This window comes from Enterobacter sp. RCC_40, from assembly GCF_041360735.1.
GTDB classification, from domain to species: domain Bacteria; phylum Pseudomonadota; class Gammaproteobacteria; order Enterobacterales; family Enterobacteriaceae; genus Enterobacter; species Enterobacter ludwigii.
This window is the reverse complement of record NZ_JBFUPR010000001.1, coordinates 459,612-516,505: the sequence shown is the minus strand read 5'-3', so window position 1 is coordinate 516,505 and position 56,894 is coordinate 459,612. Positions and strand designations below refer to the sequence as shown.

58 protein-coding genes and 3 tRNA genes (2 of these 61 cut by a window edge) are annotated in these 56,894 nt (G+C 52.5%); 27 read left to right on the top strand and 34 right to left on the bottom strand.

Annotated elements, in window-relative coordinates; translation table 11 throughout:
* Positions 1-233, top strand: the final stretch of a protein-coding gene (locus AB6731_RS02410) for a non-heme ferritin-like protein (protein ID WP_020883369.1). 271 nt of this gene lie to the left of the window's left edge; the window shows 233 of its 504 coding nt (coding positions 272-504); its start codon lies off the left edge, out of view; its stop codon occupies positions 231-233.
* Between the two features lie 176 nt (positions 234-409).
* On the top strand, positions 410-1,753 hold the full coding sequence (locus tag AB6731_RS02405; protein WP_020883368.1) for an anaerobic C4-dicarboxylate transporter: 1,344 nt from the start codon (positions 410-412) through the stop codon (positions 1,751-1,753).
* Between the two features lie 49 nt (positions 1,754-1,802).
* Here the strand turns inward: AB6731_RS02405 and AB6731_RS02400 are convergent, their stop codons facing one another.
* The 3 genes from AB6731_RS02400 to AB6731_RS02390 all read right to left on the bottom strand — a co-directional run bounded on the left by AB6731_RS02400 (position 1,803) and on the right by AB6731_RS02390 (position 3,036).
* Positions 1,803-2,054 (bottom strand): DUF2766 family protein, encoded by a 252-nt coding sequence (locus AB6731_RS02400; RefSeq protein ID WP_014170688.1) that lies wholly within the window; start codon positions 2,052-2,054, stop codon positions 1,803-1,805.
* 109 nt (positions 2,055-2,163) lie between these two features.
* Positions 2,164-2,247: a stress response protein AzuC gene (gene azuC, locus AB6731_RS02395; RefSeq protein WP_014832437.1), complete on the bottom strand. Its 84-nt coding sequence runs from the start codon at positions 2,245-2,247 to the stop codon at positions 2,164-2,166.
* Between the two features lie 150 nt (positions 2,248-2,397).
* Positions 2,398-3,036 (bottom strand): RpiB/LacA/LacB family sugar-phosphate isomerase, encoded by a 639-nt coding sequence (locus AB6731_RS02390; RefSeq protein ID WP_020883367.1) that lies wholly within the window; start codon positions 3,034-3,036, stop codon positions 2,398-2,400.
* A 247-nt stretch (positions 3,037-3,283) separates the two neighbouring features.
* On the opposite strand from AB6731_RS02390, the gene AB6731_RS02385 reads away from it, so the two are divergent.
* From AB6731_RS02385 to ftnA, 3 genes are all read left to right on the top strand, one after another.
* Entirely contained in the window at positions 3,284-5,437 is a 2,154-nt protein-coding gene (locus AB6731_RS02385) for an HD domain-containing phosphohydrolase (RefSeq protein WP_256971804.1), read from the top strand.
* A 103-nt stretch (positions 5,438-5,540) separates the two neighbouring features.
* Positions 5,541-5,879: a YecR family lipoprotein gene (yecR, locus tag AB6731_RS02380; RefSeq protein ID WP_086463542.1), complete on the top strand. Its 339-nt coding sequence runs from the start codon at positions 5,541-5,543 to the stop codon at positions 5,877-5,879.
* Positions 5,880-6,081: 202 nt separating this feature from the next.
* Positions 6,082-6,579 carry a non-heme ferritin gene (ftnA, locus tag AB6731_RS02375; RefSeq protein WP_014170693.1) on the top strand — a complete coding sequence of 166 codons (498 nt, stop codon included), beginning with the start codon at positions 6,082-6,084 and terminating at the stop codon, positions 6,577-6,579.
* A 53-nt stretch (positions 6,580-6,632) separates the two neighbouring features.
* Here the strand turns inward: ftnA and AB6731_RS02370 are convergent, their stop codons facing one another.
* Positions 6,633-6,974, bottom strand: coding sequence for a hypothetical protein (locus AB6731_RS02370; RefSeq protein WP_086463541.1), 342 nt, complete (start codon positions 6,972-6,974; stop codon positions 6,633-6,635).
* A gap of 247 nt (positions 6,975-7,221) precedes the next feature.
* Between AB6731_RS02370 and tyrP the strand changes: the two genes are divergently transcribed.
* Positions 7,222-8,433 (top strand): tyrosine transporter TyrP, encoded by a 1,212-nt coding sequence (gene tyrP / locus AB6731_RS02365; RefSeq protein WP_371005849.1) that lies wholly within the window; start codon positions 7,222-7,224, stop codon positions 8,431-8,433.
* Between the two features lie 32 nt (positions 8,434-8,465).
* Here tyrP and AB6731_RS02360 read toward each other — a convergent pair whose 3' ends face one another.
* A complete protein-coding gene (locus tag AB6731_RS02360) occupies positions 8,466-9,134 on the bottom strand; it encodes a YecA family protein (RefSeq protein WP_020883362.1) in 669 nt (222 codons plus the stop codon).
* A gap of 425 nt (positions 9,135-9,559) precedes the next feature.
* On the opposite strand from AB6731_RS02360, the gene AB6731_RS02355 reads away from it, so the two are divergent.
* The 5 genes from AB6731_RS02355 (at position 9,560) to AB6731_RS02335 (ending at position 14,567) form a co-directional block, all read left to right on the top strand.
* On the top strand, positions 9,560-10,681 hold the full coding sequence (locus AB6731_RS02355) for a branched-chain amino acid ABC transporter substrate-binding protein (RefSeq protein ID WP_044858178.1): 1,122 nt from the start codon (positions 9,560-9,562) through the stop codon (positions 10,679-10,681).
* A gap of 100 nt (positions 10,682-10,781) precedes the next feature.
* The gene (locus tag AB6731_RS02350; RefSeq protein WP_025203827.1) at positions 10,782-11,696 is read left to right on the top strand and encodes a branched-chain amino acid ABC transporter permease; all 915 of its coding nucleotides are present in this window, start codon (positions 10,782-10,784) and stop codon (positions 11,694-11,696) included.
* Positions 11,697-11,707: 11 nt separating this feature from the next.
* The gene (gene livM, locus AB6731_RS02345; RefSeq protein WP_020883360.1) at positions 11,708-12,982 is read left to right on the top strand and encodes a high-affinity branched-chain amino acid ABC transporter permease LivM; all 1,275 of its coding nucleotides are present in this window, start codon (positions 11,708-11,710) and stop codon (positions 12,980-12,982) included.
* Positions 12,979-13,854, top strand: a complete 876-nt coding sequence (locus tag AB6731_RS02340; RefSeq protein ID WP_279257648.1) for an ABC transporter ATP-binding protein — start codon at positions 12,979-12,981, stop codon at positions 13,852-13,854. Before livM ends, AB6731_RS02340 begins: the two co-directional genes overlap by 4 nt.
* Positions 13,851-14,567: an ABC transporter ATP-binding protein gene (locus AB6731_RS02335; protein WP_014170701.1), complete on the top strand. Its 717-nt coding sequence runs from the start codon at positions 13,851-13,853 to the stop codon at positions 14,565-14,567. Before AB6731_RS02340 ends, AB6731_RS02335 begins: the two co-directional genes overlap by 4 nt.
* A 103-nt stretch (positions 14,568-14,670) precedes the next feature.
* On the opposite strand, the gene cspF is transcribed toward AB6731_RS02335, so the two are convergent.
* Entirely contained in the window at positions 14,671-14,883 is a 213-nt protein-coding gene (gene cspF / locus AB6731_RS02330; protein WP_025203826.1) for a cold shock-like protein CspF, read from the bottom strand.
* Between the two features lie 285 nt (positions 14,884-15,168).
* Between cspF and AB6731_RS02325 the strand changes: the two genes are divergently transcribed.
* Entirely contained in the window at positions 15,169-15,387 is a 219-nt protein-coding gene (locus tag AB6731_RS02325; RefSeq protein ID WP_014170702.1) for a cold shock domain-containing protein, read from the top strand.
* Between the two features lie 297 nt (positions 15,388-15,684).
* On the opposite strand, the gene AB6731_RS02320 is transcribed toward AB6731_RS02325, so the two are convergent.
* Positions 15,685-15,849, bottom strand: a complete 165-nt coding sequence (locus AB6731_RS02320) for a YnfU family zinc-binding protein (protein ID WP_214579409.1) — start codon at positions 15,847-15,849, stop codon at positions 15,685-15,687.
* A 131-nt stretch (positions 15,850-15,980) separates the two neighbouring features.
* On the opposite strand from AB6731_RS02320, the gene AB6731_RS02315 reads away from it, so the two are divergent.
* Together AB6731_RS02315 and AB6731_RS02310 are read left to right on the top strand one after the other, a co-directional pair.
* Positions 15,981-16,175: a hypothetical protein gene (locus AB6731_RS02315; RefSeq protein WP_032669962.1), complete on the top strand. Its 195-nt coding sequence runs from the start codon at positions 15,981-15,983 to the stop codon at positions 16,173-16,175.
* Positions 16,176-16,232: 57 nt separating this feature from the next.
* Positions 16,233-16,460, top strand: a complete 228-nt coding sequence (locus AB6731_RS02310; RefSeq protein WP_371005847.1) for a hypothetical protein — start codon at positions 16,233-16,235, stop codon at positions 16,458-16,460.
* A gap of 191 nt (positions 16,461-16,651) precedes the next feature.
* Here AB6731_RS02310 and fucR read toward each other — a convergent pair whose 3' ends face one another.
* The 5 genes from fucR to fucP all read right to left on the bottom strand — a co-directional run bounded on the left by fucR (position 16,652) and on the right by fucP (position 22,498).
* Entirely contained in the window at positions 16,652-17,380 is a 729-nt protein-coding gene (gene fucR / locus AB6731_RS02305; RefSeq protein WP_032678450.1) for an L-fucose operon activator, read from the bottom strand.
* A gap of 56 nt (positions 17,381-17,436) precedes the next feature.
* Complete coding sequence (fucU, locus tag AB6731_RS02300) at positions 17,437-17,859, bottom strand: L-fucose mutarotase (RefSeq protein WP_020883358.1); 423 nt, start codon at positions 17,857-17,859, stop codon at positions 17,437-17,439.
* A 1-nt stretch (position 17,860) separates the two neighbouring features.
* Positions 17,861-19,279 carry an L-fuculokinase gene (gene fucK / locus AB6731_RS02295; RefSeq protein ID WP_371005846.1) on the bottom strand — a complete coding sequence of 473 codons (1,419 nt, stop codon included), beginning with the start codon at positions 19,277-19,279 and terminating at the stop codon, positions 17,861-17,863.
* A 102-nt stretch (positions 19,280-19,381) separates the two neighbouring features.
* Positions 19,382-21,157 (bottom strand): L-fucose isomerase, encoded by a 1,776-nt coding sequence (gene fucI / locus AB6731_RS02290; RefSeq protein ID WP_371005845.1) that lies wholly within the window; start codon positions 21,155-21,157, stop codon positions 19,382-19,384.
* Between the two features lie 30 nt (positions 21,158-21,187).
* Positions 21,188-22,498, bottom strand: a complete 1,311-nt coding sequence (gene fucP / locus AB6731_RS02285) for an L-fucose:H+ symporter permease (protein ID WP_044867021.1) — start codon at positions 22,496-22,498, stop codon at positions 21,188-21,190.
* Positions 22,499-23,041: 543 nt separating this feature from the next.
* Here fucP and fucA point away from each other — a divergent pair.
* Positions 23,042-23,689, top strand: coding sequence for an L-fuculose-phosphate aldolase (gene fucA / locus AB6731_RS02280; RefSeq protein WP_020883353.1), 648 nt, complete (start codon positions 23,042-23,044; stop codon positions 23,687-23,689).
* A 27-nt stretch (positions 23,690-23,716) separates the two neighbouring features.
* Positions 23,717-24,865: a lactaldehyde reductase gene (gene fucO / locus AB6731_RS02275; RefSeq protein WP_371005844.1), complete on the top strand. Its 1,149-nt coding sequence runs from the start codon at positions 23,717-23,719 to the stop codon at positions 24,863-24,865.
* A gap of 268 nt (positions 24,866-25,133) precedes the next feature.
* On the opposite strand, the gene AB6731_RS02270 is transcribed toward fucO, so the two are convergent.
* The 6 genes from AB6731_RS02270 to uvrY all read right to left on the bottom strand — a co-directional run bounded on the left by AB6731_RS02270 (position 25,134) and on the right by uvrY (position 28,670).
* Positions 25,134-25,220 (bottom strand) — tRNA-Leu (locus tag AB6731_RS02270).
* Between the two features lie 11 nt (positions 25,221-25,231).
* Positions 25,232-25,305: transfer RNA gene (locus tag AB6731_RS02265), tRNA-Cys, on the bottom strand.
* A gap of 46 nt (positions 25,306-25,351) precedes the next feature.
* Positions 25,352-25,427, bottom strand: a tRNA-Gly gene (locus AB6731_RS02260).
* 152 nt (positions 25,428-25,579) lie between these two features.
* Positions 25,580-26,128 (bottom strand): CDP-diacylglycerol--glycerol-3-phosphate 3-phosphatidyltransferase, encoded by a 549-nt coding sequence (gene pgsA, locus AB6731_RS02255; protein ID WP_014170706.1) that lies wholly within the window; start codon positions 26,126-26,128, stop codon positions 25,580-25,582.
* Between the two features lie 56 nt (positions 26,129-26,184).
* Positions 26,185-28,017 (bottom strand): excinuclease ABC subunit UvrC, encoded by a 1,833-nt coding sequence (uvrC, locus tag AB6731_RS02250; RefSeq protein ID WP_371005843.1) that lies wholly within the window; start codon positions 28,015-28,017, stop codon positions 26,185-26,187.
* Positions 28,014-28,670 (bottom strand): UvrY/SirA/GacA family response regulator transcription factor, encoded by a 657-nt coding sequence (uvrY, locus tag AB6731_RS02245; RefSeq protein ID WP_013096026.1) that lies wholly within the window; start codon positions 28,668-28,670, stop codon positions 28,014-28,016. The genes uvrC and uvrY overlap by 4 nt, the downstream gene beginning before the upstream one ends.
* Positions 28,671-29,136: 466 nt before the next feature.
* Between uvrY and AB6731_RS02240 the strand changes: the two genes are divergently transcribed.
* The gene (locus AB6731_RS02240) at positions 29,137-29,361 is read left to right on the top strand and encodes a DUF2594 family protein (protein WP_003859644.1); all 225 of its coding nucleotides are present in this window, start codon (positions 29,137-29,139) and stop codon (positions 29,359-29,361) included.
* Between the two features lie 66 nt (positions 29,362-29,427).
* On the opposite strand, the gene sdiA is transcribed toward AB6731_RS02240, so the two are convergent.
* The 14 genes from sdiA to AB6731_RS02170 form a co-directional block, all read right to left on the bottom strand.
* Complete coding sequence (gene sdiA, locus AB6731_RS02235; RefSeq protein WP_014170708.1) at positions 29,428-30,150, bottom strand: transcriptional regulator SdiA; 723 nt, start codon at positions 30,148-30,150, stop codon at positions 29,428-29,430.
* A 221-nt stretch (positions 30,151-30,371) separates the two neighbouring features.
* Entirely contained in the window at positions 30,372-31,124 is a 753-nt protein-coding gene (tcyN, locus tag AB6731_RS02230; protein WP_014170709.1) for an L-cystine ABC transporter ATP-binding protein TcyN, read from the bottom strand.
* Positions 31,121-31,789, bottom strand: coding sequence for a cystine ABC transporter permease (gene tcyL / locus AB6731_RS02225; protein WP_014170710.1), 669 nt, complete (start codon positions 31,787-31,789; stop codon positions 31,121-31,123). The genes tcyN and tcyL overlap by 4 nt, the downstream gene beginning before the upstream one ends.
* 20 nt (positions 31,790-31,809) lie before the next feature.
* A complete protein-coding gene (gene dcyD, locus AB6731_RS02220; protein WP_063215621.1) occupies positions 31,810-32,796 on the bottom strand; it encodes a D-cysteine desulfhydrase in 987 nt (328 codons plus the stop codon).
* 107 nt (positions 32,797-32,903) lie between these two features.
* Positions 32,904-33,704 carry a cystine ABC transporter substrate-binding protein gene (tcyJ, locus tag AB6731_RS02215; protein WP_020883350.1) on the bottom strand — a complete coding sequence of 267 codons (801 nt, stop codon included), beginning with the start codon at positions 33,702-33,704 and terminating at the stop codon, positions 32,904-32,906.
* A gap of 86 nt (positions 33,705-33,790) precedes the next feature.
* Positions 33,791-34,342 carry a flagella biosynthesis regulatory protein FliZ gene (gene fliZ / locus AB6731_RS02210; RefSeq protein ID WP_014170713.1) on the bottom strand — a complete coding sequence of 184 codons (552 nt, stop codon included), beginning with the start codon at positions 34,340-34,342 and terminating at the stop codon, positions 33,791-33,793.
* A 54-nt stretch (positions 34,343-34,396) separates the two neighbouring features.
* Positions 34,397-35,116 carry an RNA polymerase sigma factor FliA gene (locus AB6731_RS02205; RefSeq protein WP_014170714.1) on the bottom strand — a complete coding sequence of 240 codons (720 nt, stop codon included), beginning with the start codon at positions 35,114-35,116 and terminating at the stop codon, positions 34,397-34,399.
* A 98-nt stretch (positions 35,117-35,214) separates the two neighbouring features.
* Entirely contained in the window at positions 35,215-36,342 is a 1,128-nt protein-coding gene (locus AB6731_RS02200; RefSeq protein ID WP_371005842.1) for an FkbM family methyltransferase, read from the bottom strand.
* A 22-nt stretch (positions 36,343-36,364) separates the two neighbouring features.
* Positions 36,365-37,480, bottom strand: a complete 1,116-nt coding sequence (locus AB6731_RS02195; protein WP_148576273.1) for a Gfo/Idh/MocA family protein — start codon at positions 37,478-37,480, stop codon at positions 36,365-36,367.
* 10 nt (positions 37,481-37,490) lie between these two features.
* Positions 37,491-38,657, bottom strand: a complete 1,167-nt coding sequence (locus AB6731_RS02190; protein ID WP_371005841.1) for an acetyl-CoA carboxylase biotin carboxylase subunit family protein — start codon at positions 38,655-38,657, stop codon at positions 37,491-37,493.
* Positions 38,654-39,814 (bottom strand): DegT/DnrJ/EryC1/StrS aminotransferase family protein, encoded by a 1,161-nt coding sequence (locus tag AB6731_RS02185; RefSeq protein ID WP_032678461.1) that lies wholly within the window; start codon positions 39,812-39,814, stop codon positions 38,654-38,656. The genes AB6731_RS02190 and AB6731_RS02185 overlap by 4 nt, the downstream gene beginning before the upstream one ends.
* Positions 39,815-39,879: 65 nt before the next feature.
* Complete coding sequence (locus AB6731_RS02180; protein WP_371005839.1) at positions 39,880-43,230, bottom strand: methyltransferase regulatory domain-containing protein; 3,351 nt, start codon at positions 43,228-43,230, stop codon at positions 39,880-39,882.
* A gap of 42 nt (positions 43,231-43,272) precedes the next feature.
* Positions 43,273-44,667, bottom strand: a complete 1,395-nt coding sequence (locus AB6731_RS02175; RefSeq protein WP_163305287.1) for a hypothetical protein — start codon at positions 44,665-44,667, stop codon at positions 43,273-43,275.
* 203 nt (positions 44,668-44,870) lie between these two features.
* Positions 44,871-45,707 carry a flagellin gene (locus tag AB6731_RS02170; protein WP_020883343.1) on the bottom strand — a complete coding sequence of 279 codons (837 nt, stop codon included), beginning with the start codon at positions 45,705-45,707 and terminating at the stop codon, positions 44,871-44,873.
* 365 nt (positions 45,708-46,072) lie between these two features.
* Between AB6731_RS02170 and fliD the strand changes: the two genes are divergently transcribed.
* From fliD to amyA, 4 genes are all read left to right on the top strand, one after another.
* Entirely contained in the window at positions 46,073-47,491 is a 1,419-nt protein-coding gene (fliD, locus tag AB6731_RS02165) for a flagellar filament capping protein FliD (protein ID WP_044856850.1), read from the top strand.
* A gap of 13 nt (positions 47,492-47,504) precedes the next feature.
* Positions 47,505-47,909 (top strand): flagellar export chaperone FliS, encoded by a 405-nt coding sequence (fliS, locus tag AB6731_RS02160; RefSeq protein ID WP_014170724.1) that lies wholly within the window; start codon positions 47,505-47,507, stop codon positions 47,907-47,909.
* A gap of 5 nt (positions 47,910-47,914) precedes the next feature.
* Complete coding sequence (fliT, locus tag AB6731_RS02155; protein ID WP_014170725.1) at positions 47,915-48,277, top strand: flagella biosynthesis regulatory protein FliT; 363 nt, start codon at positions 47,915-47,917, stop codon at positions 48,275-48,277.
* Between the two features lie 64 nt (positions 48,278-48,341).
* Positions 48,342-49,829 carry an alpha-amylase gene (amyA, locus tag AB6731_RS02150; protein WP_020883341.1) on the top strand — a complete coding sequence of 496 codons (1,488 nt, stop codon included), beginning with the start codon at positions 48,342-48,344 and terminating at the stop codon, positions 49,827-49,829.
* Between the two features lie 64 nt (positions 49,830-49,893).
* Here the strand turns inward: amyA and yedD are convergent, their stop codons facing one another.
* Positions 49,894-50,307: a lipoprotein YedD gene (gene yedD / locus AB6731_RS02145; protein ID WP_020883340.1), complete on the bottom strand. Its 414-nt coding sequence runs from the start codon at positions 50,305-50,307 to the stop codon at positions 49,894-49,896.
* A gap of 74 nt (positions 50,308-50,381) precedes the next feature.
* A complete protein-coding gene (gene fliE / locus AB6731_RS02140; protein ID WP_014170728.1) occupies positions 50,382-50,693 on the bottom strand; it encodes a flagellar hook-basal body complex protein FliE in 312 nt (103 codons plus the stop codon).
* A gap of 228 nt (positions 50,694-50,921) precedes the next feature.
* On the opposite strand from fliE, the gene fliF reads away from it, so the two are divergent.
* The 6 genes in view from fliF to fliK are tightly spaced (at most 21 nt apart) and all read left to right on the top strand, a layout consistent with a single transcriptional unit that may run on beyond the window.
* Positions 50,922-52,589 carry a flagellar basal-body MS-ring/collar protein FliF gene (gene fliF / locus AB6731_RS02135; protein ID WP_371005838.1) on the top strand — a complete coding sequence of 556 codons (1,668 nt, stop codon included), beginning with the start codon at positions 50,922-50,924 and terminating at the stop codon, positions 52,587-52,589.
* Positions 52,582-53,580: a flagellar motor switch protein FliG gene (fliG, locus tag AB6731_RS02130; RefSeq protein ID WP_014170730.1), complete on the top strand. Its 999-nt coding sequence runs from the start codon at positions 52,582-52,584 to the stop codon at positions 53,578-53,580. The genes fliF and fliG overlap by 8 nt, the downstream gene beginning before the upstream one ends.
* Positions 53,573-54,280 carry a flagellar assembly protein FliH gene (fliH, locus tag AB6731_RS02125; protein WP_371005837.1) on the top strand — a complete coding sequence of 236 codons (708 nt, stop codon included), beginning with the start codon at positions 53,573-53,575 and terminating at the stop codon, positions 54,278-54,280. Before fliG ends, fliH begins: the two co-directional genes overlap by 8 nt.
* Complete coding sequence (fliI, locus tag AB6731_RS02120; RefSeq protein WP_232946979.1) at positions 54,280-55,650, top strand: flagellar protein export ATPase FliI; 1,371 nt, start codon at positions 54,280-54,282, stop codon at positions 55,648-55,650. Before fliH ends, fliI begins: the two co-directional genes overlap by 1 nt.
* Before the next feature lie 21 nt (positions 55,651-55,671).
* Positions 55,672-56,115: a flagellar export protein FliJ gene (gene fliJ, locus AB6731_RS02115; protein ID WP_014170734.1), complete on the top strand. Its 444-nt coding sequence runs from the start codon at positions 55,672-55,674 to the stop codon at positions 56,113-56,115.
* A protein-coding gene (gene fliK / locus AB6731_RS02110) for a flagellar hook length control protein FliK (protein WP_371005836.1) crosses the window boundary here: on the top strand, positions 56,112-56,894 show its 5' portion. It continues 462 nt past the right edge of the window; 783 of the gene's 1,245 nt are visible here — the first part of the coding sequence; the start codon lies at positions 56,112-56,114; the stop codon falls past the right edge of the window. Before fliJ ends, fliK begins: the two co-directional genes overlap by 4 nt.

Genomic DNA, 56,894 nt, shown 5'->3' with positions numbered 1-56,894 from the left:
TGGAACAGTACGAACAGCGTTGCAGCACGCTTAACAAGCTGGCCGATGAAGCCAGAGCACAACACGACACCAAAACCCTTAAATTCTTACGCGATATGGATAAAGCGCAACAGCAGGACGGCATGCTGCTTAAAACGCTGGCGGACGAAATCCATAACGCGCAGCAGGCGGGTTTATGTCCGGAACAAACCGACCGTCATCTGCTTGACCTTGTGACGGTACAGCACCACTGATCATTTTTCCTGCTCCCTGCCAGGCGCGCTTTTCGGCCTACCGGGAGCAGGTTCCCCTTCTCGTCGCCAACCTTCTGCTTTTGCTAAGATTTAACAAATCAGATCTCGCTCTCAATGATTAACCACACAACATGTAATGATTTATTTAATTACATTATCATTGACGAGGGAGCATCATGATCACCATTGAGTTTATTGTCATCCTCCTCTGCCTGCTGACAGGTACGCGTTTCGGCGGCATGGGGCTTGGGTTGATAAGCGGTATTGGCCTTTTTATTTTATGTTTTGTCTTTGGTCTGCAACCCGGCAAACCGCCGGTTGACGTGATGCTGACCATTCTCGCCGTCATTGGATGTGCCGCAACGCTTCAGACCGCAGGCGGCCTGAACGTCATGATGCAATTTGCTGAGCGCCTGCTGCGCAAACATCCTCAACACATCACGCTTCTCGCCCCTTTTACCACCTGGATGCTGACCTTTCTCTGCGGGACCGGACACGTGGTGTACACCATGTTTCCCATCATTGCGGATATCGCCCTGAAAAAAGGGATCCGCCCGGAACGCCCAATGGCCGTGGCATCAGTGGCATCGCAGATGGCAATTACGGCCTCGCCGGTCTCCGTGGCCGTTGTGTCACTGGTCTCCATTCTGGGCGCGCAGCATGGGCTCGGCCACGCGTGGGGAATACTGGAAATTCTCGCCGTCTCGGTTCCTGCCTCACTGTTCGGTGTGGCGATTGCTGCGCTGTGGAGTTTGCGTCGTGGGAAAGCGTTAGCGGACGATAAGGAGTTTCAGGAAAAGCTCAAAGATCCGAAGCAGCGTGAATTCATCTACGGCGGGACGGAAACGTTAATGAATCAACGTTTTCCAAAACAGGCCTACTGGTCCACGTGGATTTTCTTCGCCGGCATTGCCGTGGTTGTCCTGCTGGGGGCATTCCCTGACCTGCGCCCTGCATTTGAGATAAAAGGAAAAATGACGGCGTTGTCGATGAACCTTGTCATCCAGATGATGATGTTAATTGCCGGTGCCGTAATGCTGATGGCCTGCAAGGTCAATGCGTCTGCCATTTCTAACGGCGCGGTGTTTAAGGCGGGTATGGTCGCGATCTTCTCGGTGTTCGGGGTGGCGTGGATGAGCGATACCTTTTTCCAGGCGCATCTTGATGAGTTAAAGCTGGCGCTGGAAGGCGTGGTGAAAAGCCATCCGTGGACCTACGCGATCGTGCTGTTCCTGGTATCAAAGCTGGTGAACAGCCAGGCGGCAGCCCTGACGGCCGTTGCGCCTATGGGGCTGATGCTGGGAATCGACCCGAAAATGCTGATCGCCTTTTTCCCGGCCTCTTACGGCTATTTTGTCCTGCCGACCTACCCAAGCGATTTAGCCTGCATCGGCTTTGACCGTTCGGGTACAACCCGCATCGGCAAATTTATCATTAACCACAGCTTTATTCTGCCGGGATTAATTGGCGTAAGCTGCGCGTGTGCGGCGAGCTATCTGCTGGTACAGACGTTCTTTTAAGGTGAGCGAAGGGCGACAAACGGTCGCCCTTTTTAGCGTCAGGCGGGCTTTAGTGAGACTCGCCCTGCGGCGTGAATCGCAGTTCAATCAGCGCGATGGCTTTCTGAATAGCGCGAAGCGTGACCGGGTCAGCCGCAGCGGGATGGCTGTTGAAATCGATATTTTTCAGCTGCGTGGACATCTTCTCGCGCACTTCAACCGGCGCAATAACGTCCAGGACATCAAGGATTTGTTTGATAACTAACTGACAGGCGACAACGTCAGACACCAGCTCCTGATCGGCGCTCAGGTTTTGTGACATGGGGCTTTCTCCTTATTTAAAGGCCGCCATAGTAACAAAACGCAGGCCCATTCATCTCCCTCTCGTCGCTTACGGGCACAAAAAAACCCGCCGAAGCAGGTTTTTTTCATCAGAACATTGCGCCCGGTGGCACATCTTTAAAAGTGTTGCAGTAGTTAGCCCACATACTTTTCAGGATTTTGCGAAGTTTCATCAGGTAGCTCCATTAACTTGTTATACAACTTTATTGTCAATGTGCTTATAATATGACCATCGTCCCAAAAATCAATATTTTTGTGACGCGCATCACAATTTTATTCTTCGTGCCAAACCTGAAAAGTGGGGCTCACGGCACCTGAAAGCGTCAGCCTACGATCCCGCGAACAAAAGCTTCAATCTCTTTGTCCTGGCAATTCTCAAAGAAGCACTGCTGGAAACGCTGACCCGAAACGGCCGTCTTCACCAGCTCGGGATCGATTGCGCGCAGCGTATCCAGATAGTTCTCTTTCACGACCGCCGCTTTAACCTGGTTCAGAATACCAGCGTTACGCACCTGCGGCTCCTTGCGCTCGGGCGGATAACCTTCACCATTTCGACCAGTGAACGCTTTTTCAAAGATAAACCGAACGTTCAGTTCTGCCCCCCAACCGAAGCCTTTGGCAAACGGCAGGGAGAGCGCGTTACCGTTGTTAATCTGAGCAAACAGGAACGCATCCGCAGGATCAATGCAATAGCCGCAGATAACGCCCGGGTGGATGTTCAGCGACATCAATGCTCCCTGCCCCGTACCGCAGCCGGTCACAACAAAATCAACGGCTTTCGCATTCAGTAAAATGCTCGCCATAATCCCCAGATGGATATAGGTCAGGTGATGGTCATTCTCGTCGCTCATGCCCACGTTATAAACCGGGAACCCTTTTTCATCGGCTACCGTTTTCAACTCTTTCAGTATCACTGGGTTTTTCGCGGCCTGGCTGTTTTCCATCATCAGTGCAATTTTCATTTCATCTCTCCTGAATGCGTGGCGGGAGATCCCGCTATGGATACCTTTACCTGTTCACCCTACTATCAAACAAACAACCTTTCAAATTAAATGAAAGGTTGTTTTAAAAAACAAAGGCGGGTTCACAATTTAGCGAGAATGAGACCGTACGCCAAACGTGCATTAAAAAGTTAAAGCAAACCTGTTGCCGCTTCAGCCCGTTAGCTAGACTGCAAAAGTACACGCTAAAACCGTATGGGGTTGACCTGTGAATCAGCGCTGCCGGATGCTTCGCTCCCTCTTTCTACTCGCGTTGACGGGTCTGTTGCTTGCTTGCCCCCCTGCCCGGGCAGAAGAGCCTGTACCGGTCTGGATCTTTGATGCTAACAACTTCGAATTCTGGCGCACACCGCAAGGAGAGTGGCAGGGTTTTTATCCTGAACTGATTAAGGCCATCAATAAACAGGCGGGTACGCAGCTGCAGCTGCGGCCGCTCTCCGGAGCCGATATTAGCCAGCGTTTTGCACAAAATGAGTATGGCGTGTATGCCGGGGTATTGCGCACGGAGAAGCGAGCCAGAACCAAAATTCTCTCAGCACGTTTGTTTGATAACGACGTGGTGGCCGCCAGCCCAACGATGACGGTGACAACTGCCGAACAGCTCAGCCATGCCCGGGTGCTGTTCCGTAAAGACGACGCGACGCTCGACAGCGTGCAACAACGTTATCCCGACCTTAAATTTCGTTCTCTGCGTCTCGTCGCCACCAGCGACGAGGCTTTTCGCTTACTGAGCGACAACCAGGCTGATTTCTATATTAATGACGCTCCGGAGATGGAGAATACCCAGCGCTATTATCTGGTCTCCCGGCCCTTTCCTGAGCTACGCATTCCTGTCGTCCTCGCCTTCAGCCCTGACCTGCTTCCCCTGCGGGATAAAATCAATGCGCTGATTGGCACCTGGTATCGCAACGGCGAAATCAACACGATGCTGGAGGAGAGCAAGCGCAATTACCTGCTAAGCCGTATCACCCTGTCAGAGGAGGAGCGAACCTGGATCGCGCATAACCGCCTGCAGATCAACCTGCCCAAAAACGAGAATTTTGCCCCGCTTATCTGGCGGGACAGCAAGGGCTACCACGGCACAGCCATTGATATGATTAACGACATGCGCGATTTACTGGGCATGAAGGTTGATGTCAATTTTATCGATCACTATTCGAGTCTTCCGCGACAGCAGTGGGCGGTTCGATTGATTGATATCGTTGATCGAAGCGACAGTGCGCATGCACAGGGTCGTATCGGCCCCGACATCGCCTGGCACAACGCCTATTACAATCGCAGCAGTCAGCCCTTCTTGTGGAACGAAGAGAGTATTCGCAGCCAGCGCGTCGGCGTAATCGACGGTTCGTTTGCCGCAGCCTATTTACGCCAGCGTTTTGGCAGCGATGTGATCATCGTGACCCGGCCAACCATTGACGGTCTTATCGACGCGATTGAGAACGATGAGATTGACTATATTCTGGGCGACCTCAGTTCGCTGGAGTCCACGCTTCGCGGCAACGAACTGTTTCGCGGGGTGCTGAAAGTCGCGGGGGTCACCCGCTCTGAATTTATTATTGGCCCCTGGGTGGATCCGCAGCATCCACTCTTTCATCTGCTGACTCAGGTTCATCGCCTGTCAGAATACCGCACGCAAATAGAACGTCAGGATGAGCAGAGTTACTTACCCGATTTTTCTAAAAACACGCTGAAGATTATCAGCGTGATTTTGCTGATCGTGGCCCTGTTCAGCATCGGTATGCTGATCATGATGCGTCGCCATTTACGCCAGAACCGGATGGTTAACCGCAATATGGTGCAGGCGCTGGAGAAGGTAAACCGCGCGCACGATGACGAGACCGGCAGCCATATTCAGCGCGTCGCCCGATATTGCGGCTTAATGGCGCGTGAGCTTGGGCTTTCGCGCAAAATGACCCGTGAGATAGAACATTTTGCCTCACTTCACGATGTCGGAAAAATTGCCGTGCCGGAGCGTATTCTGCGTAAGCAAGGCCCGCTGACCCAGGACGAGTTTGCCGAGATGAAACTTCATACCGTGAAAGGGTGGCGGATTATTCAGGGCTTAGAGCTGGGCGCAGTTGCGGAGAATATTATCCATTTCCATCATGAAAAATGGGATGGCAGCGGATATCCGCAGGGGCTACGGGGAGAACAGATCCCGCTGGAAGCCCGCATACTGGCGCTGGCCGATGTGTATGATGCCCTGAGGCAAAAGCGGGTCTATAAGCCGGGATTCACTCACGAGCAAGCCTGCAAAATCATTCTGGAGGGTGACGGCCGCCATTTTGACCCGCAGCTTATTGCGCTGTTTCGCCTGCATCATCTTAAGTTTAAAACCATTTTTGACAGCCTGGCCGACTAAACGGCCCGTCGCAAAGAGAAAGCGCAGATTGCCCGGCTATTCCTCGCATTGCGACTCACATCTGCAGGTACGATAACGTATTTCCACTCACTCAGAGCGAACCATGAAAAGAGTCTTCGTCGCCGGTACGATCCTGCTGCTGGCGGGCTGTAACATTAATCGCCAGGCTGAGGTCAGCGCCCTGGACGCGCCAAACGGCATCGTCCGCCTCGACTACGGGCAAGCAATGCTGCAAAACGCCTATTCCGATGAGTATGTTAATAACGGCACCGCAGCTAAAGCGTGTCAGAGCATGGGGTATGCCACCGCCTCAGCCTATGGCCAGCCCATTAAAACCTGCACCCTGACCAGCGGCTCTCTGTGTCTCAATGAGAGCGTGACGATCCAGTATAAATGCATGGGCTTTGCCGTAAACCCTAAAGCAAATAACCCGTGGTATTAATCTGTGCTGCCAGTATTGACTGGCAGTGTATTTCATTACGAACAAAAACAATTCTCATTAATAAAATATAAAATCGGCAATGCGTTTTATTCCCATTCGTATTTTAAATAAAGAAATAATTATTTTACGTTTTGCAAATAATTAAATAACAAATTATAGTGTCGCTCATTGTGAACCAGAATTAATAACCCGGAGCGTCACCATGCTGAAAACTGAAATGATCGACAAGCTCAATGCGCAAATGAACCTTGAGCTTTTTTCATCCCTTCTCTACCAGCAGATGAGCGCCTGGTGCAGCTACCACAGTTTTGAAGGCGCTGCCGCCTTCCTGCGCCGCCACGCGCAGGAAGAGATGACCCACATGCAGCGTCTGTTTGATTATCTGACTGACACGGGCAGCCTGCCGCGCATCGATAACGTTGCGTCCCCGTTTGCCGAGTATAATTCGCTTGATGAGCTCTTCCGTGCGACCTATGAGCACGAGCAGCTGATTACGCAAAAAATTAACGAACTGGTTCATGCGGCAATGATCGGCCAGGATTATCCGACCTTTAATTTCCTGCAGTGGTACGTGGCAGAGCAACACGAAGAAGAGAAACTGTTTAAATCCGTGCTGGATAAATTGTCTCTGGTGGGGAAAACAGGCGAAGGTCTTTACTTTATCGATAAAGAACTTTCTACCCTTGATACACAGAAATAATATTGCTGCGGTGCTGTTTTCAGCGCCGCACTTTTTATTCTCCGCGCACAGATTTACATACACCCCGCACAGCTTGTACACCGCCAGTCCTGCGCATTGACCGCCTGGTAAAAATACCGGTAGTTAGCCGTCTCCAGCGGAATCCCGGCGTCAAAAAAAACATCTGTCAGCCAGTCTACGTTTTCGATGATCCACTCATCTTCTTTTAGCCCCTGCGCAAAGGTGTCGTCCTCAGGATCGATGATCGAATAAATGGCCCAGGTGCCCATATCCTTTTCACGACGCGATTCAGGAAGCTGCAGGGCCTGGTTCTGCCAGCTGATTATCCAGTGACCATGGCACAGTAAATTACCGCCCCGGCTCCACGCCGCGGTAAAGGGATTTTTTCCCGCCATCTGCCCTCACTTTATTTGAAAACTTATAGTTATTGTTTAAATTACGCCTGATTTTTCGGCAAAAATAGTGCCCTTACGAAGTAGATATCCCCTCCCAAAGGGGCAGGTTCGGATAAATTACTTAAAGTCGAAAAATATCGTAAATAATTCATTACACCTGCTGTAACGGTCATTTGACGAAGCGGGGCTTTTCCCTTACTCTGCGCCGCAGAATTTGTCGCGATTACGAATCGTTGTAGAGGAATGCGTGAAAAACAGAACCCTGGGAAGTATTTTTATCGTCGCCGGAACGACGATTGGCGCAGGAATGCTGGCGATGCCTCTGGCTGCCGCAGGCGTTGGATTTGGAATGACACTGCTGCTCCTTGGCACACTCTGGGCGTTGATGTGCTACACCGCCCTGCTGTTGCTTGAGGTTTATCAGCATGTGCCCGCGGATACCGGCCTGGGTTCTCTTGCGGCACGCTACCTGGGACGCTATGGCCAGTGGATAACCGGCTTTAGCATGATGTTCCTGATGTACGCCCTGACCGCAGCCTATATCAGCGGCGCCGGGGAGTTAATCGCCTCCAGCGTTAACGACTGGTTCGACGCTGATATCACGCCTTCAACGGGCGTTATCTTCTTTGCGCTTATTGGCGGGGGGGTGGTCTGTGTGGGGACTTCGCTGGTCGATCTGTTTAACCGTTTTCTGTTCAGCGCCAAAATACTGTTCCTGATTGTGATGCTGGTTCTGCTGGCACCGCATGTTCACAAGGTTAATCTGCTGACGCTGCCGCTGGAAAAAGGGCTGGCGCTGTCCGCGATCCCGGTTATTTTCACCTCGTTTGGCTTCCACGGCAGCGTACCCAGCATCGTGAGCTATATGAACGGCGATATCCTTAAGCTACGCCGCGTCTTTATGGTGGGGAGCGCCATCCCGCTGATTGCCTATATTTTCTGGCAACTGGTGACGCTGGGGAGCATTGACGCGTCGACCTTTACCGGGCTGATGGCGGAACACGCTGGCCTGAACGGTTTTCTGCTGGCACTGCGCGAGGTTGTCACCTCCCCGCCCGTTGAGCTGGCGGTCCATCTGTTTGCCGACCTGGCGCTGGCCACCTCATTCCTGGGCGTGGCGCTCGGCCTGTTTGATTACCTGGCCGATCTGTTCCAGCGTCGCAATACTGCCGCAGGACGCTTACAGACGGGGGCAGTCACCTTCCTGCCTCCTCTGGCGTTCGCGCTGTTTTACCCGCGTGGGTTCGTGATGGCGCTGGGGTATGCAGGTGTGGCGTTATCCGTGCTGGCCTTGCTGCTCCCTTCCCTGCTGGCCTGGAAGAGCCGCCAGCAGCATCCTCAGCAAGGGTACCGCGTCATGGGCGGCAAACCGCTGCTGTGCATGGTGTTTGCCTGCGGAGTGATGATTATTCTGGTGCAGTGCTTGATAGCCGCGGGGATGCTGCCGGAAGTGGGTTAACAAAAAAAGGGGCTGAAATCAGCCCCTTTTTATTAGTGCAAACAGCAGCTCTTAAACTTCTTCCCGCTGCCGCACGGACACGGATCGTTACGCCCAACCTTTGTGCCGTTAACAATCGGTTTTTTTGCTTCCGGCTGCTGTGGGTTGTCCACCCAGTAATTGTACAAACGCAGAGCCGCAGGCTGAATGCTCTCAATGCTGGCTTTATATTCGTCTTCGCTCAGCTCATCCAGCTTCTCGCTGTTCTCGTCTGTACCGTGCAGCGCAATCGCATCGAGATCGGCCTTCAGCGCTTCCGGTAAGGCTGACCAGTCCGTCAGCGCCACACCGCGCATATAGCCATAACACCACTCTTCAACAACGGTATAGCTCTCGCCGTCGACATCGTTGTAACCAAACATCGGCTCAAACTGATCCGGGTATTCGCTCAGGCGCTCAGCAATGTCGTTCATATGCTTAAAGCAGAGATCGATAAAACGGTGCATTTCACGATCGTTTTTCCAGCGCGGAATGTATTTCTCGCCACCCCACACCGCCACCAGCCAGGTATCTGGCTCAACGACAACAGGGCCGGAAAGGACTGCGGTAAGCATGCCGTCCAGTTCAGACACGTCAATCACGGACGCATCGTCATGACCGTAAGACATTAATGTCTCTTCAAGCCACGCCATTTCGCTTTCATTCAATGGGCCTTCAGTCATCGCTGACACTCCTGATAAAAAAGGAAAAGATCCTGACACATATCTCGCGGCTTTCCTATCTGAAGTTTAGGTCTTTATTGCTGCAAAAACGTGCAAATCGTGACCATTGCACAACTTATGGGCTTTGTTGTTAACGATATGTGATCTCCGCTGTAATTTCATCGCGTCCCACAAGGTGCCATATCACCGCACTCTATACTCAAACATGTCACAACCCGCTCAATGGGTTAACCATTCTGGCAACGATTTTGCTTAATGTTCTTCGCGCGAACCTGCGCAGGGAAACCTCGCCGTATTACGCAGGCGTTGTCTGGATCTTGTTCGTTTAGTGCATTTTGTTCTTGCTCGTGTTTTTGGATTGGCTGCGCCGTCGGCGTCCGGGTTTACGCCGTGGTGCAAAAACCTCTTTGCTAAGGAACATAATAATGTCGCTGAAATTTATCAGAACTCCCCTTTCTATCGTGCTGGCCGGTTGTCTGGTGACGGCATTTTCTGCGCATGCAGATATTGTCATTGGTGTGGCCGGGCCGTTTACCGGTCCAAACGCCACCTATGGCGATCAGTACTGGCACGGTGCAACGCAGGCCGCTGAAGACATTAACGCCGCAGGCGGCATTAACGGCGAGAAGATTAAGCTGGTTCAGGGGGATGATGCCTGCGAGCCGAAACAAGCCGTGGCCGTCGCCAACCGTCTGGTCGACCAGGATAAAGTCAACGCGGTGGTCGGCCATTTCTGCTCCTCTTCCACAATGCCCGCCTCCGAGGTGTACAGCGACGCGGGGATCCTTGCCATTACCCCCGGCTCGACCAACCCGCTCATTACCGAACGAGGCATGACCGATATGTTCCGCATGTGTGGTCGCGATGACCAGCAGGGCCAGGTCGCCAGCGATTTCATTATCGATAAGCTGAAAGCCAAACGTGTGGTCATCATCCATGACAAAGACACCTACGGTCAGGGGCTGGCAGACGCCACCAAAGCTGCGCTGGCGAAGCGCGGGGTTCAGGATGTGATGTATGAGGGCTTATCCCGTGGTGAGAAAGACTTTAACGCGCTGGTGACAAAAATCGGCGCGCAAAAGCCGGATGTGGTGTTCTTCGGCGGTTGTCACCCTGAAGCCGGCCCGCTGGTTCGCCAGATGCGTGAACAGGGCGTACAGGCGAAATTCTTCTCCGGCGACTGTATCGTCAACGAAGAGATGGTGACCGCGGCGGGTGGGCCACAATATACCAAGGGGATTTATATGACCTTTGGTAAGGACCCGCGGCTGATCCCGGATGGGAAAGCGGTCATTGAGAAATTCCGCGCCGGTAAATTCGAGCCTGAAGGTTACACCCTCTACTCTTATGCCTCCGTTCAGGCCATTGCTGCGGCCTTCAAGGCCACGGGCGGTAAAGACTCGGCCAAAGCCAGCGAATGGCTGAAAGCCAATGCCGTCGACACGGTTATGGGCAAAAAAGCCTGGGACAGCAAAGGCGATCTGAAAGTGTCTGACTACGTGGTGTATCAGTGGGACGATAACGGAAAATATAAGGAAGTTCAGTAACGGGACGGAGTCACGCTCAACGCCGGCAGGTTCGCCTGTCGGCGCGTAATAAACATCAGGCTGCGCGTGCCGCGCAGCTTAAAATAACGAGCGCGCTATGATGAGTACATTCTTCCTGCAACAGTTAATAAATGGCTTAACGCTGGGCTCCGTCTATGGATTAATCGCCATCGGCTACACCATGGTGTATGGCATCATTGGTATGATTAATTTCGCCCACGGCGAAGTGTATATGATCTCCGCCTACCTCTGCGCCATTGGCCTGGCGCTGCTCTCCTTCTTCGGCCTGCAGTCGTTCCCGTTGCTTATCCTCGGTACGCTGATCTTCACGATTGTGGTGACCGGTGTTTACGGCTGGACTATCGAGCGCATTGCCTATAAGCCGCTACGCAACTCTACCCGTCTGGCACCGCTTATCTCCGCCATCGGGATGTCTCTGATTTTGCAAAACTACGCGCAGCTGAGCCAGGGGCCACGTCAGCAAGGGGTGCCCACGATGCTGGATGGCGTACTTCGCCTGCATATTGGTGAGGGATTCGTTCAGATAACCTACACCAAAGTGTTTATTCTGGTTGCCTCGTTCGCCGGCATGCTGTTGCTGACATGGATAATCAACAATACCCGGCTTGGGCGGATGTGCCGTGCGGTGCAGCAGGACCGCAAAATGGCCTCCATTCTGGGCATTAACACCGACAGAATCATTTCGCTGGTCTTTGTGATTGGCGCGGCGATGGCCGGTCTGGCGGGTGTGCTCATCACCATGAATTACGGCACCTTCGATTTCTACGTCGGATTTGTCATTGGCATCAAGGCGTTTACCGCAGCGGTGCTCGGCGGGATTGGCTCCCTGCCCGGTGCGATGCTCGGCGGGTTGATTCTGGGCGTCGCCGAGGCGCAATTTTCCGGCATGGTGAACTCAGATTATAAAGATGTGTTCTCGTTTGGCTTGCTGGTCTTGATCCTGATTTTTCGTCCTCAGGGTCTGCTTGGCCGCCCGATTGTCGCCAAAGTGTGAAGGAGAATACGATGACCTCTCACGGCTTTTCGCTTAAGCGCTGCATTCTGGACGCCATTTTTTCCGGGCTGATTGCGTTAATAATTTTTGGCCCGATTGCCGGCGTGGTGCTGGACGGATACAGCTTTAATTTCGCCGGACAGCGGCTCGCATGGATAGTCGGCATCGTGATGCTGGGCCGTTTTCTGCTGAGCGCTTTTTTAGGCACCGCTCCGGGTGCACGTTTCCAGGCACGTTTTGAAGCCGACAGCGCGGGGGTTTATGTCCGGCCGCCGGAATACAAAAGCCGCATGCGCTGGATAATCCCGCTGATTATCGCCCTTGCGATCTGCTTTCCCTTTGTTGCCACCAAGTACGTTCTCACCGTCGCCATTCTTGGGCTTATCTACGTGCTTCTCGGTCTCGGGCTGAATATTGTGGTCGGTCTGGCCGGGCTTCTGGATCTCGGTTATGTCGCTTTTTATGCCATCGGCGCTTACGGGCTGGCGCTGGGGTATCAGTATCTGGGATTAGGATTCTGGAGCATGCTGCCGCTGGCGGCAATTATGGCTGCCGCGGCCGGCGCCCTGCTCGGCTTTCCGGTGCTGCGCATGCACGGTGATTACCTGGCGATCGTCACGCTTGGCTTTGGGGAGATTATTCGCCTGATCCTCAACAACTGGCTGACCTTCACCGGTGGCCCGAACGGCGTTTCTGCCCCACCTCCCACCTTTTTCGGACTGGAGTTTGGCCGCCGTGCCAAAGAAGGAGGCGTGCCCTTTCACGAATTTTTCCATCTGACCTACAACCCGAACATGAAGTTTATCTTTATCTATACGGTCCTGTTCCTGGTGGTGATGCTGGTGCTGTATATCAAGCATCGTCTGACGCGGATGCCGATTGGTCGGGCATGGGAAGCCCTGCGGGAGGATGAAATCGCCTGTCGCTCAATGGGATTAAATCATGTGCTGGTCAAGCTCTCGGCCTTTACGCTGGGTGCGTCGACTGCTGGCATCGCCGGGGTGTTTTTTGCCACTTATCAGGGCTTTGTCAACCCGACATCGTTTACCTTTTTTGAATCGGCGCTGATCCTGGCGATTGTGGTGCTCGGCGGTATGGGCTCAACGCTTGGCGTGGTGCTGGCGGCGTTTGTGCTCACGGTGACGCCGGAGCTGCTGCGCAGTTTTGCCGAGTACCGGGTTTTGCTGTTTGGCATGCTGATGGTGGTGATGATGATCTGGCGTCCACGCGGGTTGATCCGCATTAACCGCAGCGGGTTTGCCGTGCGTAAGGGCGTAGCGCCATGAACGGAACGATATTAAGCGTTGAACATCTTATGATGCATTTCGGCGGGATCAAGGCGTTAAACGACGTCAACCTGGACGTGCAGCGCGGTTCAATTACTGCGCTTATTGGCCCAAACGGCGCGGGAAAAACCACCGTCTTCAACTGCCTGACCGGTTTCTATAAGGCTTCCGGCGGCAATATTTTCTTTAATACGCACAATAAGACGACCAACGTCATTCAGATCCTCGGGCAAAAATTCCAGCCAGGGGACTGGATCCACCCTGCGCAGTTTGGACAACGCCTGTTCTACAAAATGTTCGGCGGCACTCACCTGGTGAACCGCGCCGGACTTGCGCGCACCTTTCAAAATATTCGTCTTTTTCGCGAGATGTCGGTCGTGGAAAACCTGCTCGTGGCCCAGCACATGCGCGTCAATCGCAACCTGCTGGCCGGCGTATTCAATACACCAGCGTACCGACGGGCGGAAAACGACGCGCTGGACAGGGCCTTTTACTGGCTGGAGGTGGTCGATCTTGTGGAGTGCGCCAACCGCCTGGCGGGCGAGATGTCGTACGGTCAACAACGGCGCCTGGAGATCGCGCGGGCCATGTGTACCGGCCCGGAAATGATCTGTCTGGATGAACCCGCCGCCGGGCTGAACCCGGTAGAGACACATAAGCTGAGTAACATTATTCGTTTTCTACGCGACAACCACGGCATAACGGTATTACTGATTGAGCACGACATGGGGATGGTGATGGAAATATCGGACGACATTATTGTGCTCGACCATGGCGATGTGATTGCCCGGGGGAAACCTGAGCAGATCCAGCATGACGAAAAGGTGATTGCCGCCTATCTGGGCACCGATGAAAGCGAGGTCACCCTATGAATGAGCCGCTGCTGGCATTTCGCGAGGTGGATGTGTTCTATGGCGTGATTCAGGCGCTGAAGCAGGTATCCCTCGAAGTGCATAAAGGGGAAACGGTGGCGCTTATCGGCGCGAATGGCGCGGGTAAATCGACATTGCTGATGTCTATTTTTGGCCAACCGCGTATTCGTAACGGGCAGATCCTGTTTTGCGGCGAAGACATCAGCCATAAATCTACCCACTATGTGGCCTCCGGCGGCATAGCGCAGGCACCCGAGGGGCGCCGTATTTTTCCGGATATGACGGTTGAAGAGAACCTGCTGATGGGGACCATTCCTGTCGGCAATCAATTTGCCGCCGACGATATGCAGAGCATGTTTGAGCTGTTCCCGCGCCTCAAAGAACGCCGTAAACAGCGAGCCATGACCATGTCCGGCGGAGAACAGCAAATGCTTGCCATCGCCCGCGCGCTAATGAGCCGCCCTAAACTGCTACTGCTGGATGAACCCAGCCTGGGTCTGGCGCCCATAGTGGTTAAGCAGATCTTCCAGACGCTGCGCGAGCTGGCTCGCAACGGCATGACCATTTTTCTGGTAGAGCAAAATGCGCATCATGCTCTGAAGCTTTCTGACCGTGGCTACGTCATGGTCAACGGGCAAATTCGCCTCAGCGGCAGCGGCGAGGAGTTGCTGGGAAACCAGGAGGTAAGAAAAGCCTATTTAGGCGGAGTGTAATTCATACGCGTGTCATACGCATGTCGCGCATAACTGTAAATATATGTCAGGCGATGCGACGCGGTTGATTCAATTTACCGCTATTAACATCTTCGCTGATTATTTATGAAAGATAGACATTTGCGGCCATCGGTCCGCTGAGTCCGTTGATACGACAGAACTCAACGCGAATCCCGGGAAGGAGCGTTTCTTTTTCGTTGTTATTAAAGGCTGAAATGTGGAGAAAAACGTCCTTTCGACCATCTGAAGGGATGATTAGGCCTTTGCCACTGTGCATATCAAAACTTTTGACAATTCCTGTCATTTTACGAGACAAATAAGATCCTCTTAGAAAACATGCATTAACTATACACACAAATTAATTTTAAGCTAATGCAGCGTGACACTTTTTATGTAAGCCTTCCGGAAGGCTAAAATAAAAATTGCTAATTCTCCCTCCTCATGCATTAATGAAGTCGTTGGTTTAATCCACACACGAGCGTAAAAAATTTTACCCGGCAGTCCTCATAACCAGGCGCTATCGCTGATATCCCCTCCTTTTGAGTCCATACGTTTAATATTATACGTTTCTTAGCATTTCAAATACTCACAAGGAGTCTGCATGTCTTCAAGAATTATAGGTTTGGTTAAGTGGTTTAACGAAGATAAAGGTTTCGGTTTTATCTCTCCTGTCGATGGCAGCAAAGATGTGTTTGTGCACTTTTCTGCTCTGCAGGGCGATGATTTTAAAACTCTCTTTGAAGGCCAGAAGGTCGAATTTGCTATCCAGAGTGGCGAAAAAGGCCCTGCTGCTGCAAGCGTAATACTTTGCGATAGATAAAGTTATCACGGACCCGCGATCACGATGATGGATTTTTCCTGAGTAGACGGGTCCTGGATTAGAAGGCTTTTTCTGAGCAACAGGTCAGCATATTTTTCTCGTAGAAAGAGTGTGCTGACCGATGTGATGAAGTGCAGGTCTGCTGCACGAAGAGTCTTAAAGCAGAAGCGAGCTGCTTGTAAAATATCAAAGTGCGTAAGAGGTCAGGCAACCTCCAAAAGCATCACTTCTTCAATGTTGCTTTGCCAAATGAGATCGTCTGTAAAGACGCAAATTCATCATCTGGCAAATGCATTTTTAGAATTTTTGAGCGGTTTTGAAAAGAGTGCTGCAGTGTGGGCAGACAAGTTGAGCCCCTTTTTGTACACGGCTGAAACTATGCTCAGAGTCTTTTGAACAGTTTGGACATGGACATTTTACTAAGTAATTGCGACGGAATTGTGTATTTTTACGTCCTGACATAGGCATCTCCTGATTTAAACGACTGTCACCATACACGTTCACGAAGATGATTGCTTGCTTTTATTTCCGAATGATTGCAAAAACCAAAGAAAGTACAAATGCAACGTTTTTTCGAAAATTAAATACCGCTAATGTTAAAAAAGGTAAATGATATCAACTTAAATATTCACTTCAGATGCCCATGTTGTCATGGCTCCCAATACAGAACGTCGATTTTTGATGTGTCTGAAAAAAATCCGTATGGCGCTAAATGCATTTTCTGCAAATCGACGATGACATTCGCAGACAGGCCTGATAGCCAGACAAAAATTTTCGCGCCGTCCTGATCCCCCTCGCCTTCACAGAGAAGGTGCTTAAGCAGATAACGACCAACAAGGTGAGATATGAAGAAAGTCATCGTCTTTTTCAATGGTAAACCGAGCAATGTTGTCACCGTGCTTAAGGGTATTACATCCATACGGCAGGAATATCCGAATGGTGAAACGATAAACCTGCAGATAATGTCCGCAGGTTTTCCTTCTTTGACCGGCGATCATGAAGTGGTTTATGTGGCGTCGGACAGGGAGCTGACTTCTCAGGAAATTCTGGATGCGGCTAAGAAATATTTATAATTACTCAGAATGTATGGCTATTCTTGTAGATGCCCTTGTTTAAGGGTAATCCCCTTCTTATTTGTGCTGCTAACATCTTTTATTTACCCTCCCCGCGTTAAAAACCTTATACGGAATGAATAATACGTTAACGCTATCGCGAACAAACACATCCCTAATAGACTTAATTGCGTCATAATGTGTCAGGTGGCTTATTGTCTCAGCCCTGATTCATTCAGTTGTGTGTCAGACACAATATGCGTTACCTCATCCAGGTGCCCAATTCGGGCCTCCCCTGAACGATTAAACTTACTCTTATCTATCAACAATAAAGACTGAGAAGCGCGCTTGAGTAGCAGCGATTTGAAGCCAGCGTTGACCCTGTTGGAATCCCACAACCCTCCATGACTGTCTATCCCTTCGCAGGAGAAGATAAACAGGTCGATGTCCAGCAGTTTGAGTTGTGAAATCAACGAGGGGTTAACGTAGCAGCCATACTTACGCTCGAGTTTACCGCCGGAGCTAATAAGTTGAATCTGTTCACGTTTGCCCAGTTCCAGGCAGATGGGGTGACTGTTAGTAAAGACCTGAATATCGATGTCAGGCAGTTGACGCGCAAGATACCAGCAGGTTGAGCTGGCATCCAGAGCAATGACCATCCCGGCTTCAATCCACTCCAGCGCCTCTCTGGCGATATCCGCTTTATGCGTGAAGTGGCTCTTAAGGCGAATATGAAAAGGATCGCCGCTGTCCTGGTTTTCCCGGTGAATATATTTCGCCCGCCCGTGGTTGCGCAGCACTTTTCCCTGCGCCTGCAGTTCGCTGAGATCGCGGCGAATGGTCTCTTTACTGACGTTAAGCTGGGTGGATAAAACGTCCGTCGTCAGACTATGATGCTGAATCAACAGGTCGATTATCGTTTGCTGACGTGCCTCTTTCATTTTTTCTCACCCATCATTCGATATACGCCCGCGCTGGCGGGCGCACCGGCATGAGATTACGGCGTTACCCCCTTTTTTAAAAGAATATTCCCGTATTTAGCACACTCCCCTGTGACAACGATCGCAAAGGATTTTTTGGCACGTGCGTAAAACGCATAGCGGTCAATGCGGGTAATTGCCGGACAGGGTGCCTGACGTGAAAGCGCATCGCGATAGCGAGCCTCAACACGGGGATCGAGGGAGTCACCCTCAACCGCAGCCATCATCACCAGTGGCGGCGCGTAGCTGTCGAGCTCAAACAGCGGGATAATCGCATGCAGCAATTCGCTGACCTTTAGCCCATCGGCGCGTATAACCTGCGGCCCCATACTGTGGGCGGGGAAATGGGCATCAGAAAAAATAATCTCATCGCCGTGGCCCATTTCGGCCAGGACTTTCAGTAGTTCAGGTGATATTAACGGTGAAATCGTTTTTAACATCTCAAACTCCCTCGATCGGTGCAGATTCGGTTTCCGGAAAGAAGTAGCGGTACTGATGATGCATCTGCGCTCTGGCGTGTTCCGGGCTCGTAAATTCTCCGACCCCGTACCAGCCAAACAGGGCTGCCCCCGCGACAGTGGTTTCTGCATCATCAAGTACCTTGATGGGGATGCCGAGCATATTGGCTTTGATCTGGTTCCACAGCATGTTACGGCTGCCACCGCCGACCAGCAGCAGTTCAGTCGCATTGAAGTGACCGATCTTTTCCAGCGTGCGCAGATTCTGCGCCAGCTGCCCGGTGAGGCCCTCCAGCGCAGCGCGATAAAAATGACCGCGTGTGGTGTTGAGTGTGACGCCCTCCCAGCCTGCATGCTGACAGCCGAGGAGATCACAGTGCATTTTCACCCCTTCGGACCCCATGGGTATGCGGCGGGCTGTCTCAATCAGCGTTTGCCAGGGCGTCTCTTCGGTCCAAAGCAGTTTACGTACCCATTCAAGTACGCCGGATGCCAGCCACTGCATGCCAGGGTTATACAGCCCTGGCTGGCTGTCCAGTTCGCAGGTAGAACCGACGTAGCGACTGAGCAGCGGCGTGTTGACCTGTGCACTGCGCACCATCAGGATCTCCCATGTTCCCGAGGAGAGGACGGGTTCATCCGCCGCGGCACCTGCACCAAACAGCGCAAACTGGGTATCGTGTCCGGCGGAAATCACCGGGATACCGGCGGGCAGGTCAAGCCATTGGGCAGCATCAGACTGTAAATTACCGACGAGCTCACCGGCTTCCACCAGACGTGGGAAGAGCCGATGCGGCAAACCCGCCGCCTGCAAAATTTCATGGCTGAAATCGCGCTGTTGAATATCCAGCATCTGGCTGGTCCCTGCCATAGTAACGTCGGTGGTGAATTCGCCGGTCAGACGGTGGTTAATCAGCGACGAGATAAACAGCCAGGCGTGTGCCTGTTCCAACAGCTGCGGGTGATTTTCTTTTAGCCACACCAGCTTATACAGCGTATTGAAGCCAAATGCCCCCACGCCGGAAATGTCCTGAAGCCGCTGAGGTGACAGCAAGCGGCCAATATTTTTCATCACTTCGGCAGTGCGTGGGCATTTCCAGCTGATGATTGGGTAGAGCAGCCTGCCGTGCTCATCGACCAGCGCGCCATCAACGCCGAAGGTGGTCACCGTGACGCCGCGAACGCGACAGTTTGCCAGACTCGTCTTCAGCGAGCGGCAACAGTCCGCGAAGCGTTGCATAATGGCCTCGAGAGACCACTGGTGCCAGGCGCTATTTTCTATGGCGATGTCGCTGGCATTTGCCGTAGCGGCACGGGCGATAATTTTGCCCTGCCGATCAACGGCAATGGCCCGGATATTGGTCGCTCCGCAGTCGAGAACCAGAATAACCTCTTGTTTCATAGCAACTCCTGAAACGTCGCCGGCTAACGTGTCGCTTATCCGGCCTGCAATTCGGTGTTTTACAGGCCCGGTAAACATACGCTACCGGGCAAAGACGTTTACTCAACGTTTGTACAGCGGGCCATAGTTTTGACAGGCGCGGTAATCCTGGCCTTCGCTATCCATGCCGTGCGCAGCCCAGGCGGAAGGACGATAGACCTTCGACTCTTCCACGTTATGCATGCAGACCGGAATTCGCAGCATTGATGCCAGGGTGATGAAGTCTGCGCCAACGTGGCCGATGGTCAGCACGCCATGGTTTGCCCCCCAGTTCGCCATCACGGAATAAACGTCGGTAAAGGGACCTTTACCCGTCAGACGTGGCGCAAACCAGGTGGTCGGCCAGGTTGAGTTGGTACGGGCGTCAAGCTGATCGTGCATCTCTTTCGGCAGTTCCACGCTCCAGCCTTCTGCAATCTGCAGAACCGGGCCAAGACCTTTGATGATATTCACGCGGGTCATGGTGAACGGCACGCCGCCTTCCGTCAGGAAGCGAGAAGAGAAACCGCCGCCGCGGAAATATTCATGTATCGCCGGACACCATTCGGTGGCCGCCAGGCAGGCATCAACCTCCTGCTGGCTAATGTCCCAGAATGGCTTCATCGTTGGCTTGCCATCGCTGCCGCGCTGTTTGCATGAGCCATCGAGAGCCGCAGAGCCGGAGTTGATCAGGTGGATAATACCCTTCTCAGCCAGACCGCTGAGCGGTTGACCGGTCACACGCGCTACCGCGTCTGGAGACCAGTAGGTGCGCACGTCGGCGAACACCTGTGCTGTGCCGGTCAACTGGTGGCCCATTAGCATCGCCACGCCGTTGAGGCTGTCATTTTCGGTCGCGACGACAAAGGGTTCACGCACGCCATTCCAGTCAAAGGAGCTGTTAAGCAACGCTTCGGCGGTATCGCCGTTCGGGTATTGATCGGTCCAGTGACGCTGGCCCTGGAAGCCTGCCGCAATGGCGTTGTAGCCCAGCGATTCTTCCACCCGCCCTTTTTCCGCCAGTGCTGGGTTGCCCTGCATCATGTCGCGGATACACATCGCCATCAGCAGGCTCTCTTTCAGCACCTCACGGTTCTGCGCTTCGTTACGCTTATACTGCTGCGCGTTCTGGTCTTCGCCGTAACGGAAGTTTTTGTCCGCCCAGGCCAGCGCCATTTCCAGTTCGGTTTCATCGAAGATTTTCTGATCAATGCGGCGGCGCAGTTCAGTCATATCAACTGCCTGTACCTTCATCCCCAGCCAGGATTCGAAGAAGTTAGGGTCGACGATGGAACCGGCAATCCCCATCGACACACCCCCAATGGAGAGATAGCTTTTCCCTTTCATACTGGCGACGGCTAAACCGGCACGCGCAAAGCGCAGCAGTTTTTCCTCAACATCTTCGGGAATCGAGGTGTCGTCGGCGTCCTGGACATCATGACCATAAATAGAGAATGCCGGAATCCCTTTCTGGCTGTGTGCAGCCAGCGCGGCGGCCAGATAAACGGCACCCGGACGTTCAGTCCCGTTAAAACCCCAGATGGCTTTCGGACGCATGGGGTCCATATCGATCGTTTCGCTCCCGTAGCACCAGCACGGCGTCACGGTGATGGTCACGCCGACGTTCTGGCTGCTGAATTTTTCTTCACAGGCGGCAGATTCGGCCATCCCCGCAATGCAACCGCCAGCAATGACGCATTCAATTTGCTCGCCGTTGGGGTGACGAAGCTTTTCAGTGAGCAGCGCGGCGGTGGCGTTGGCCATATTCAGGGTTTGCTCCTCCAGAGACTCACGAACCCCCATACGACGACCATCAATCACCGGACGGATACCTATTTTCGGTAAGCTGATTTTTTTCATGACAGATCCCTCACGTTTTCGGATACAGGTTTAATTCGTTGCCGCTTGCGAACGGAAACGGGCAAAGATGAAGATGACGGCAAAACACACTGCCGGAACCAGTTCTGCTGTTGGGATATTGCCTGCAGCATCGCTGACAAAGCCCATGACCGGCGTCACAATCCCGCCGCCGATAATGGTCATGACGATGAATGACGAGCCGTATTTGGTGTCCTGACCCAGGTTCTTAATCCCAAGGGAGAAAATGGTTGGGTACTGAATAGACATAAATGCACTACACAGCGTTAGCGCCAGTAGGCCGAAATGGCCGCCGAATACGGCGGAGACCAGGCATAGCACCATGGCAAGCAGGGCATAAGCGGCCAGTACTTTATGCGGTGCGAAGCGGCTGATTAGCCATGTACCGGTAAAGCGACCGATGAAGAAGCACACCATGGTGCCGGTCAGGTAGTTGGCGGCGAAACCTGGCGTCATGCCGGGGATCTCTTCAATAGCGTACCGGATCAGGTAGCTCCAGCAGGCAGTTTGCGCGCCGACATAGCAGAACTGCGCCAGCACCGCCCAGCGCCAGTGACGAATACGGACCAGACGGGAAAGAGAGGCAGAAAATGTGCTTTGTGTGCCGTCGACGTGATTATCGCTCTGAAGGACCGGAAATTTGGTCAACATAATCAGCAGGGCGACCAACAATACAATTGCCACGATAATCATATAAGGCGTTTGTACGGATAACACCAGGCTATGCTTATAAATGCTTAGCTGTTCTGGCGTCATTTTATCGAGTACCGACTGAGAGTGATGGGGCACGTTAGACAAAATTAGGCTTTGTCCAAACACAACGGCAATAATCGCGCCAAAAGAATTAAAAGTTTGCGCCAGATTAAGACGGAAATGACCACCACTCTCTGGCCCCAGCACTGTCACAAAGGGGTTAGCAGCAGTTTCAAGGCAACCTAACCCCGCCGCTATAATAAAAAGACCGACAAGAAACAATGTATAATTCATTAACTCAGCCGCAGGCCAGAATAATGCAGCGCCAATGGCATATAAAAACAACCCGGTAATAATACCTGCCTTATAGCTGAGTTTTTTCATCAGTATCCCGGCAGGAACTGGAATGACAAAGTAGCCGAAATAGAACGCAGATTGTATCAGGCCAGCCTGGAAGTTTGTCAGGGTAAAGGCTTGCTGAAACTGTGGGAGTAAAATGTCATTCAGGTTATTAGCGACTGCCCAAAGAAAAAACAGTGAGCAGAGTAACGCGAAAGGAATAATGTAACGCTGGGCTTGCCCGGCATTGACCGCACGAAAACTCTGCGTTGGTATTGTTGTATTTCCCATAACACCCTCGTTAGTCAGAAGCGTCAGAATGTGACTTTCCTTTCTTGCCAGACGGTAAAAATAATAAGGTGCTTTACTCTTACTGGCGCGAATCTGGCGATCGGAATGATCTCGTGAATGCATTTTCATGTAAAAAAGGAGGGCGAATATGATGACAATCACATTTAACGGCAACGCGATATCTTTATGTGATCGTTATCACTTTAAATTTAATAAAAACAACCCCCATCGGGGAAAATAAACATGAAAAACCACAACCCCAGTGACCGATTTAATGTATTACTCCGAAAACGGGCATTTTCACGGTAAAAATCATCAAAACGACTGTTTGAATAAAAATCTTCTGAATCGGTCATTTTTACCGAAATGAATTAATTGAATAAGGATCAATTCCAGACTATTAATTGACGGTGATCACAAAGTGAAACCACCGGATTTTTTTTAGCGTTATTCCCTATAAAGATGGTGCGCAAATATACGGTTAATTCATCAGGACAACAGGCTTGTTCTGCTGGTGCTTTAGATCATCAAGAGAGGTAACAAATGGAACGAAATAGACTGGCGCGGCAGATTATTGATACCTGCCTGGAAATGACCCGCCTGGGGCTAAATCAGGGCACGGCTGGCAACGTCAGCGTGCGCTATCAGGACGGGATATTGATAACGCCAACGGGGATCCCCTATGAAAAACTGACGGAGTCACACATCGTTTATATTGATGCCGACGGTCAGCATGAACAGGGCAAACTGCCTTCCAGCGAGTGGCGTTTCCATATGGCCGCGTACCAGACGCGTCCGGATGCGCAGGCGGTGGTGCATAACCATGCGGTGCACTGTACCGCCGTGTCTATTCTTAACCGCCCTATCCCGGCCATTCATTACATGATTGCTGCCGCAGGCGGTAATTCCATACCCTGCGCGCCATATGCCACATTTGGGACACGCGAGTTGTCCGACTATGTCGCCTTTGCCCTCAGGAACCGCAAAGCAACGCTGTTACAGCACCACGGCTTAATTGCCTGTGAAGCAAATCTGGAAAAAGCCCTGTGGCTGGCGCATGAAGTTGAAGTACTGGCACAACTGTACCTTTGCACGCTGGCAATAACGGATCCGGTCCCGGTACTGGATGACGATGCTATCGCCATTGTGCTGGAAAAATTCAAAACCTACGGACTGCGCATTGAAGAATGACATCGCATAGCAAACAGGAGAAATGCCATGACGAAAAGAATGATTTTGAACGAAACGGCCTGGTTTGGCCGGGGCGCGACAGAGATGCTTTGCGATGAGGTAAAGCGTCGCGGCTATCAAAAAGCGCTGATTGTCACCGACAGGACGCTGATACAGTGTGGCGTGGTGGCGAAGGTCACGGATAAGCTGGACGAAGCGGGGTTGGCCTGGGAAATATACTCCGGCGTGCTTCCTAACCCGACAATCGGAATAGTACAGGAAGGGCTGGGTGTTTTTCAGAACAGCGGCGCAGATTACCTTATCGCTATCGGGGGCGGCTCGCCTCAGGATACCTGTAAGGCAATCGGTATTATCAGCAATAACCCGGCGTTTAAGGATGTTCGTAGCCTTGAAGGCCTGCCCCCAACCCGTAACCCCAGCGTACCCGTTCTGGCCATTCCCACTACAGCCGGAACAGCGGCTGAAGTGACCATTAACTACGTGATCACTGATGAAGAGAAGCGGCGTAAATTTGTTTGCGTCGATCCGCACGACATTCCGCAGGTCGCTTTTATCGATGCAGATATGATGGACGGTATGCCGCCAGTGCTGAAAGCAGCAACCGGCGTTGATGCGCTGACCCATGCGATTGAAGGGTATATCACCCGGGGCGCATGGGCCTTGACCGATGCGCTACACATCAAGGCGATTGAGATTATTGCCGGTGCACTGCGCGATTCAGTCAAGGGCGATCGAGATGCCGTCGAGGCGATGGCGCTGGGCCAGTATGTTGCCGGCATGGGCTTTTCCAATGTTGGCCTGGGGCTGGTTCACGGTATGGCGCACCCGCTGGGTGCTTTTTATGACACACCGCACGGCGTGGCGAATGCCATTTTGCTGCCTCATATCATGCGTTACAACGCTGACTTTACCGGCGATAAATTCCGCGATATTGCACGGGCGATGGGCGTGAAGGTTGAAGGACTGAGCCTTACGGACGCGCGCAATGCTGCCGTGGATGCCGTCTTCAGGCTTAATCACGATGTGGGCATCCCGCTCCATCTGCGTGAGGCTGGAGTACAAAAAGAAGATATCCCGATGCTGGCCCAGGCGGCATATGATGATGTCTGTACTGCCGGCAACCCACGGGAAGCGAGCCTGGCAGATATTAGCGAGCTGTACCATACCGCCTGGTAGTGCGACTGCGTTACCCGGTTTAGAGGCCCCTTCTGGGCCGGGTGACGCAGAGAGACAGCGCCATCAGTATTTAAACCGTGATTTCGCAGCTGACGACCGACGCCGACAGATCCTATCGCTAATGGCCATTGTTGGGCATGATTGCCCTCTTATTGTGGCGAAGTTGAAGGGTGAAACTATGGTATACGGCGAAAAACAGGCACAAAAAAACCACCTTTCGGTGGTTTCACGACACTGCTTATTGCTTTGATTATTCTGCTTTTTCCCATGGTAGCCGGAGTGGGACTTGAACCCACACAGCGCGAACGCCGAGGGATTTTAAATCCCTTGTGTCTACCGATTCCACCATCCGGCCAGGGAAGAAAGTGGAGGCGCGTTCCGGAGTCGAACCGGACTAGACGGATTTGCAATCCGCTACATAACCGCTTTGCTAACGCGCCGTAAAACTTTTTTACGCGACACCCGCTATTGCGCATGTCTTTAATCTGGAGCGGGAAACGAGACTCGAACTCGCGACCCCGACCTTGGCAAGGTCGTGCTCTACCAACTGAGCTATTCCCGCATGTCATCAAGTTAACTTCTAACCACTTGATTTCATTATCGTCCGGCTAGCTGTGCCGCCGTTCGATGCGTTGCATTCTACTGATATGACGGTATGAGTCAACGTTATTTTTTGCATCCCCGGATCGTTTGCTGAAAATTACGTCGAAACGATCACTGATCAAGCAAATCGCCACGGGCAGCGTTTAAATATTGCAGCATAGACCACAGCGTCAGTACCGCAGCAACCCACAGCAGCCCAATCCCCGCCCACTCAACCCAGGCGTTTGGACGCCAGAGCATCCAGACCAGCGAGGCCATTTGCGCGGTAGTTTTCACTTTACCAATCCACGATACCGCGACGCTGCTGCGCTTACCCAGCTCCGCCATCCACTCACGCAGTGCAGAGATGATGATCTCACGGCCAATCATGGTTGCTGCAGGCAGCGTTACCCACCACGTGTGGTAGTGCTCAGCCACCAGCACCATCGCGATAGCGACCATGACCTTATCGGCGACCGGGTCGAGGAAGGCACCGAAGCGGGTGCTTTGGTTCCAGCGGCGTGCCAGATAACCATCAAACCAGTCCGTAACCGCAGCCACCAGGAAAATCAGTGCACAGGCAAAAGGGGCCCAGACGACTGGCAGGTAAAATGCCAGTACAAAGAACGGGATAAGCACAACGCGAAAAAGAGTGAGCAACGTAGGGATATTAAATTGCATAATGACGGTAACTGTTTGTTGTCAGTAAAATTTAGCTCTATGTTGCTACAGAGCCCTCAATGTTTCAACGAGTAGTAGATCTTTTCTGCCAGCGCTTGCGAAATACCCGGCACTTTTGCAATTTCCTCCATGCTGGCATTGAGTAATCCTTGCAATCCGCCCATATATTTAAGCAACATCTGTCTGCGTTTTGGCCCGACGCCTTCGATGGTCTCAAGCGTACTGGTGTTTTTTACCTTCGCCCGTTTTTTCCGGTGCCCGCTGATGGCGTGATCGTGTGACTCATCGCGGATATGCTGGATAACATGCAGTGCCGGAGAATCCGGCGGCAGGCTGAAGCCCTCCCCTTCCGGTTCAAAGAAGAGCGTCTCCAGACCGGCTTTACGATCGGCCCCTTTTGCCACGCCCAGCAGCAACGGATGGTTTTTATCCCAGCTCACATCAAGTGAGTCAAAGACCGCTTTCGCCTGCCCGAGCTGCCCTTTCCCGCCGTCAATCAGTATCACATCCGGGATTTTGCTCTCTTCGATGGCTTTACCGTAGCGACGGCGCAGCACCTGGTTCATGGCTGCATAGTCATCACCCGGCGTGATCCCGGTGATGTTATAGCGACGATATTCCGCGCGCAGCGGGCCGTTAGCATCAAATACCACGCAGGAGGCCACGGTCTGCTCGCCCATCGTGTGGCTGATGTCGAAGCACTCCATCCGTTTAACCTCCGGCAGCTTCAGGAGCGTAGCCAGTGCCGTTAAACGCTGGTGGACCGTCGATTGCTGGGACAGTTTTGTAGTAAGCGCCGTCGCCGCGTTGGTCCGGGCAAGTTTCAGGTAACGCGCGCGGTCACCGCGCGGTTTGGTCTGCACGTTAACCCGACGACCAGCCAGTTCTGACAGCGAATCCGCCAGCAGCGTTTTATCGTCGAGATTGAAATCAAGCAGGATCTCCGATGGCAGCGTGCGCATCTGACTCCCCTGCAGATAGAACTGCCCGACGAAGGTTTCAACCACCTCACCCAGCTCCGTCCCCCCCGGCACTTTCGGGAAATAGCTGCGGCTCCCGAGCACTTTACCCTGACGAATAAACAACACATGCACGCAGGCCATGCTGGCGTCAAAGGCAACGCCGATCACGTCGAGATCGTCACCGGTGTTCGAGACAAACTGTTTCTCAGTGACTCTGCGCACCGCCTGGATTTGGTCGCGGATCCGCGCGGCCTCTTCGAACTCCAGCGCTGCACTGGCTTTCTCCATCCGGGCGATCAGCTGCGTTAATACCTGATCGTCTTTCCCGGCTAAAAACAGGCGCACATACTCGACCTGCTGCGCATACTCGTCTTCACTCACCAGCCCGGCAACGCATGGCCCCAGACAGCGGCCAATCTGGTACTGCAGACACGGGCGCGAGCGATTGCGATAGACACTGTTTTCACACTGGCGAACAGGGAAGATTTTTTGCAGCAGCGCCAGCGTCTCACGTACGGCATAGCCGTTGGGAAACGGGCCGAAATATTCACCCTTGGCATGTTTTGCACCGCGGTGCATAGCAAGCCGGGGGTGCGTATCGCCACTCAGGAAGATGAACGGATAGGATTTATCATCGCGTAACAGCACGTTGTAGCGCGGCTGATAGAGCTTAATATAGTTATGCTCAAGCAGCAGCGCCTCCGTCTCGGTATGCGTGACGGTAACATCAATATTCTGTATGAGTGCGACCAGTGCTTCGGTCTTGCGGGAGGCAAGGTTACTGCGAAAATAGCTGGAGAGGCGCTTTTTGAGATCTTTCGCTTTCCCCACGTAGATAACCGTACCGCCAGCGTCATACATACGATAGACGCCAGGCTGGCTGGTTACGGTTTTCAGAAATGCTTTTGAATCGAACACATCACTCACTGACTTAACAACGTCTCCGCATTACATAAACCATGCCGGATGGCCAGATGAGTCAGTTCAACATCACCATGAATGTTCAGTTTGCTGAACATGCGATAACGATAGCTGTTCACCGTTTTCGGGCTAAGATTCAGCTGTTCCGAGATCTCATTTACCTTCTGACCTTTGGTGATCATCAGCATAATCTGCAATTCACGCTCGGACAAACTGGCAAACGGCGATTCCGTTTTCTCGGGTTCGATCTGACTCAGGGCCATCTGCTGAGCAATGTCGGAAGCAATGTAACGCTGTCCGGCAAACACGGAACGGATAGCATTGACAACTTCCTGCGGCGCGGCACCTTTACTCAGGTAACCGGCAGCGCCCGCCTGCATCACTTTCGCGGGCAGCGGGTTTTCAGTATGCACGGTCAGCATGATGACTTTTGTATCAACAAAGGTACGCGCGATTTTGCGGGTTGCTTCAAGACCACCGATACCGGGCATGTTCATATCCATCAACACCACATCGGCCGAATTAGTGCGGCACCATTTTACGGCATCTTCGCCGCAACAAGCCTCACCAGCAACTTTAATACCTTTTATATCTTCAAGAATGCGTCGTATCCCTGCGCGCACCAGTTCGTGGTCATCAACAAGAAGGACGTTGATCAAAGGAAATGTCTCCAGAATAGGGATAACGCTACTGAGTGATAATTTGGTTTATATTAACGGTTTTCCTCACAAGATTAAAACGTTAAAAAATCGGCTATTCGATTTCGCTCTCGTTTTTGGAAATTAGGCTGTACAGAACGTGGAAAGAGAGCCCGCGCCGCCAGGGCTTGTGCAGCTTTTTTTAAGCATCTGTATTCAAAAAGTTACAAAAAACCTGTCGCCTGAGTCCGTAAAAAAACAGTTCTTAAATTTTTGTAACAATAATTAACGGCAAGCGAACCGGGTATAAACAATTCGTCGCTATTAACGCCGTACAGTTTAGCGGCACGCGTTGTTTACGCAAATAAACATCCAGTGTAAAAGTACGAAAAACAACCGCTGCATTTTTTGCTGCGCCTTGTGGTATACTCCGCCGCCTTGACTTTCATCGTCGCGCACGAGCGCCGTTTTATAATGAGGAAAATAAATGAGCACACCTGAATTTGCCACTGCGGAGAATAACCAGGAACTGGCACAGGAAGTAAACTGCCTGAAATCGCTGCTAACGCTGATGCTACAGGCGATGGGCCAGGCTGACGCCGGTCGTGTGATCATTAAAATGGAAAAACAAATCGCGCAGATGGAAGACCAGGCTGAATCCGCGGTATTTGCCAACACCGTTAAGCAAATTAAACAAGCCTACCGCCAGTAATAAAAAACGGCTGGATGCGGTGCATTCAGCCGTTGCCTCGTCTGACACGCAGAACGTATTCTCTACTCAAATAAGCCCGGTCGCCGCCGCGTAACACGCGATCTGCGTCTTGTTAGGCGCATTGAATTTCTTCTGCATATTCTTCTGATGAAAGTTAACCGTATTCTCTGAGATAGAGAGAATGATCGCAATTTCCGCCGACGTCTTCCCTTCCGCGGTCCATTTAAGAATTTCCCGTTCACGTTTGCTGAATTTCATCTCAGGCGGCATCACCATCTCATCTTCAAATCGAATCAACGATGTTAAGGCCACTTGCACCAGCAGTTGTAACCGCAGCTCTATTTCCTCGTGGTCTAACGGGCTCTCCAGCATGCTAGTACGAGAAACCGACAGAAAACCGAGAGCATGATTCGGCAGCATCAGACACTGCGTTATTCCTGTACGTAAGCCGTGCTCCCGTGCGCTATGCCATAATTCCTCAGCATCCGCGAATAATTCGTCAGTCCAGGGTAAATGCCCCTGGATGAAATTCTCCGGTTTTAACACCGGGTCAATGGCGAAATAATTCTTCGACTGATATTGCGCCTGCCACTGTGGCGGATAAGTGGTATGCACAGAAATCTTAGGCCGCGTAAAAGGCACGGGATGGCGTACGCAGAGTGCGTAATAATCGAATTCTAGCGCCTGAGTTTGTCGCTGAAGTTCCTGATATACCTCGTCGGCACAGGTCAATTTCTGAAACCGGAGGGAGCATTCCCGTCGCCAGGTGAAAAAGTCTGAATCCTTCATACTTACTAAATGAAGCCTCTGAAATGATATTCATTATTATGGTGAATATAACCTAACACATAAAACTTATTTCTAACTACAAAATATCGGCAACAGCACAATTAACTTTACGTTTGATAAGGTTTATTGGGCCTGAGCGGAATAAAAAAACACGGTGTCGGGCGCAGGGGGAGAATAATTTGCCCCAGATGAATTTTCTGGAGCAAATTAGTGCAAAAATTCTACTGCATAAGGAATTTTTCAAGGAACTGACGGGTTCGCGGCTGCTGTGGGTTGGCAAATAAGTGTTTTGCCGGCCCCTGCTCCACGATCCTTCCCTGATCCATGAAAATGGCGCGGTCCGCCACGTCACGAGCGAAGCTCATCTCGTGGGTAACGATAACCATTGTGCGTTTCTCCTGTGCCAGCTGGCGGATGGTGTTCAGCACCTCGCCCACCAGCTCAGGGTCGAGCGCAGAGGTCGGTTCATCAAAGAGGATCACATCCGGACGCATCGCCAGCGCGCGGGCAATCGCCACACGCTGCTGCTGACCACCTGACAGGCGGCGCGGGTAGCTGGTTTCTTTACCGGCCAGCCCGACTTTTGCGAGCAACTCGCGCGCGCGAACCGTCGCGTCCTCTTTGGCTTCCCCTTTTACAATGACCGGACCTTCAATGATGTTCTCCAGCACCGTCCGGTGTGGGAAGAGATTGAAGTTCTGGAAAACAAAGCCCACATGCTGGCGCAACTGGCGAATCAGACCTTTTTGCTGGCTGATGGATTTGCCGGTATCAATCGTAATGTTCCCCACCCGAATCGTGCCTTCTTCAGGCTGTTCAAGCAGGTTGATGCTGCGCAGCAGCGTTGTTTTCCCGGAACCACTCGGGCCGATAATGGCGACCACTTCGCCCTGCTCAACCTCCAGATCAATCCCGTGGAGCACCGTTTGACCGTGGAATTTTTTCACCAGGTTTTTAACGTCGATAGCACTCATTTTGGATCACGCTCCTGGCGGTTAAGCTGGTTTTCGAAATAGTTTTGCAAGGCGGATAACACCGTCGCCATTACCCAGTAAATCAGCGAGGCCGCCAGATACATGGTGAACACTTCCAGGGTGCGCGAGGTAATAAGCTGCGCCTGACGGAACAGTTCCGGTACCTGAATGGTGGCCGCCAGCGACGTGTCTTTCACCAGGCTGATAAAGCTGTTGCTGAGCGGTGGAAGCGCCACACGCGCCGCCTGAGGCAGAATGGCTCTGCGCAGCGTTTGCCAGGGCGTCATACCGATACTGGCCGCCGCTTCCCACTGCCCTTTATCAATGGACGAGATTGCCGCACGCAGCGTTTCAGAGGTGTATGCCGCCGTATTGAGCGACAAACCAATCATCGCCGCCGGGATCGGATCCAGCTCAATACCAAACTGCGGTAAACCGTAGTAGATCATAAAGAGCTGGGCGATAAGCGGCGTGCCGCGAAACACAGAGATATAAAAACGTGCCACCCAGCGTACTGGTAAGACGGGTGACATACGCATTAAGGCCAGCACAAACCCGAGTACCAGACCGAAGAACATCCCGCCAATACTGAGCTGTAACGTAAATACCGCACCTTTAAGCAGGTACGGCAGGGAATCAATAACCAGTTGAATACTTTCTTGCATTATTATTTTTCGACCTGATTTTAGACATGAGGATGGTAGGCAAACAGCGCAGGTGCCCCGCCGGTGTGAACAAACAAAATCGGCCCTTCATCCTTAAAGCGCTTCTGTTCAATGCCATCGATAAGACCGGCCATCGCTTTGCCCGTATACACGGGATCAAGCAGGATACCCTCGAGGCGCGCCAGCAATTTCACCGCGTCCATCCCCTCTTCATTAGGCGTGCCGTAGCCTGGTGCAAAATAGTCGTCCCAGAGCTGGATATCAGCCGTTGCCTTCAACGCCAGTTGCTCTGCCACCGCCTGTTGTAAGGTGACCACTTTCGGCTTCTGGTCCGCGATGCTACGCGATACCGTCACGCCAATAAGCTCGACATCGGGTAATAATTGCTCCAGACCAACGGCCAGCCCTGCGTGGGTACCTGCACTGCCGGAAGCAACAACGACAGAAGAGAGGCTGACCGCTCCCTCGCATTGCTGGGCAATCTCCAGCGCACTTTCCACATACCCCAGCGCGCCCAGCGCATTCGAGCCGCCGACAGGAATAACGTAGGGACGAAAACCCTGCGCTTCCAGACGCGTCGCCAGTTCATCAAGTTGTGCGGTCGGGTCGGTTAATGCCTCGACCATTTCGACTTGTACGTTAAACAGATCCAGCAGCAGACGGTTGCCGTTAGTCAGATAGTTTTCTGCTTGCGTTCCAATTGGGTTTTCCAGTAATGCCACACAGTGGAGACCCAGCTTTGCGGCCACCGCGGCGGTCTGGCGGACATGGTTAGACTGAATGGCACCTGCGGTAATGAGCGTATCCGCGCCTTCACGCAGGGCGTCAGCGGCCAGAAACTCCAGCTTACGCAGCTTATTGCCCCCCATCGCCATCGGCGTTACGTCATCGCGCTTAATAAAAATATCGCGTCCTAAATAGTCAGAAAATCGCGGCAGATACTCCAGCGGAGTCGGCGCGCCGATAAACTCCAGGCGGGGAAAGCGCGTTAAATTCTGTAGTGACATGGGTTCTCCGGTAACACAGACTCAAGGTGATATTTTTCATTATGCACGCAGACGCGTAAGAAATAAAAAAGGCGCTTTTAAAAGCGCCTTTTTTTAACGTCAAAGACTTATTTCGTGACGTCTGCCCCGAACCACTTCTCAGAAAGGGCTTTCAGGCTGCCGTCTTTTTGCATGTCAGCAATCGCGGAGTCAATCGCTTTAACCAGGTCGTCGTTGCCTTTACGAACGGCTACACCGGATTCCTGACGAGAGAACGCATCACCGGCTACCGCCAGGGTATTGTTGGTTTTCTTCACCAGATCCAGCGCGGCCAGACGGTCAACCAGAATCGCATCAATACGACCTACGCGGAGATCCTGGTATTTTGTCGGGTCATCATCGTAAGTGCGGATATCCACACCCTGAACGTTCTGGCGCAGCCACTCTTCATAGTTGGTTCCCAGACCGACACCGACTTTTTTGCCTTTCAGGTCAGCGGCCGTTTTGATGGTGCCTTCGTTACCTTTCTTCACCAGCGCCTGGATACCGGACACGGTGTACGGCGTGGAGAAGTCATACTTCTTCTTACGCTCGTCAGAAATGGTCACCTGGTTAATCACCACATCAATACGTTTGGAATCCAGCGATGCCAGCATACCGTCCCATTTGGTCGGTTTGATGGAGGCTTTCACGCCAAGGTGTTTCGCCAGTTCCTGTGCAAATTCCACTTCAAAACCGGTGAGTTTACCGTCATCGCCCTGGAAGCTGAACGGAGGATAGGTTCCTTCCAGCCCGACCAGCAGCGTACCGCGCTCTTTCACTTTATTCAGCAGATTTTCTGCGGCGAACGTTTTCACGCTCATACCCGCGACCAGCGCGACTGCCATTACACCCATCAGCGCCTGACGACCCAGAAGTGCTAATTTCATAAATACCCCGATATAGTGGAATTTTTGAGTAGTGTAGAGAAATCACCTGCAAGGTCAAAGGCGACTGCGCTACATCTTATTCTTTTTTAATATATATCAGAAGTTGTTCCAGCGTGGGCTTTCTGCTTTATCACACCCGGCATTTGTACCTTATATTGTGCATACTTGCGCAGCGCAATGCGGTAGTTGTTGGTGCTGGTCGCAGGCAGCCACGGCTCAAGATTCTCATCCAGATAGCCGGTCTTCAGCAGATCGCGGGAGATGTTGTTCACGGTGAGATGTTGTCCGAGACGGCGCAGGCGGACGACATATTCGCGTACGGTTCCGTGGCTCATCTCCGTTTGTTCAAACAGGAATTGTTTGAAGCCGATAATGTCGAAGAAGTCGCTTTGCTCTTTGCAGTGGAGATCACCGCAGAAACGGCAAAGCGCCACCCACTCTTTTTGTTCTTCGAGCCATGCTGCTTCATCCATCAACGTGTCGAGGCGTGAAATCGCGATCTTATTAACGATTTCGCCTCGACGAACCAGCGTGATACGATCGAGTAACTTGTTACAGTGGGCGCAATGCGTCTGGCTGTGTTTAAAGTCTTTCAGGTAGCGGCTTAAAGGCCGTCTTTTAGATTGCTGCACCGTCATGATAACTCCTGGTTGTCAATACGTTGTGCGGCATTTTTCAGGTGAATCAATCACCTATAACTTACCCAGCTTTGTGCGTAAACGTTTAATGGCCTGGCTGTGCAACTGGCTTACCCGAGACTCCCCCACTTCCAGAACAGCGCCAATCTCTTTGAGATTAAGCTCTTCCTGATAATAGAGGGTCAACACCAGCTGTTCGCGCTCAGGTAAAGCCTCAATCGCTTCCATTACGCGCTGGCGTAAATTACCTTCCATTAAATGGTGTAACGGGTTTTCTTGCTGATGCTCATCCGTCACCAGCTCGATGCTATCGCCATGCTCTTCTCGCCACTCGTCATAAGAGAAGAGTTGGCTATTATTGGTATCGAGCAACATCTGACGATACTCTTCAACAGCAATGCCAAGACGTTCCGCCACTTCTGTTTCCGTAGCGTTACGTCCCAGTTCCTGTTCCAGCTGCCCCATCGCATGCGCCACTTCGCGCGCGTTGCGGCGAACACTGCGCGGCACCCAGTCGCGGCTGCGCAGCTCATCCAGCATCGCACCACGAATACGCTGAACTGCGTAAGTCGTAAATGCCGTTCCTTGCAGAGCGTCGTATCGGTCAACTGCATTCAATAACCCGATACCGCCCGCCTGTAGCAGATCGTCAAGTTCCACGCTCGCCGGCAAACGCACCTGGAGGCGCAATGCTTCGTGACGCACCAGTGGGACATAACGCTGCCACAGCGAGTGTTTATCCATTACACCTTCAGCGGTATAGAGTGAATTCACGATAAACAGCCCTGCGTTAGTTGAGTTATCGGCATGATTATCCGATTCTGCAGGGCGTTCAATTGGATGAATAGTGGGTAAAATGGGGGGTTATTTGCCTATTTCTTTATATACCGTGACTTAGGCACAGCATATAAAACCAGTTCGAAGGCCAGTTCAGGGTGATGTCCGCGCAGATAAAACACATAATCAGCACTGAGAGAGGCAATATATTGAGGAATTGTCAGGAGATCTTCCGGCTTATGGTAAAGACTTATTGCCAGTAAAGGTTTCCAGTCCTGAATCGTGCTTGCAGCGCCCTGCAAGGCTTTTAGTTCAGCGCCTTCGACATCCATTTTAATAAAGGTGGCTTTGCGCCCCTGCAGAATATTATCAATGCTATCCAGTTCAATGGTCACCGTGTTCGTGCTTTGTTCCATCAGGCGTGAAGAGAGTGCATTTCCCGACTGAAAAGAGAGAACGGTGTTTTCATCCCATACGCCCTTTTGCACTGGCTGACAAAATGGCCACTGGCGCGTATTTTCACAAAGTTGAGCATAATTACTGGCATCAGGCTCAAAGCCGATAACGCTTTCTGGCTGCGCGACCTGCTGACGGGCCACTTCTTGCATAAACGCCCCAATGCTATCGCCATTGTAGGCCCCGCAATCAATAAACACTTCGTTATCCTGCAGGCGGACAATATCTGACGGGAAATAATGTACCGGTTCGTATACCGCCTGGTAATAGCCACGGGTAGCAGTTAAACGCTGTTTAAGAAATGCGACCAGCGTTTCCCGCGAACGATCGTCTTCCAGGCTCGCGTACAGATGTTCAAGACGGTCCTTATGTTCATCACAAAATGACGGGGTATACCAGAGAGTTGTGCTGACGCCGATAAAAGCAGGATCAAATACAAGCACATTGGCGCCCCCCTGCCGAAGTTCTGCCTGCATCGCGTCACTAACATACTGCAACGCCACGATACAGTTGAATTCACCGGGTTGTTCAAGGAGATCTTCGATTGCCACAACCGGGAGACCGTGGAAGCTCATCCCTTCTGTAATATATTTTCTGTTAAGTGCGACTTTATGGAGCGGCATGTTTTCCCGGAACATAAATTCTGCCGTCATCTGCCCCAGACAGCCTGCCCCATAAAGCACAATCGGGAGCCCATTGGCTTGCATTGAGTTGATGCTCTCAAAAAAGGCGTTATCGTAACCCTGTAACTGTTCCAGTAATGTCATATAGTCCTCAGCACAACCGTTATTAACGTAATAATTCGACTTTGGCAGACGTCAGTGCGCTCTGCTGCGCTTTTTCGAGAAATTCCAGCCCACGGACGGCCGTATCGCAACTGAGGCTGTATCCCGTAGGTTCACCACGTAAACTGGCGGCAATATCGGCGTAATAGTTTGCAAATGCCTCAATGAATCCGGCAGGGTGCCCTGCTTTGAAGCGGCAATAGCGGGGCTGGTTGGCCACCGTATTGTCTCCGGCCGTTCGGTCGATCAAGCGAATATTCCCATGTACATCAGCAAGATGGAGATACTCAGGCTCCATTTGCAACCATTCTGCGCTGCCTTCAGAACCATAAATTCGTATCCGCAAACCATTGCGGTAACCCAGCGCCGCTTTGCCGTACCAGTAATTACACACCATATCGTCGTCGTAACGGGAAACCAGATTCACCGTATCGACAACATTCGGGACGCGCGCAAACGTGCTGTTAATCGCATAGACATCCTCGGCACGTTTATCCGTCAGAAACTCCACCAGTTGATGCACATGGACCCCAAGGTCGAGGGAAACGGTCGGGATGTCACCATCAACGCGACGCCATTCCTGAGGCTGAGCCACACTGCCATCTTCCCGGCTACGAATAAATCCTTCCTGAGGCATTTCCACCATGACATGCTGAATGCTCCCCAGTTCACCGCGACGTAACCGTTCACGCAATTCGCGTACCATCGGATAGCCGGTATAGTTATAGGTGACGTAGAGTTGTCCATTGATGTCTGCCACGCGCTGGGCGATATCGCGCGCATCCGTCACACTGGCGACCATGGCTTTTTCACTGATAACCGGAAGACCGTATTCAAGACAGGCCAGAATAATTTCACGATGGGTCGGGGTCGGCGTCAGGATGACAACGGCATCCATTTGTGCGTGCTGCTCTTCCAGCAGGGTCGCCGCATTCGTATAAATGGCTTCATCCTTTAGTCCCCATGCCAGCCCCGTCTGTTTGCAAAGCGTTTTATCGCGGCTAAAACATCCCGTCACCAACTCGAAATGGCCGTCCATTTGACTGGCAATTTTGTGCGTCAGACCAATTGCTGAATTGATCCCTCCGCCAATAAACCCAAGAGATAGAGGCCTGTTCATAGTCCGGTCCTTACAAAGAAGAAAAAGAAAAATAGTTTTTAAGCTGAGGCGTGTGGCTTGCCATGGCGTCAAGATCGGTAAACTCAGCAAAAATTAACCCTGCCCGATCCCCTGGCGCAGGGCCGATTTCATCACCGGGTTGTTTAAGCGGTATCGCCTGAAGGATGTTGGCTGGCAGAGGCGCACAGTTAAACCCGAAGAAAAGGCTTCGATGAGTTGAAGAGACCGTATGACGGGCAATATTGCGCCGACGTGCGGGACGCCGGTGCGCCAGGTGACTTGTCTGTCCGATGAAAGGCGCAACAAATTCACGGCAATAATCGACGCCCGTGGAAAGCTCAATCAATTTCGAATAGAGATCGCCCGGACAGCGGCGTGTCACTTCAATCAGCCAAAATTGCCGTTCGTCAGCAATAAGTTGAGTATGTAAGAGTCCATCGACAAGGCCTAAGTCGCTGACAATGGCCTGCATACATTCACTGATTTGATCACGCATCGACTCGGGCAGATTGACACTCAGACAGCTGCTGTTCACTTGCCACGGATAGACTGTGCAATATTCATCGACAAAAAATTCGCAAGTGATTTCACCCCCACGAATAAACGCCGAATGACTATACAGCGCCCCCTGGCAGAACGTTTCAATGACACAATGTCCGCCCGCTGACGCAGCACGCGCGACGTTGACCGCCTCATCAAGCTCATCTGGCTGATGAATCAATGAGATCCCTTTTCCACTGTATGCGTCGACAGGTTTTACCAGTAGCGGGAAAGGCATCGTACGCGCCTCCTGCACGTTACTGGCAGCTTTTGGAATAGGATATCCCTTCTCGCTGGCCCATTTCCTGAAGCGGTCCTTGAGGAAAAGGAGATCGCTTACCTCGGGAGAGTCATAGCCGGGAAGGCCCAGCGCCTGCGCCACGCGGCAGCCAGAAAGATAAGAAACATCCGTCACACCAGGCGACAGCGCCGTGATTTTTTCCTGGCGGGCAATGGCCAGTACCGCCTCGCTGACAGCGTAATTTTGCGCCCAGGTCGCATCGGCATATTTCATCCCTGCATCCTGGGCTTTACCGCTACAGGCAAGCGTTCGAAACCCTGCGGCTTTTATGGCCTGCTGTAATGGCAACGAGGCAAACCCTGCATCAAGGATCATCGCTGTAGGCATCATGCTCATACCGCAATCTCCGTGACTGGCGTCGGTTCGTTACCCTGCGCCTGTCCTACCAGGGAAGCACGCTTCAGAGCATTCACGACCCGATCCTGTTCTTCCAGCGTCATTCCTGGATAAATCGGCAAGCACAGCACCTTTCCGGCGATATCATTCGCAACGGGCAGATGTTCTTCCGCCGAAGTAGGGAAACCTCTGTACATGGCAAATGAACTGATGAGCGGGTAGAAATAGCGACGCGTCAGAATGGCATCCGCTTTAAATAACTCATACACCCCATCACGACTCATCCCGAAATGCGGTTCGATGAGCACCGGGAAATAGGCGTGGTTCCAGCTCACATCGTCGGGTACGTCGACAAACGTTAATCCTTCCAGCCCGTCTAACATTTCACAGTAGCGTTGATAAATCGCCTTTCTTTCGTCCAGTGCTTTATCAATATGTTTAAGCTGCAGAAGACCGAATGCAGCTTCCACCTCATTCATTTTGGCGTTAATGCCAGGGGCCACGATGCGGGTTTCACCAGCAAAGCCAAAATTCTTAAGGTAATCGATGCGCTGTTTGGTTTTGAGATCGTGACTTATAATGGCCCCGCCCTCAAAGGTGTTAAAGACTTTGGTGGCATGGAAACTGAGTACGGATAAATCACCGTGATTTAAAATGCTTATATCGTTTTTGCGGACATTAAATGCATGTGCTGCGTCATAAATAACCCGCAAACCGTACACATCTGCAATTTTCTGAATTTTATCGATGTCACAGGGAATCCCATAACAATGAACAGGCAAAATTGCGGTGGTGTTAGGCGTAATTAATTCTTCAATGCGATCCGGATTAATATTATAGGTTTGGGGATCGATATCAGCGAAGACCGGCGTTAATCCGTTCCATAATAAGCTATGCGAGGTCGCAACAAAGGAATACGGCGTGGTGATCACCTCGCCAGTCAGGCGCAACGCCTGAAATGCCGTCAGCAGCGCCAGCGTTCCGTTTGCAAAAAGCGAAAGGTGCTTTACACCCAGATATTCCGCCAGAGCCTGTTCCAGCTGCTGATGAAATGGTCCGCCGTTTGTCAGAGTTTTATTTTGCCAGATTTGCTCCAGATAAGGGATAAACTCTTCCAGAGGGGGCAAGAATGGACTGGTTACGTAAATTTTACTCATATCCTACCTCGGTAATGATACCGTTAAATTTTGCCCACATGGCCGGCTTAGTTAACCCTTGCGAGTCAGGAATGCTGTTCAGTGATGAGAAACGCATGCGGCTCTTCTCCCCGACAATAAATTCCCCACGCTTCACGCAGCGCCCGTTCAAAGTTTTCTGCAATATTAAAATCTGGCACGTGGTCTACGGGGATCCTGTCTCGCATCCCCAGTCGGATTTCAGCAAGTTCTGGAATACGTTGCCCCCAGGCGATTGCTCTGGAAATATAATCTTCCTCATCAATCGCAATAAACTGCTCCAGTCTGTAAGAACGCATAATATCGACGCCCTGCTGACACGGTATGGTCGGGCCATTCATGGTGATTGTCGGGACGCCCATCCAGGCGCCATGATGCGTCGTCGTTCCGCCGCTATAAGGGAATGCATCAAGTAAAATATCAATCTCATGGTGCATCGCGAGGTACTCATCCATTTCCACGAGTCCCCGGAAGAGCAATCTGTCGCGAGAAATTCCACGCTGTTGCAGGCGTTTTGTCATGGCCGAAATCATTTCGGCATCGGTCATGTTACCGATTAACAGCCTGGCTTCAGGGTAACCCGTCAAAATAGATGCCCATGCATTCAGCACCTGATCGTTAATTTTTTTAGAGCGGTTAAAACTGGCAAAGGTAATATAACCGTTACGCAGCGCAGGTAATGGATTGATGTCCGGACTGAGAGGATGAGGTTCGAAACTCTTGCGTGTCGCAACGAACATCGCGTTTTCCACCAGCTGTTTTTCAAGCTCCTGAGACTGCGCCAGGCTCGCCGAAAGAAGTATATAGTCCATCTCTTTCAGACCCGTCGTGCCCGGATAACCTATCCATGTGATCTGAATCGGAGCCGGACGCAACGCGAAAACAGGCAATCGGTTGTAGGCTGTATGACCCGATAAATCGAACAGAATATCAATCCCGTCTTCAGCTATCAGTTTCGCCAGTTCAATATCGCTGATAGCATCAACCTGACGCCATAGCGTTGCGCTCTGGCGAAGGTGACAATACGTGTCATCTTCTTCAAGGAACAGGGTGCTATAGGCCACCAAATCATACTGTTCACGATTGATGGCATCCCAATAAGGCAGAAGAAAATTCGCCACCGGATGCTTACGCAAATCGCCTGAAACAAAGCCAAGTCGAAGCTTACGCTGAGGTTCTCTGGAATTATTGAGAACCAGTTTTACCCCGCTCTCTGTTGCCCAGGTTGCTGCGCGGCGGCCGTATTCAAGGTGCTTTTCCAGCAACGTCTCGGCCGTTACGCTAGCGTCGTGGCTCATTACAAACAGTAAGTTACTGAAGTAGCCGAAATTATAATTGCTAAGCTCTACGGCCTTTTCCATAAAATAGCGCGCTTCTGCCATTTTATGGTTGTCACTCAATACAATCCCGGTGAGCCCAAGTGAACTGGGCCCCGGGTGCTGGAAGCGCATAATCTCCCTGCAGCATTTTTCCGCTAATGTCATATCGCCATAGGCGTGATGCAGCGATGCCAGACTTAGCCAGTAATCAATATTTTTATTATTCAGACGAAGCAAGGTACGGACAATTTGCCGTGAACCGTAGAATTCACGCTTACGCTGCAACACCGTGGCAAGATCATAATAGATATCAAGGCTCGAGAAATAATAGCCCATCAGTTTACAAAGCGACGCCAGCGCGTCATCCCAGGCGGAGGTCAGCACGCATGTTTTTGAATAGCAGCGAAGGACGTGAATATTGTCTGGATTTTTTTCCATTAACCCACGAGCATACTCGCGGGCTTCTTTAGAACGGCCTTTTTGGATAAGGCTGTTTGCGCGCTCGTAGATAGCGTCCACGTCCGGGTCGGCTAATACGGGTTCGGCATTGCTCTTGATAAGCATTCCGCCCTGCTGTTGATCGACACTAAGCAACAACAACAGAGAAAGTTGCGATTTTAGTACGTCGAGCATGCCTGCACGCAGAAAACACTGCAGTTGCTTTTTCCAGGCCTCAGGCGAGCCGGTTAGCAACCCTTTAATTTTCAATGAAGAGTAGAGTTCCCAGTTCGTCTGCCCGGCATGCCCCATTTCGAAGCGCAAATAATTCCACTCAGCAGGGGTCAATGAAACCCACTCTCCCCACAGGTTCATGATGCTTACATTGTTCGCAGGACGCTCTGGTGGTAACAGCCCTACCGGTGCCAGCTCACCATTTTGCGCAGCGTTGTATGCCCCTGGGGTGGCACTCCAGAAAAATCCGTCAGCACAGGTCATAAACAGCGTTTTTAATGCTTCCCATACCGTCTCCTGATAATCCTCATGCGTTTCAGGAGCCCGGCAATTGAGCACAAGCTGTTCGAAACTTAAGGACATAGGCCAGGCATTGCCCAACAACTCCATGATCCTGATAATAATGGCATTGTCGGTACGCATGATCCGTCCATTATTATTTCTGAACACGCGGGGCGCTTTTGCAGAATCCAGTTCGATCGGCATAAAGCTTCCGGCCCAGTGCAGGTTTCTCAGGAGGTTCAGATCCGGGTGAACCGGCGGCGAGAGGTGATTTAGGTGGCACAGCAAGGAAAAGCGTTCTTCGCGTTGAACGGCATAATCAAGATATTGCTGTGACAAGGTTCTGCTTGCCCCGTCGCTGACGGCACCCAGTAACTGTTCGATTCTCGGACTGTAGAAGCTTCCCAGTTCCGACTGTGGCAGCAAATCGCCCAGGAACTGCAGACCGGCGAGTTCAGCCTGTGCGTTAAAATCCCCAAGGGTGCATGCCCCGTCACTCGGGCTTAAATAGGCCAGAATGAGCGCGTTATCATCCATTTCTTCAGCGAGAAGGACTTCATTTTTCAGCGAACCCTCTTCCAGCGTGAGCAACATAAAGCTCAGCATGGCGCGGGCTGACGCCAGCAGGTCGCTGCCCTCTTCTGCGCGATCAAGATGGAACCGTAACGCTTCACCCAACGTTATGCGCGCTATGCTGCCAGGCAGTACTGACCACTTAATGGCAATAACGCCGTTGGCAGATAAATGCGCCTGGCACCATGTCAGCAACGCTTCCCGTTCGCTTTTTCCAAGAAAAGCAAAGGTCTGATGAATAATGATGTAATCTAACTCGCCCGAATCCGCGGCGAGCAAATCCCCTAATCCTGCAGCAAACAGTTCAACATTGTGACATCCCAGTTCGGCAGCAAACTTCTGCCCCTTCTCGATCGCCTCTTCGTCAATATCGATACCCAGCGCGATACTCTCAGGATGCGCCCATGCGTGCATAATCAGACGCGTTGCTGAACCACAGCCAATCTCCATGACACGGGCAAACGCAGGCAGTGGCGTGGTCAGATGATTAAGCACCGCAGCGGCATGAATGGTCTCGGGGCTGACCCGATAATAGGGGTACTGTGTCGTCACGTTTTTTCCAGATTCTGTTCTTACGGTCACAGGGCAAATGCTTCAGCGTTGATACGTGCGAATAAGCGACGATTTATATTCCTGGTATGGGCCTGCTGTGTTCCTTGCCACCCAACAGAACGCCTCCTCACCCGACTGGCTATCGAGTATTCCGCTACGCTCGGCACGCGCGATCGCCAGACGGTCTTCTGGCGAAAGCATGTCCAGACAGGAAAAGAGTGCGACTTGCTCCAGACCAGGCGCATGATTGCCGCTGGCGAGGTTGGTATGGATGAACGGCACAACGCGGTCGAAATATCGTTGCGCTACGCCGCCGGGTTTTGCGTAAATAAAACCGGCAAAAACCTCTTCCCAGAAAGGTGAGGATTCGGTTTGCAGGAGCAACAGCGCCGTTTCTGGCTCACACCACGGCTTACGCACCAGCACATTAGGGTTAATGGCAATAATGGGAGTGTTAAACGCCTGCAGTGCGTGGTGCAGGAAAACGAGGCGACGTGCAGCACGGACTACCGACATGTCCTCATTACGGGTTATTTGCTCATGGCTTGCAGAGAGGTTGAGCTCAGGTAGCTGTTCGCGAAGGGTCATCAGGCTATGTTTAACATCATCATTGCCGTTAATTAGATGCACATGCACATCAAGGACGTCGCGATTGGTCTCATAGAGTGAATAGAGCATCGGCACAGCGTGCTCGAAATAATCCTCGCTGTCGCACGTGACTAGCACCGTTGTTTTGGCAGCTGTGCTTTTTGCGATCCAGTAATCGTAGGATTGATTTTCCACCGCATGCTCGCTCACATGAAGCGATCGAAAATCGATGTACGAATCGGGTATGCCCCCCAGCCTGTAGATGCCGCAGGTAATCATCAACAGGGCCATAGGATCTTCGCCGATTAATGCAGCGTCTGCCGTCAGAGCCTGGATAACAACCATCGCCTGGTTGAAATCATTTTCCATTAAACAGATCAACAGCAGGATTTTCAGCACAGGTGCCGAATTGCTAACCAGCGAAAGGTTGTTGTTAATTAAAAATAACGCTGAGCTGATTTCATTGACGCGGAACAGAAGCTGAATGGCGGCGACAAGATAGTGAATGTTGTCATCGGCTTTTAACGCCGACACAATATATTCTGTCAGTTGGGTACTCATCTCGGCAGAAAGAGTTTGTTTTTCGCCAATGACGGACTCATCCAGTGCGGTGTTTGCCAGCACGATGGCACATAGCATGTCTTTTAAAGCCGTATCCTTTTCAGCATCCAGCCCCGTTTCGGCCACACGAATCATGGGCTCGAGCGCAGTGAAATTAGTGCTTTTAAAACTGAAAATTTCGGCCGTGATGTTGGCGGGCATAACATCGGCTTCTGGCAGATCAATGAATCGGGTAAACACATTCCGATAAAACTGACGCATAGCCCGGCTACGTGCGAATTCACTCATCTTATAACTCTTCGGTAAACTGTCGTCAGACGACCGGAAAAGGAGATTTTAGGCAGAGTAACACTGTGTTTCGGGGGGTGATGGCGGGAAAACGCTGCTAAATGCAGCCTTATTTTACAGATTACGATCCGGTGATTTTACGGAAAAATAGTGAAAAAAAAGGCTGCTGTTTCCAGCAACCTTTTTTAAAGATAGTGCGTCTATTAACGCAGCAGGGACAGCATCGCCTGTGGAACCTGGTTTGCCTGAGACAGCACGGAAGTACCAGCCTGCTGCAGGATCTGCGCGCGGGACATGTTAGATACTTCAGTTGCGTAGTCAGCATCCTGGATACGAGACTGAGCAGCAGACAGGTTAGTGATAGAGTTGTTCAGGTTGTTAATGGTAGATTCGAAACGGTTCTGAATCGCACCCATGTTAGAACGAGCGGTATCAATTTTAGAGATAGCGTTGTCAGCTGCAGTGATGAAAGCTTTAGCAGTGCTGTTATCGGTGATAGTACCGGTCAGGCCAGTGTCGAGGCTGGTAGCTTTAGCATCAATCAGTGCGCCAGTGGTGATAGCGATGCTATCAGTTGCACCAGTACCTGCGCCAACCTGGATGTTCAGAGAAGCAGTCTGGCTACCGTCCAGCAGTTTTTTGCCGTTGAAGTTAGCAGCGCCAGCGATACGGTCGATTTCACCCAGACGCTGAGTAATTTCAGTGCTGATTGAGGTGTAGTCAGTGGTACCGTTAGTATCGTTCGCAGCCTGAACAGCCAGCTCACGGATACGCTGTAAGTTGGAGTTGATCTCGTTCAGGTTACCTTCAGCGGTCTGAACCAGAGAGATACCGTCGTTGGCGTTACGAGCAGCCTGAGTCATCCCTTTAATCTGAGAGTTCATACGGTTTGCAATCGCCTGACCCGCAGCATCATCTTTAGAGCTGTTGATACGCAGACCAGAAGACAGACGCTCAATAGCGGTGCCCAGAGAAGACTGAGATTTGTTCAGGTTGTTCTGAGTGGTCAGGGACAACAGGTTAGTATTGATAACTGACATAATTTTAATTCCTTCAAAAATGGTTTCTAGGGTCGGTGCCTAACACTCACGGCGTCTCTCACCGTCAACAAGGTTATCGACGCTCGAACAGCAGACTTTAGAAAATATCGAAGAAAATATTTAATTATTTGTTTTATAAAGATTTATTTTACGCTAAAGCGGCTACAGAGTGCATGATGAATAAAAGATTAACGCAAAAAATCACCGTCTTATTCTCGTCGGTATATTTCTTCGTCATGCACCCTGTTGATTTAAAACGCGTCATTTAGGTCGCTTATTCAGCGATATATTTTTTAAGCTTGCCGTAAACTTTTCGTCGAACGGGCCGATAAACGACTGAAACATCCATTAAGAAGGAACACTACATGGCGACTATCAGTAATCTCGGGGTGGGCATGCCCGGCCTGTCAGATCTGTACGATAAGCTGCAGGCAGCAGAAGAAACAAAATTGACGGCTATTGCCAAGCAAAAAACCACCTACGACGCGCAGATTACCGGTTACGGCAAATTACAAAGCGCCCTGACGAATCTGCAAACCGCAGCTGCTAAGCTCGCAAAAACAGATACGTGGAACTCAACCTCCATTAGCAGCACCAATACTGCATTTTCGGCTATCAGCACCTCCGGCGCTAACGTTGGTGATGTGACAGTCAACGTCAGCAAGATTGCTAAAGGCCAGGTGCTGACGACCACGCCAGGCACTATCGACAGCAATACTAAGCAGTTAGGTGGCACCACGGGCACCAACAGCCGAACCATTACCATTACCCAGGCAGGCGCTGACAGTAAACCACTGACGGTAACCCTGGCCGATGGCGATACCTCCCTGAACGGGATCGCTAAAGCCATTAACGCTGCCAACGGCGGTGTCTCGGCAAGTGTGGTGAAAGCGGATGATGGCGACTATCGTCTGATGCTGACCTCCAAAACCACCGGTACCGATTCTGATATGACGGTAACAGTGACCGGCGACGATACGCTGAAAGGCATCATTGGCAGTGGCGCACTTACCGAACAGGTGAAATCACAAAATGCCGTCGTTAACGTCAACGGTATCCAGATTGTCCGCCAGACCAATACCATCACTGACGCCATTCCAGGGGTAACATTAACCCTGAAAGCACAGAGCACGGCCGATGAAACCCTGACCGTAACCCGCTCTACAGACGATAACAAAAAAGCCATTACAGAATGGGTAACTGCCTATAACTCTCTGCAGTCCACCATTGCCTCATTGACGAAATATGAGCCACCTGCGGTGGGTGCAACCGCCCAGTCTTCGAATAACGGCGTACTGATGGGTGACAGTACTATCCGCGGAGTACAATCCGATCTGCGTGCTTTATTGACCAATGTGCAGAGCGGTTCCTATGCCATTATGGCCCAACTTGGCATCACACAGGACCCGGTCAAAGGCGCGGACGGCGCGGTTGGCAACCTGAAAATTGATGATAAGAAATTAACCAAGATCCTCACGGATGACCCGGCTGGCGTGCAGGCCTATTTTGTCGGGGATGGTAAAACCACCGGTTTCGCCACCCAGATGAACAATACGCTGACTGACATGCTGAGCACCTCTGTAGGTAAAGAAGGCGTCATTCAGAATGCGAAGGACGGCATTAACGCCACGCTCAAATCCATCGGTAAACGTTATGACGCGATGGAGTTGACGATTGAAGCCACGATGGCGCGCTATAAAAAGCAATTTAACGATTTAGATAAGCTGGTCACAAAATTCAATGGCACGGCCACTTATTTGACCCAACAGTTCAGCAGTAAGTAAGAAAGGAAACGATATGTATAGCAAATCTGGTGTACAAGCCTATCAGCAGGTAGGTCTTGAATCTGCTGTCTTGAGTGCCAGCCCGCACCAGTTGGTTGTCATGTTGTTCGACGGTATCCATAGCGCGCTTATCCGGGCGCGCCTTTTCCTTGAGCAGGGGGACATCCCGGCAAAAGGAGAGGCCCTGTCTAAGGCCATTAATATTATCGAAAATGGCCTTAAGGCTGGGTTAAATATGGATGTGGGAGGAGAACTCCCCCGCAACCTTTCTGCCCTTTACGACTATATGGTACGCCGTTTGTTACATGCCAATCTGCGCAATGACATCGAGGCGATTACCGAAGTCGAGGCTCTGCTGCTCAATATTTCCGACGCCTGGAAGCAAATCGGCCCGGGTTATACTCCCAAGCAGGATTAACTTTAATGAACGACTCCAGCTTATCCCTTAAAAAGTGGCATGCTCTTTATGCGCTTAGCAATACAATGCTGAGCCTTGCTCAATCCGGGAAATGGGATGAGCTCATCGAACAGGAGGTTGCATACGTTTCGCTGGTTGAAGAGATCAGCACGACTCCTTTTCCGCCCGACAGCAAACACATCCAGGATCAGGCGATGGTGATACTGAATCAGGTGCTGCAGAATGAGCTCCTCCTCAAGGATTTGTTGCAGGAAAGAATGAGTGAGTTGAGCGGTCTTATTGCCCAAACCAACAAGCAAAAAAACGTTAACGTTACCTACGGGAAGTTGTCAGGCAACATATTATTTCCCGGAGAGATGAATCATTAATTCACATTAGCGATTCTTGATCCATACTCCAGAAGTCTGCCAAACGGCTTCTGGAGCACGGACGATGAAAAACCCCACCCTGTTACAATGTTTTCACTGGTATTACCCTGCGGGCGGTGAATTGTGGCGAGAGGTCACGGCGTTAGCCCCCAATCTTAACGAAATCGGCATCAATATGATCTGGTTGCCGCCAGCCTGTAAAGGCGCATCCGGCGGGTACTCGGTCGGATACGACACTTACGATCTCTTCGACCTCGGTGAGTTTGACCAGAAAGGCAGCGTCGCCACCAAGTACGGTGACAAAGCTCAGCTGCTGGAGGCCATCGACGCACTCAAAAGTAATGAGATCGCCGTCCTCCTTGACGTGGTGGTTAACCACAAAATGGGCGCAGACGAGAAAGAACCCGTCCGCGTTCAGCGCGTCAACGAACAGGATCGCACGCAGATCGACGATGAGATCATTGAGTGTGAAGCCTGGACACGCTACACCTTCCCTGCCCGTGCCGGGCAATATTCGCAGTTTATCTGGGATTACAAATGCTTCAGCGGCGTCGACCATATTGAAAACCCCGATGAAGACGGCATTTTTAAAATCGTCAACGACTACACCGGTGAAGGCTGGAACGACCAGGTTGATGATGAGATGGGTAACTTTGATTACCTGATGGGCGAAAACATTGATTTTCGCAACCATGCCGTCACCGAGGAGATCAAATACTGGGCCCGCTGGGTCATGGAACAAACTGGCTGTGACGGTTTTCGTCTGGACGCCGTCAAACACATTCCCGCCTGGTTTTATAAGGAGTGGATTGAACACGTTCAGGAAGTTGCAACGCAACCGTTGTTTATCGTGGCGGAATACTGGTCCCACGAAGTGGATAAACTGCAGGCCTATATTGACCAGGTCGATGGCAAGACGATGCTGTTCGATGCCCCCCTGCAGATGAAATTCCACGAAGCATCGCGCCAGGGTCGGGAATACGACATGAGCCAAATCTTTACCGGCACCCTGGTCGAAGCCGATCCGTTCCATGCGGTAACTCTGGTTGCCAACCATGACACTCAGCCTTTACAGGCGCTGGAAGCGCCGGTCGAAGCGTGGTTTAAACCGCTGGCCTATGCCCTGATCCTGCTGCGTGAAAACGGAGTGCCCAGCGTCTTTTATCCGGATTTATTCGGTGCCAGCTATGACGATACGGGCGGTGACGGCGAAACCTACCATATTGATATGCCGGTCATCGAGCAGCTTCACGAGCTGATCCTCGCCCGCCAGCGTTTTGCCCACGGCGTGCAGACGCTGTTCTTCGATCACCCAAACTGTATCGCCTTCAGCCGCAGCGGCACCGAAGACGATCCTGGCTGTGTGGTGGTGATGTCGAATGGCGATGACGGCGAGAAAGTGATTTGTCTGGGTGAAAACTACGGCAACAAAACGTGGCGTGATTTTCTCGGCAATCGCGAAGAAACGGTCACCACCGCAGCGGATGGCGAAGGCACCTTTACCTGCAAAGGTGGAAGCGTCAGTGTGTGGGTGATTGAGGATGCGTTGTAGTTGTAAAAGCATCTGACGTGAATTGAATGCCGGGTCAGGCGAAGCTGCCACCCGGCAACATGCACTACGGAAGTTTACTCTCAAGCGGATTTTTGCTCAGATAATCTGCGCACTCTACCGTCGGGCGATCGACCTTCTGTAGCTCCATACCATCATACTCAAGAACAGAGCCATCGCGCTCCAGCGGATAAATATCCAGCTTGCGGGTGACGTTATAATAACTGTCTGAACGCAGCATGATTTTACCCGGTACAGCGATCACGCGCTGCCACTGACGGCAGTCCAGCGTATCGCCCTCCTCCGTCACCACCAGCGTGGCAATCGCCTCTGGGCTCACCATTTTGCTCTGCGGCCCTTTTGACTGCCAGTACCCTGCCAGATGCGCCGGGACGGGGTGTTTGATCACTTCCTGATAGTTATCCACCTGAACGCACCCGGTCAGTGCCAGCAGCGCGCCAGCAATTGCTATTTTTTTCATCATCTTTCCTGCATTCGAAGAAAAAAATATTGTGGCATTAAAGCGCTTAGGCTGCCAGCGAAGATCGACGGGGCTTAAACCTGCATCCCCATCACTTCCTGATAAGCAGACACAAGCTTATTACGCACCTGAATCCCCATCTGCAGGGAAACCGAGGCTTTTTGCAAATCGGTCATCACATCATTCAGTGCCACGCCCGGCTCGCCGAGGGTGAACTTCTCCGCCTGAGTACGTGCGGCGGTCTGGGTATCGCTGATACGGTCAAGCGCGGCGTGCAGTTGTCCTGCAAAACTGATGCTCGGTTGTTCTGCCACATTCTGATTACGGGCCGTCATCGCCGTTGCCTGCAACTGACTGATCACCCCTTCAATACCCTGTATAGCCATGACTCTCCCCTGAATGGTTTTTTACGGGGTCAAGACTAACAGCTTGTCAATAAGATAATGGCGGTAAATAGCGTGAAAAAACCAGGTTATTTGACGCATAGAAAATCCTGAATCATCAAATAATGGCAGGGCCATCAATATGGAACTTTTGTCGTGTTTGCCGACCCGGGAGTCAGTTTTGTTTCTCTACACGAATAACGTAAACCACCAGGATTTAAGAGGTGCGCAATGAGTGCAACAGCATCGACAGCGCCACAAAATAAATCACTCGAGTGGATGAACCGCCTTCGCGCGAATCCTAAAATCCCGTTGATCGTGGCAGGCGCTGCCGCAATTGCGATCCTTGTAGCGATGGTCTTGTGGGCGAAAAGCCCTGATTACCGCACGCTTTACAGTAACCTTTCCGATCAGGATGGCGGTGCTATCGTCACCCAGCTTACCCAGATGAACATCCCTTATCGCTTTGCGGATAACGGCGGTGCGCTGGAGGTACCGGCTGATAAGGTGCACGAACTTCGTCTGCGCCTGGCGCAACAGGGACTGCCAAAAGGCGGTGCGGTAGGTTTTGAACTGCTGGATCAGGAAAAATTCGGTATCAGCCAGTTCAGCGAGCAGGTGAACTACCAGCGTGCGCTGGAAGGTGAGCTGGCCCGTACGATTGAAACATTGGGTCCGGTGAAGAGTGCCCGTGTGCACCTGGCCATGCCTAAACCCTCCCTGTTTGTCCGCGAGCAGAAATCCCCGTCGGCCTCCGTCACCGTTAACCTCCAGCCTGGCCGTGCAATGGATGAAGGACAAATCAGCGCGGTGACCCATCTGGTCTCCAGCGCCGTTGCCGGTCTCCCGCCAGGTAACGTGACGCTGGTTGATCAAAGTGGTCATCTGCTGACCCAGTCCAATACCGCAGGCCGCGATCTGAATGACGCGCAGCTGAAATATGCCGCGGATGTGGAAAGTCGCGTGCAGCGTCGCATCGAAGCCATCCTTGGCCCGGTCGTGGGTAACAGCAACGTGCATGCGCAGGTTACCGCGCAGATTGACTTCTCTAATAAAGAACAGACCGAAGAGCAATACAGCCCGAATGGCAACCCGGCTCAGGCGGTAATGCGCTCTCGTCAGGTCAATGAAAACGAACAGGTTGGCGGCGCATACCCAGGCGGTGTGCCAGGCGCATTGTCTAACCAGCCAGCACCGGCTAACGCGGCACCAATCTCAACGCCACCGGCTAATCAGCAGAACGGTCAGCAGACCACATCAACAGCCAGCACCGCCGGTCCGCGTACCAGCAGTCGTAACGAAACCACCAACTACGAAGTGGACCGTACTATCCGCCACACCAAACTGAACGTGGGCGATGTACAGCGTCTGTCGGTTGCGGTGGTGGTGAACTACAAGACGCTGGCGGATGGCAAACCGTTGCCGTTGACCGCCGAGCAGATGAAACAGATTGAAGACCTGACCCGTGAAGCGATGGGTTACTCCGAGAAGCGCGGCGACACGCTCAACGTGGTGAACTCACCGTTCAACTCGGTTGAAGAGTCAGGTGGCGAACTGCCGTTCTGGCAACAGCAGGCGTTTATCGATCAGCTGCTGTCCGCAGGTCGCTGGCTGCTGGTTCTGATTGTCGCGTGGCTGCTGTGGCGTAAGGGCATTCGTCCTCAGCTCCAGCGTCGTGCTGAAGCTGAAAAAGCGGCGCGCGAACAGGTCAGTACCCGTCAGGAAGTGGAAGATGCGGTTGAAGTTCGCCTCAGCAAAGACGAACAGATGCAGCAACGCCGTGCTAACCAGCGTATGGGCGCCGAGGTCATGAGCCAGCGCATTCGCGAAATGTCAGATAACGATCCGCGCGTCGTGGCGCTGGTCATCCGCCAGTGGATGGGTAACGAACATGAGTAACACGCTTTCAGGCACCGATAAAAGCGTCATCCTGCTGATGACCATTGGCGAAGACCGTGCGGCCGAGGTGTTCAAACACCTCTCGCAGCGCGAAGTACAGATTCTCAGTGCGGCAATGGCAAACGTACGCCAGATCTCTAACAAACAGCTGACGGAAGTGCTGTCTGAATTTGAGCAGGAAGCTGAACAGTTTGCCGCGCTCAACGTCAACGCCAACGACTATCTGCGCTCCGTGCTGGTCAAGGCGCTGGGCGAAGAGCGTGCTGCCAGCCTGCTGGAAGACATTCTGGAAACGCGCGATACCGCCAGCGGTATCGAGACGCTCAACTTTATGGAGCCGCAGAGTGCCGCCGACCTTATCCGCGACGAGCACCCGCAGATTATCGCCACCATTCTTGTCCACCTCAAACGTGGCCAGGCGGCCGATATTCTGGCGTTGTTCGAAGAGCGCCTGCGTCACGATGTGATGCTGCGTATCGCGACCTTCGGTGGTGTCCAGCCAGCCGCGCTGGCGGAGCTGACCGAAGTGCTGAACAACCTGCTCGATGGCCAAAACCTCAAGCGCAGCAAAATGGGCGGCGTGAGAACGGCGGCAGAGATCATCAACCTGATGAAAACGCAGCAGGAAGAGGCGGTCATTACCGCCGTCCGCGAATTCGACGGCGAGCTGGCACAGAAAATTATCGACGAGATGTTCCTGTTCGAAAACCTGGTCGAAGTGGACGATCGCAGCATCCAGCGCCTGCTCCAGGAAGTGGACTCCGAGTCGCTGCTTATCGCCCTCAAAGGTGCCGAGCAGCCGCTGCGCGAGAAGTTCCTGCGCAACATGTCTCAGCGTGCGGCAGATATCCTGCGCGACGACCTTGCCAACCGTGGCCCGGTCCGTCTGTCTCAGGTGGAAAACGAACAGAAAGCCATCCTGCTTATCGTTCGTCGTCTGGCGGAAACCGGCGAGATGGTGATTGGCAGCGGAGACGACACCTATGTCTAATGAACTGCCGTGGAAGCGCTGGACGCCCGACGATCTGGCGCCTCCCCTGTCAGAGTTCACACCCGCCGTGCTGTCGCCCGAAGAGGGCGACCCGGACGTCGAGCAGCCTGAGCTGAGCGAAGAAGAGCAGCGCGCGCAGATGCTGGCCCAGTTGCAGATGCAGGCCCATGAGCAGGGCTACACGGCTGGCCTGAACGAAGGACGTCAGAAAGGCCACGATCAGGGGTATCAGGAAGGTCTGGCCAAAGGGTTAGAACACGGCATTGAACAGGCGCGCCAGCAACAGGCTCCACTTCACGCCCGTATGCAGCAGCTGGTCAGCGAGTTTCAGCACACGCTGGATGCGCTGGACAGCGTCATTGCCTCAAGGCTGATGCAGATGGCGCTGGAAGCCGCCCGTCAGGTGATCGGCCACGCGCCGGCGGTGGACAACACCGCGCTGATTAAACAAATTCAGGGCCTGCTTCAGCAGGAGCCGCTGTTCAGTGGGAAACCGCAGCTGCGCGTGCATCCGGACGACCTCCAGCGCGTGGAAGAGAGTCTGGGCGCGACGCTGAGCCTGCACGGCTGGCGTCTGCGCGGCGACCCGTCGTTGCATCAAGGAGGCTGCAAAGTCTCTGCTGATGAAGGTGACCTGGATGCCAGCGTTGCGACCCGCTGGCAGGAACTGTGCCGTCTGGCAGCACCGGGAGTCGTCTGATGACTGCACGCCTCACCCGCTGGCTCAACACGCTCGATAATTTTGAAGCGAAGATGACGCAGCTGCCGTCCGTTCGCCGTTACGGACGACTCACGCGTGCCACCGGCCTGGTGCTGGAAGCCACTGGCCTGCAGCTTCCGCTGGGAGCCACCTGCGTGATTGAGCGTCAGGATGGACTAGAGACGCGTGAAGTTGAGAGCGAAGTCGTCGGCTTTAATGGCCAGCGCCTGTTCCTGATGCCCCTTGAAGAAGTTGAAGGCATCCTGCCCGGGGCGCGCGTGTATGCGAAAAACATCAGCGGCGATGGACTGCAAAGCGGGAAACAGCTCCCGCTTGGCCCTGCCCTGCTTGGCCGCGTACTGGACGGAAGCGGTAAACCGCTGGACGGTCTGCCCTCGCCGGACACCACCGAAACCGGCGCGCTGATCACCCAGCCGTTTAACCCCCTTCAGCGTACCGCCATCGAACATGTCCTCGACACCGGCGTGCGCCCGATTAACGCCCTGCTGACCGTAGGCCGCGGGCAGCGTATGGGCCTGTTTGCCGGCTCAGGGGTGGGTAAATCCGTCCTGCTTGGCATGATGGCACGTTACACCCAGGCCGATGTCATCGTCGTGGGTCTGATCGGTGAACGTGGTCGCGAAGTAAAAGACTTTATTGAAAACATTCTCGGTGCAGAAGGCCGTGCCCGCTCGGTGGTCATCGCCGCACCGGCGGATGTCTCACCGTTACTGCGTATGCAGGGTGCTGCGTATGCCACCCGTATCGCGGAAGATTTCCGTGACCGCGGCCAGCACGTGCTGCTCATTATGGACTCACTGACCCGCTATGCGATGGCGCAGCGTGAAATCGCTCTCGCCATCGGAGAACCTCCGGCGACCAAAGGTTATCCGCCTTCGGTCTTTGCCAAGCTCCCGGCGCTGGTCGAACGTGCAGGAAACGGCATCAGCGGCGGCGGCTCAATCACCGCTTTTTATACGGTTCTGACCGAAGGCGATGACCAGCAGGACCCGATTGCCGACTCCGCGCGAGCGATCCTCGACGGTCATATTGTGTTATCGCGCCGTCTGGCCGAAGCCGGTCACTACCCGGCAATTGATATCGAAGCATCAATCAGCCGTGCAATGACGGCATTGATCACAGAGAAGCACTACGCCCGCGTGCGTAACTTCAAACAACTCCTCTCCAGCTTCCAGCGCAACCGCGATCTGGTGAGCGTGGGGGCGTATGCCAAAGGCAGCGACCCGATGCTCGACAAAGCGATTAGCCTGTGGCCGCAGCTGGAGGCGTTTCTGCAACAAGGTATTTTTGAACGCGCCGACTGGGAAGACTCACTCCAGGCACTGGATCTGATTTTCCCGCAGGTGTAACACAGGTGGAGGGCGAAGGTCATGGCGCAAAACAGCGCGTTATCAACGCTGAAAGATCTGGCTGAGAAAGAAGTTGATGATGCCGCATTGCAGCTTGGCGCAATGCGACGCGGGTGCCAGCAGGCTGAAGAGCAGTTGAAGATGTTAATCGACTATCAGCATGAATATCGCACCAACCTCAATACCGATATGACACAAGGCATTGGAAGCCAGCGCTGGATTAACTATCAGCAGTTTATTCAGACGCTGGAAAAGGCGATTGAACAGCATCGCCAGCAGCTTAACCAGTGGACCCAGAAAGTCGACACCGCGCTGAATTTCTGGCGCGAGAAAAAGCAGCGACTGCAGGCCTGGCAGACCTTACAGGACCGACAGATCGCGGCAACGACCCTGGCGGAAAACCGTCTGGATCAGAAGAAAATGGATGAGTTTGCCCAGCGCGCATCAATGAGGAAACCGGAATGATCACATTGCAACAACTGCTGATGACCGACAGCGACCTGTCGGGCGGCATGCAAACAGGGAAAGGCACCGACGGTGCACAAGACTTTCTTTCTCTGCTGGCAGGCTCCCTGACTGACGCAACAGGCCAGGGCAACGATGCGCCGCTGACGCTGGCTGACCTGAAAGCAGCCGGCAGTAAGCTGTCAAAAGTTGCTCAGGAAGCCGGGGGAGAGAACACCCTGCAGGCCAAAATAGCCAACTTGCTCTCGCGTCAGCCAGCCCTGACAGGCGATGAACCGACAGCAGCCACCCCGCTGGAAACCCTCGTTTCCGGGCTGGTGCCGGTTTCAAAAGGTGATGCCCTGAAGACCCTGAGCGCGGTGAAAACGCAGGATGACAGCAAAAGCGAGCTGAGCGAAGAAGAGCTGGCAGGGTTGAGCGCGCTGATGGCGATGCTGCCCCACCAGCAGACGGCAACGCCGGTGGCCTCTGGCGCGACAGGCAATGGCCTGACGGCGAAATCAACGCTGAACGCTGCCGCGCTTTCGCAAAATGGTGCAGGTCAACAGTCCATGAGCACCCTGCTGGCGGGCCATGAAAAAGCGCAACAAGCGTCGACTTATCAGGCGCAGGCGCAGGCGCAAAACGCCGATCCGTCTCAACCGGTCAACGCACCGGCGACCCCGATCGTGGCCGCCGCCGCTGAGAAGCAGGATCTCGCCAGTTCACCCTCTTCAACAGCCCCGACCGCAACGCTTGCGCCCGTCATTTCCAGCAACGTCACCAGCCACGCTGCCGCA

Bases quoted from the DNA above. Each gene is read 5' to 3' on its own strand.
- fliF (WP_371005838.1), top strand. From the start codon at position 50,922: ATGAGTGCAACAGCATCGACAGCGCCACAAAATAAATCACTCGAGTGG.
- amyA (WP_020883341.1), top strand. From the start codon at position 48,342: ATGAAAAACCCCACCCTGTTACAATGTTTTCACTGGTATTACCCTGCG.
- AB6731_RS02405 (WP_020883368.1), top strand. From the start codon at position 410: ATGATCACCATTGAGTTTATTGTCATCCTCCTCTGCCTGCTGACAGGT.
- fucI (WP_371005845.1), bottom strand. From the start codon at position 21,157: ATGAAAAAAATCAGCTTACCGAAAATAGGTATCCGTCCGGTGATTGAT.
- fucA (WP_020883353.1), top strand. From the start codon at position 23,042: ATGGAACGAAATAGACTGGCGCGGCAGATTATTGATACCTGCCTGGAA.
- fliD (WP_044856850.1), top strand. From the start codon at position 46,073: ATGGCGACTATCAGTAATCTCGGGGTGGGCATGCCCGGCCTGTCAGAT.
- fucK (WP_371005846.1), bottom strand. From the start codon at position 19,279: ATGAAACAAGAGGTTATTCTGGTTCTCGACTGCGGAGCGACCAATATC.
- fliI (WP_232946979.1), top strand. From the start codon at position 54,280: ATGACTGCACGCCTCACCCGCTGGCTCAACACGCTCGATAATTTTGAA.
- dcyD (WP_063215621.1), bottom strand. From the start codon at position 32,796: ATGTCACTACAGAATTTAACGCGCTTTCCCCGCCTGGAGTTTATCGGC.
- AB6731_RS02315 (WP_032669962.1), top strand. From the start codon at position 15,981: ATGTTAAAAAAGGTAAATGATATCAACTTAAATATTCACTTCAGATGC.
- yecR (WP_086463542.1), top strand. From the start codon at position 5,541: ATGAAAAGAGTCTTCGTCGCCGGTACGATCCTGCTGCTGGCGGGCTGT.
- fliT (WP_014170725.1), top strand. From the start codon at position 47,915: ATGAACGACTCCAGCTTATCCCTTAAAAAGTGGCATGCTCTTTATGCG.
- AB6731_RS02355 (WP_044858178.1), top strand. From the start codon at position 9,560: ATGTCGCTGAAATTTATCAGAACTCCCCTTTCTATCGTGCTGGCCGGT.
- AB6731_RS02360 (WP_020883362.1), bottom strand. From the start codon at position 9,134: ATGACTGAAGGCCCATTGAATGAAAGCGAAATGGCGTGGCTTGAAGAG.
- AB6731_RS02185 (WP_032678461.1), bottom strand. From the start codon at position 39,814: ATGAGTAAAATTTACGTAACCAGTCCATTCTTGCCCCCTCTGGAAGAG.
- fucO (WP_371005844.1), top strand. From the start codon at position 23,717: ATGACGAAAAGAATGATTTTGAACGAAACGGCCTGGTTTGGCCGGGGC.
- pgsA (WP_014170706.1), bottom strand. From the start codon at position 26,128: ATGCAATTTAATATCCCTACGTTGCTCACTCTTTTTCGCGTTGTGCTT.
- AB6731_RS02390 (WP_020883367.1), bottom strand. From the start codon at position 3,036: ATGAAAATTGCACTGATGATGGAAAACAGCCAGGCCGCGAAAAACCCA.
- tcyL (WP_014170710.1), bottom strand. From the start codon at position 31,789: ATGCAAGAAAGTATTCAACTGGTTATTGATTCCCTGCCGTACCTGCTT.
- fliJ (WP_014170734.1), top strand. From the start codon at position 55,672: ATGGCGCAAAACAGCGCGTTATCAACGCTGAAAGATCTGGCTGAGAAA.
- tcyN (WP_014170709.1), bottom strand. From the start codon at position 31,124: ATGAGTGCTATCGACGTTAAAAACCTGGTGAAAAAATTCCACGGTCAA.
- AB6731_RS02310 (WP_371005847.1), top strand. From the start codon at position 16,233: ATGAAGAAAGTCATCGTCTTTTTCAATGGTAAACCGAGCAATGTTGTC.
- yedD (WP_020883340.1), bottom strand. From the start codon at position 50,307: ATGAAAAAAATAGCAATTGCTGGCGCGCTGCTGGCACTGACCGGGTGC.
- AB6731_RS02340 (WP_279257648.1), top strand. From the start codon at position 12,979: ATGAACGGAACGATATTAAGCGTTGAACATCTTATGATGCATTTCGGC.
- sdiA (WP_014170708.1), bottom strand. From the start codon at position 30,150: ATGAAGGATTCAGACTTTTTCACCTGGCGACGGGAATGCTCCCTCCGG.
- ftnA (WP_014170693.1), top strand. From the start codon at position 6,082: ATGCTGAAAACTGAAATGATCGACAAGCTCAATGCGCAAATGAACCTT.
- fucU (WP_020883358.1), bottom strand. From the start codon at position 17,859: ATGTTAAAAACGATTTCACCGTTAATATCACCTGAACTACTGAAAGTC.
- AB6731_RS02200 (WP_371005842.1), bottom strand. From the start codon at position 36,342: ATGACATTACTGGAACAGTTACAGGGTTACGATAACGCCTTTTTTGAG.
- livM (WP_020883360.1), top strand. From the start codon at position 11,708: ATGACCTCTCACGGCTTTTCGCTTAAGCGCTGCATTCTGGACGCCATT.
- AB6731_RS02370 (WP_086463541.1), bottom strand. From the start codon at position 6,974: ATGGCGGGAAAAAATCCCTTTACCGCGGCGTGGAGCCGGGGCGGTAAT.
- AB6731_RS02325 (WP_014170702.1), top strand. From the start codon at position 15,169: ATGTCTTCAAGAATTATAGGTTTGGTTAAGTGGTTTAACGAAGATAAA.
- fliS (WP_014170724.1), top strand. From the start codon at position 47,505: ATGTATAGCAAATCTGGTGTACAAGCCTATCAGCAGGTAGGTCTTGAA.
- AB6731_RS02350 (WP_025203827.1), top strand. From the start codon at position 10,782: ATGAGTACATTCTTCCTGCAACAGTTAATAAATGGCTTAACGCTGGGC.
- azuC (WP_014832437.1), bottom strand. From the start codon at position 2,247: ATGAAACTTCGCAAAATCCTGAAAAGTATGTGGGCTAACTACTGCAAC.
- AB6731_RS02170 (WP_020883343.1), bottom strand. From the start codon at position 45,707: ATGTCAGTTATCAATACTAACCTGTTGTCCCTGACCACTCAGAACAAC.
- fliH (WP_371005837.1), top strand. From the start codon at position 53,573: ATGTCTAATGAACTGCCGTGGAAGCGCTGGACGCCCGACGATCTGGCG.
- AB6731_RS02175 (WP_163305287.1), bottom strand. From the start codon at position 44,667: ATGAGTGAATTCGCACGTAGCCGGGCTATGCGTCAGTTTTATCGGAAT.
- AB6731_RS02335 (WP_014170701.1), top strand. From the start codon at position 13,851: ATGAATGAGCCGCTGCTGGCATTTCGCGAGGTGGATGTGTTCTATGGC.
- fliG (WP_014170730.1), top strand. From the start codon at position 52,582: ATGAGTAACACGCTTTCAGGCACCGATAAAAGCGTCATCCTGCTGATG.
- AB6731_RS02195 (WP_148576273.1), bottom strand. From the start codon at position 37,480: ATGAACAGGCCTCTATCTCTTGGGTTTATTGGCGGAGGGATCAATTCA.
- fliZ (WP_014170713.1), bottom strand. From the start codon at position 34,342: ATGACGGTGCAGCAATCTAAAAGACGGCCTTTAAGCCGCTACCTGAAA.
- fucP (WP_044867021.1), bottom strand. From the start codon at position 22,498: ATGGGAAATACAACAATACCAACGCAGAGTTTTCGTGCGGTCAATGCC.
- AB6731_RS02190 (WP_371005841.1), bottom strand. From the start codon at position 38,657: ATGAGCATGATGCCTACAGCGATGATCCTTGATGCAGGGTTTGCCTCG.
- tcyJ (WP_020883350.1), bottom strand. From the start codon at position 33,704: ATGAAATTAGCACTTCTGGGTCGTCAGGCGCTGATGGGTGTAATGGCA.
- AB6731_RS02400 (WP_014170688.1), bottom strand. From the start codon at position 2,054: ATGTCACAAAACCTGAGCGCCGATCAGGAGCTGGTGTCTGACGTTGTC.
- fliE (WP_014170728.1), bottom strand. From the start codon at position 50,693: ATGGCTATACAGGGTATTGAAGGGGTGATCAGTCAGTTGCAGGCAACG.
- AB6731_RS02240 (WP_003859644.1), top strand. From the start codon at position 29,137: ATGAGCACACCTGAATTTGCCACTGCGGAGAATAACCAGGAACTGGCA.
- fucR (WP_032678450.1), bottom strand. From the start codon at position 17,380: ATGAAAGAGGCACGTCAGCAAACGATAATCGACCTGTTGATTCAGCAT.
- AB6731_RS02320 (WP_214579409.1), bottom strand. From the start codon at position 15,849: ATGTCAGGACGTAAAAATACACAATTCCGTCGCAATTACTTAGTAAAA.